The following is a 57,671-nucleotide window of genomic DNA, read 5'->3' as shown; positions in this document are numbered from 1 at the left end:
TGCTGGCGAGCTGCCAGTCGCATACGTGCAGTTGAAAGCCGGCGCAACGGCAACCGAGACGGAGCTCGACACGTTCATACGCAGCATGATCGGCGAGCGCGCCGCGATACCGAAGCGGATTCATATCGTCGATGCGATGCCGCTTACGGCGGTCGGCAAGATCTTCAAGCCCGAACTCAAACGATGGGAGACGTTCGACGCGCTGGTCTCCGCGCTGAAGGATGCCGGCGTCGAGGGTGCGCGGGTGAGCATGGTGGACGACCCGTCGCGCGGGCTCACCCTGCATGTTGCGCTGAGCGATCACGCGCAGATTGCGAAGGTCAATACGGTGATGGGCCGCTTCCCGTTTGCCTTTTCGACTTCTGTCGAACCCGAACATCACTGATTGTCGATTCTCGGAACGTTTGGGGTTGAAGTAAGCAAATAACTTAGGAATTCGAAGTTAATGAAGAAGGGGATTTTTCTTGACGAAGCAGCACCCGATGCTTTTGGCCTCGTGTGTCATAAGCGCAGGACCAGCCCGAAAGTCATGCCTGGCGCACGAGGATGAAGACAGGTTTCACGATTCTTGAACACCAACACCAAAATCTGGAGACAAACATGAAACGGATCAGCGCAGGAACCGTCGTACTGGTCGCGGCCATCTCTGGCGCGCATGCCCAATCAGCCGGTCAGTGGGTGGTCAATGCCGGCTGGTCCCATTTTGCGCCGCAGGGGGCGGCGGATCCGCTGACCGTCAATGCGCTCGGCCAGTCACAAGTGATGACCGGCAGCGGTGGGGAGATCGCAAGCGGCGATACGTTCGGAGTGACCGCAACGTACTTCCTGACCGACCATATCGCGGCGACGACGGTCATGGGTTTTCCGCCGACATGGCACTTGAACGGCGCAGGTACGCTCAGCGGCTTCGGCGAGTTGGGGACCGCGCGGGCCTGGAGTCCGGCGATCATCTTCAACTACTACATCGGCCAACCGAATGCACGGTTCAGGCCGTATCTGGGTGCCGGCGTCACCTACACGTGGTTCAGCAACATCAAGCTCAGCAATCCCGTTTCCACCGGCCAGATCTATTTCTCGCCGACCGTCGGGACCGCGCTGGAGGGACCGACATCCGTGTCGCTCAGTCATTCCTTTGCGCCCGTCGTCAACGGCGGCCTGACCTACAACATCGATTCTCACTGGTCGATCAATGCGTCGGTGGCGTATTCGTGGGTATCGACACGCGCCACGCTCACTACCCGGTCATCCGTCGGCACGGTCACGAGCACCAGCAAATTCCGGGTCAATCCGATCGTGACGTTCCTGTCGGCTGGATACCGCTTCTGAACCGCATTAGCCAGGACACGTCGCACGCATGTTGCAGTCGCCGCCCAGCGCGGCTACGTGACGATCGCCGTCGAGTTTCAGCGTCGCATGGCCCGACCGCGGACGTTTCGTGATCCTTGCTCGCGACATGCGTCGAGTGCGATCGGAATGTTGAGGATTGCTAACCAGAAAGATGAATATGACACCGACGTTAGGAAACGTTCGAGCACGCGCTCTATCGACATAAATGACAAAATTATCAATATTGAGTTTAATGTCAATAAATGTTGTGGCCGGCCCCTGTGGGGCGCCTGGTTACCGATCGCGGCGACCAAGGCGTCGAGGGTTACTTGATTCCAAGGGAGCGCACTCGCAGCGGAGGCGTCCCGAACCGTCATACGCGGGTGTTGCTCGGGAGGGAAATGTGAAGTCGATTAGCTATGCTTACGCCGCTGCGCTCATCGCGGGATTGGCAACGCCACATGCGCATGCCGAACTGGGCGGCGCACCGATATCGCTGCCCGCCGCCGATCAGGCCGCGAAAGTGCGTGTGATGCGGCCTGCGAATCGAGCGGCCGATGGCCTGACGGCGAATCCAGCCGTTTACATCGTCCGTGAAACTACGCTCGGATCGGGAACCGTGATTCGCGAATACACATCGGGCGACGGAATCGTCTTCGGCATAGCGTGGCAAGGGCCGACGATTCCCGATCTCGGGTCGTTGCTCGGCGGTTATCTTCGCGATTACAGCGCGGGCGTGGAAGTCGCGCATGCACTTCGTGGCTGGCGTACGCCGGTATCTGTTTCGGCGCGCAATCTCGTGATCAAGACAGGAGGGCACATGGGGGCATTTTCCGGGCAAGCCTGGTTGCCGCCCGCGCTTCCGCCCGGCCTGACCGGCAACGATATCCTGTAACTCCCATGAAAATGATCATGAGCATTTTTCGGACGGTCGTCCGGTGGTTCAGCATATTCAGCTTGATGACCGTCTCGGCGGCTTTCCTCGTTGCGTGCGGCGGCGGCGATTCAGGTTCCGGCGAAACGGGCGCCAGTAGTTCTGGCGCATCGGACGGCAACACCGGAAATACCGCAATCGTTACGGTTGCGCGAGGCGTTGCACGCGTCGTCAACATTCCGACCGTCAACATCAAGATTTGTGCGCCCGGAACGTCACGCTGCCAGGTGGTGTCCAATGTGCTCGTTGACACCGCATCGTATGGCTTGCGGATCGTACGTGATGCAATTCCAAGCGTTATCGACAGCCTGCCTAAAACGACTACAAACGACGGATCGACGCTTTCCGAATGCGGCAAGTTCGTTTCGAGTTATACGTGGGGCACGGTTCGAACGATTGACCTTTCCATTGGCGATGAACGTGCGAGTTCCTTGCCGGTGCAGATCATCGGCGATCTTGCCACGGACAACGTGCCAAGTTCGTGTACAAACGGGAATGAAGCTGCGAACTCGGCCACGGCTCTTGGTGCAAACGGCATTCTTGGAATTGGTCCGGCGCCCTATGATTGTGGTGCACCCTGTGTGAAGGTCGCGTCGTTGAGCAACTACTACTCGTGCGCGGACGGAAACTCGAGCTGCGTACAAGTCACCGTGCCGCTATCGCAACAGATCAGCAATCCTGTCGGTCAGTTCGCCGCAGACAACAACGGCGTGATTGTAAAAATGCCGCAGATTTCGGAAGACGGTCGGGAAAGCGTGACGGGCTCGTTGATTTTTGGCATCGGCACTCAAGGCAACAATGCATTCGGCGCCACCACGAAGCTGATGTCAACGACGACGGGTGATGTGCCAGGAGCGTTCCTTTCCAGAAAGGTCACCGCGTTCTTCGATACTGGATCAAATGCGAATTTCTTCGATGACTCGGCGCAGATTGCGTGTGCCAAGAACACGCAATTCTACTGCCCGTCAACGACGACCACCTATGCTGCGACTCTGGTTGGGCTCGACGGCACAGTGAGCATGATTTCCCTGTCCGTTGCTAACGCAGATACGTTGTTCTCGAGGAGTTCAACATATGCATTCAATGACGTCGCAGGTCACTTCGGATCGTCCTCTTGGCTAGATCTCGGGCTGCCATATTTTTACGGTCGAACGATCTATTTTGGCCTGGATCGTTCGGCGGAAGGCGGCTCTGCGCCTTACGTCGCATACTGATGCCTTGAGGCGGGCCGGCAACCCATCAAGATACTTGTCATTGATCTGCAATCGGTTGGAAATTGAGTCGCCGAAGGAGATGGGTATTGGATCGGGGTGATACCGGCTCGTCCAGTCGGTCTGCTCAAGCGCTTATCGGCACCCCGTTATTCGCCCCTTCATGCACTTGAACCACAGCCTCACCGCCCCGACCCCGCCCGCCACCGGAATCCGCGGCAACAGAAACGGATCGTCGGCCGCGCCTGCGCATCCGCGCCGGGTCGTCGTCGCATTGTCGTAGCCGGCAGCGATGACCTGATCGCGCACGCGTGCGTCGAGATCGCCGTACGGATAACAGAACGATTCGACGCATTGGCCGCTCAGCATTTCGAGCTGCCGCTTCGATTCGGTCAACTGAAACGCAGAGACAGGCGCGGACACATGCGACAGCGCGACGTGATCGAGCGTGTGCGAGCCGATTTCGTGGCCGTGATCGCGCCACGCGAGCATGTCCGCGCACGTCATCAGCGGCGAGCGCGCGGTCGGGGCGCCCGCGTCCCAGTCGTTCGCGCCGCCGAACCGGCCGGCGACGAAGTAGCAGGTCGCGGTGAAGCCGAGCGCGTCCAGCACGGGCATCGCATGCGTCAGCACGTTGAGAAAGCCGTCGTCGAACGAAATGCCGAAGACCTTGCCCTGCCGCTCCCCGCGCAGGTACGGCTGCAGTTCGCGCACGCTCAGGCCGCGGTAGCCGAGCCGCTTGAACAGCGTCATCTGGCGGCGGAATGCGTCGGGCGCGACGCTCAGGCTGCGCAGCCGGTCGGTCGGCGGCGGCAACGGTCGGATCTGGTGATACATCAGAATCGGATAGCGTGGGGTGTGCGCAAGCATCGGGCGGATCGCAGGAAAGCGGGGTTACGCGGCCTTGCGGAAAATCCGCAGGGACTTGAAGTCGCCGACCTCGGCGAAATCGGCACGAGCGGCCCATTGCGCGATGATCGGCTCGGCCTTTCGGTAGGCCGACGAGCCCTTGTAGAACAGCAGGTGGCCGTCGGGCGCGGTATGACGTGCGAACAGGTCGAGCACGGCTTCGTCGGTCTTCGCGCCGTAGCGGCTGTTCGCTTCGTCGCGGAACTCGCACGGATGAAACAGCGTGACGGCGTCGAACGTCGGCAGCAGGCTCGAATTGCTCGTATAGATGTCGCCGAAATACGCGAGGTAGGTCTTGCTCACCTCGGGCTGCCGCGTGACGAGATCGACGTACGACTTGTATTCCTTCGGCGATGCCGTCACGCCGAAGACGGTGTTGTTCAGATGCGGCCGCGCGCATTCGACGCCTACGTGGTGGTGGCCGCCGGTACCGAAGTGATAGATGCGGATGCCCTTGAGGCGCACGGATTCCAGCCATTCGACGAAGTGCACGTCGCACGGACATTCCTGCGTGCGCAGGTCCCAGTACTTCTTCCAGATATTCATCGCCATTGCGTGGATCTCAAGGAGGTCGCCCAGCGGTACGGGTTGTGTCGAACCGATTTCTGATAGACGGACAACGTCGCGTCGACGAACGCGTCGAACGAGAATTCACGCTTGCCTTTCAGCCGCGCGCTGCGCCCCATCGCACGGACGCAGCCGGGTTCCTGCACGATCGCGCGCAGGACCGCTTCGATCGCCGCGGGCTCGCGCGGCGGGACGACCCAACCGTCCACGCCCGGTTCGACGTTCTCGGGCAGCCCGCCCACGCGCGTCACGATCGCGGGGCAGCCGAGCGACATCGCTTCGCGGCACGCGTACGACAGGCTCTCGTGGTACGACAGCACGAACGACACATCGATGATCGAGAACGGCGCCTGCACATCGTCGAGCCGTCCGGTGAACGCGGTGCGCGACGCCATGCCGTGCCGCGCGAGTTGCGCGCGCTGCTCGCCGGACGGTTCCGCGCCGACCAGCAGCACGCGAAACCGCTCGCGCTCGGTTTCGGGCAGGCGGCCGAGCGCGGCGATCAGGTCCATCCAGCCTTTTTCGGGCGCGGTGCCGGCGCTGCTGCCCAGCACGATCGCATCCGCGCCGGCCGCGCCGAACAGCGCGATCTTGCGACGGCGGATCTCGTCGGCCGCGAGTCGTTCGGCAGCCGGCCGGCGTACGCCGTGCTTGACGACCGTGACGTTGCCGTACGGCGAGCGCAGCGCGAGCATGCTCGCGACGTAGTCGCTGACCGCGATCGTATGGTCGGTCGCCAGCCGCGCGCGCAACTGGTTGCCGAAGCTGTCGGCGCGATAGGTGTTGTGCTTGGTCAGCACGACCGCGGGTCGATACCGGCACGCGAGCAGCGCCAGCATCACCTGCCGGTGATCGGCGGACCCGTTCACGTGGATCACGTCGAAGCGCTCCGCGACGATCAATCGATGCAGCCGCAGGATCTCCCGGCACAGCCGGTTCCAGCGCGGCTTGAATTCCATGTCGAAGATGCCCACGTCGGGGCTGTCCTTCAGCAGTCGCGACAGGCGGCTGCCTTGTGGCGACGCCACGGTCACGCGGTGATGGCGGCTCATCGCGACGGCGAGATCGCGAACGTAGGTGTCCTGGCCGCCGCCATAATCGCCGTGGAAGTTGGTGTACAGAATGTTCATCACGATGCCGCTTTCTCTCCGCCCTTCATTTACAAGGATTACTGATGAAATGAAGGGCTCGACCTGATGGAACGGAAGCAATGACGCGAACGCGATGTCGCGTCTCCGGCTCGAGATTGCGTGTCGACGTCAAGACATGGCGTCAACGCCAATCATTTCCAAATATTACAGATCGTTTACGTGACGTAGTGTCGAGGTCTGCGCATCTTTGTGCGAATGTGTCGCGATCGCTGGATCGTGTCGTCTCCTATGTGACGATCTCCGGCGATCGCGACCGGCACGGCGGTCCCGACCGGTACCTTCCCGCAACCCGAATTCCCCGGCATCCGACCGCGCCGAAAGCAGGCCGGACCGCGACACGATCCCTTTTTGCGGCGACACCAGGACGCAAATCAACCGATGTCGCTTTCAGATTTGAAAGCCGGCCCACCATTTGCGTTAGAATGCCCCCCCTTGTCCGCCCAGGCGATCGCCCGAAGCGGACAAGTCGCCCGCTTGGAGACACAGGTTTCGATTCGCAGCCGGACGCGAATGATGGGCAGCCGTTAGCAACATACGCTTTGTAATTTGGATCACTAATGAAAAAGAAGCACAACATTACCAAGTACATCGTTGTCGCGATGATTCTTGGCATCGCCGTGGGTTACGCCTGCCACAGCGCGTTTCCCGACCCGAAGATGGCGAAGGAGGTCGCCGGTTACGTGTCGTTGCTGTCCGATGTGTTCCTGCGCCTGATCAAGATGATCATCGCGCCGCTGGTGTTCGCGACGCTGACCGTCGGCATCGCGCAGATGGGCGACGGCAGCGCGGTGGGTCGCGTGGGCGTCAAGGCGTTCGGCTGGTTCTTCATCGCGTCGTTCACGTCGCTGCTGCTCGGCCTGCTGACCGCGACGCTTCTGCAGCCGGGCAGCCACCTGAGCCTGCCGCTGCCGCCGTCCGATGCGGCGCTCAACCTGAAGACCGGCGCGTTCACGCTGAAGGATTTCGTCGTGCATCTGGTGCCGAAGTCGATCGCCGAAGCGATGGCGAACAACGAAATCCTGCAGATCGTCGTGTTCTCGATCTTCTTCGGCACCGCGCTGTCCGCGCTCGGCGAATCGGGCAAGCGCCTGATCGGCGTGATCGACGATCTCGCGCAGGTGATGCTGAAGGTGACGGGCGCGGTGATGGGGTTCGCGCCGGTCGCGGTGTTCGCGGCGCTGGCGTCGACGATCACGACCGAAGGGCTCGGCATCCTGCTCACGTTCGCGAAGTTCATGGCGAGCTTCTATCTGGCGCTCGCGCTGCTGTGGGCCGTGCTGACGCTGGCCGGCGTGACGTTCCTCGGCAAGCGTGCGTTCACGCTGCTGCGGCTGATCCGCGAGCCGTTCCTGCTGTCGTTCGCGACGGCCAGCTCCGAGGCCGCGTATCCGAAGCTGCTGGACGCGCTCGACCGCTTCGGCGTGAACCGCAAGATCTCGAGCTTCGTGCTGCCGATCGGCTATTCGTTCAACCTCGACGGCTCGATGATGTACTGCACGTTCGCGGTGCTGTTCATCGCGCAGGTGTACGGCATCCATCTGCCGCTCGGCACGCAGATCACGATGCTGCTGATGCTGATGGTGACGTCGAAGGGGATGGCGGGCGTGCCGCGCGCATCGCTGGTCGTGATCGCGGCGACGCTCAACCAGTTCAACCTGCCCGAAGCCGGATTGCTGCTGATCATGGGCGTCGACATGTTCCTCGACATGGGGCGCTCGGCCACCAACGCCGTCGGCAACTCGATCGCGGCGGCCGTGGTCGCGAAGTGGGAAGGGCAGCTTGGCGAGCCGCGCGACGAGGCGGATTCGGATGGCGACGCCGGGCTCGAGCAGGCGCAAGTGCGGGAGACGGCGACGTCCGCATGATGTCCTCGCCTGGCAACTGATGCGAGCCGGCCGGGATTCGACATGGATTCCGGCCGGCGCGCGACACGCTCCGCCGGTCGTTCCCGCGGCCGCATCCGGCGATTCGCCCGATTCGCCGAGTCAACCCTTCGTTCTATCCGCCTTTGCCATATCGATACGTCGCACCGACTCAGCGGCGTTATTCCTGCAGGCAAAAGCCGGATTTTCCCGATCTCGAATCGTGCCGTAAGTGAACATTCACTGCATCGGCGACACCCGCCTCTTCGGGCGGTCCGCAATTTTTTTCGATTTATATGACGTTATGCTCGACGTGGCCGAGTATCGAATGCGTGCCCGATGTAATACCGACCGGGCCGGATGATTCAGCGGAAGTATTTACGTGTGACCGATTTTCAAACCATCCGGCCGCCCCTTCATGTGAATGACGCCACCATTCAGGAGAGCATCCGCCATGGTCGACCGGAAACCGATTCGGGCCGTACTGCTTGCCGCCGCGATTGCGACGATCGCGCCGGTCGGATATGCGGGCAATACCACCGACTGGATCGCCAACACTTACGGCACGCTCGCCGCCCATGTCGGCAACGTCGCGCGTTCGATGTGGGTCGCGCCCGAAGGCGTGATCTACACGGCGTCGATGTGGGACGAGGATGAAGGCGGCGTCGCGATCTACCAGAACGGCAAGAGCATTGGCTCGATCGGTGCGCATTCGGAATTCCAGGGCAGCGCGATCACCGGCAACGCGACGTCGCTGTTCGTCGCGCTGCAGCCCGGCAAGACGTACGGTAGCGGCGCGGTGGGGCGCTACAACCGCGCGACGAAGTATCGCGACCGCGTCATCCAGATCAGCGCGGCGACGAACCAGCCGCGCATCGACGTCGTGACCGGGCTCGCGACGGCCGGATCGTTGCTCTATGCGAGCGATTTCTACGGCAATCGCGTGCGCGTGTTCACCACCGATGGCGTGTGGCAGCGGGACATCGACGTGTCGGCGCCGGGCGCACTCGCGGTGGACGGCGCAGGCAACGTGTGGGTCGCGCAGAAGAATGCGGGCTCGATCGTCGGCTTCAGCCCGGCCGGCGCGTTGCTGAATACGATCCGGATGCCGGCCGGCTCGCACCCGTCGGCGCTGTATGTCGATGCGGCGGCCGGGCAACTGCTGGTGGGCGACGAAGGCCCCGACCAGAACATCAAGCGTTATTCGATCTCGGGCCGGCCCGCGCTGGCCGGCACGTTCGGCGTACGCGGCGGCTATCTCGACACGACGACGGGCATCAAGGGGCAGGTCGGCCCGCAACGCTTCACGCGCATCGTCGGGATCGGCAAGGATAGCGGCGGCAACCTCTATGTGCTCAACAACCCGTGGGGCGGCAGCTGGGATCTCGGCCGCAACGGCGCGACCGACATTCATGCGTACGGCAGCGGCGGCAATCTGCGCTGGACGCTGCAGTCGCTGAACTTCGAAGGCATCGCCGCGCCGGACCCGGTCACGGACGGCGCGCTGTTTTACGGCAGCACGCACGTATACAGCGGCAGCGCGGGCGGCAAGTTCGTCGCGAACACCGTCGATCCGTTCACGTATCCGTCGGACCCGCGCATCAACATGAGCGATACGCAGCGCGACGAACACTTCGGGTTGCTCACGTCGGTCGGCGCGAACCGGATCCTCGTCGCGGCCGGCCAGAATCCGCCGGTCTTCTACTTCTATCACTTCAACGCGGCGAACGGTTACATCGCGATTCCGGACGGCTCGATTCCGGGCCCGGCGTTCAACACGACGCAGCGCGTGACGGGCGGCTTCAGCCTCGACAGCCAGGGCGGCGTATGGGCCGGCCTCGACAAGACCGGCGCGATCACGCACTACCCGCTGACCGGCTTCGACGCGAACGGCAAGCCGTCGTGGGGGCCGGGCGTCGCGACCCGCATTCCGGCCAGCATCCAGCCGCTCACGCGCATCGTCTATCTCGCGGACAGCGACACGATGGTGCTCGCGCAGGGCGCGCTCGGCAGCAACGACTGGACGTCGATCGGCACGCGCATCGAGGTGTATCACGGCTGGCGCGCGGGCAATACGACGAAGCCGGACCCGGTGATCATGCTGCCGCACAGCGGCGCGAAATCGATCGACGCGGCGGGCAACCACCTGTTCGTCGGCTACTGGTTCAGCAGCAGCGGGCCGCTGTGGCCGAACGTCGACGCGTTCAATCTGACGACCGGCAATCTCGACACGACGCTCATCAACACGAGCCCCGCGACCGTCGACACCAGCAGCGCGATCGATGCGATGTACAGCATCCGCGCATACCGTCGGTCGAACGGCGAGTACGTGGTGATGAAGAACAACGTGAAAGGGAACAGCATCACCGTGTACCGGTGGACGCCGTGACGGGCAAGCGCCGATCTCGGCGGTGACAATACGATGGCTGTCATCGAAACGCCTTTGCTGTAACGATGTGTAATTGTCCGGGCCGCAATGGAACCGGTCACGTGCTTGACATTGGGTGGCGATGTAATTCCCGCACGTCGACGATCGCCGACGCGCCGTATTTCGATCGATAGTACGGGCTCCCGCCGCTGCGCGATACGGCCAGACGACGCCAGGGTTATGCCGGACACGTCAGACGATACTCGCCCCCACCAGTACAGAGGATTCCTATGAAAAATATCCAGGTCAAGCGCGCGCTCCGGCTCGGCGCGATCATGTCGGCCGTGCTGTTTGCATCGCAGGCATATGCGGACGGGTTCAACGCCGCCGATGCCGCCCGCGTGCCGAGCGGCCAGTTCGTCACGCCGCTGGCCGTGCGCGGCGCGGTGCGGCAATTTCTGAATCCCGGGCTGACGGCCTATCCGCATTTCGTCGCGGGGGAGGCCGTGCGCTCGCAATTGAGCCCCGACGGCAAGACGCTGGCAATCATCACCGCCGGTCAGAACTCGCTGTACAAGCCGGACGGCTCGGTCGATACCGCAGCGTCGACGCAGTTCATCTTCCTGTACGACGTCGCGGGCGCGAACAAGACGCACCCGGCGCTCAAGCAAGTGCTTCAGCAGACCAACGCGTTCGTCGGCCTGGTGTTTTCGCACGACGGCAGCAAGCTCTATGCGACCGGCGGCAGCGACGATGCGGTTTACGTGTATGCGCAGCACGGCGGTGCGTGGGCGCTGTCGACCACGATCGCGCTCGGCCACGGCGGCAAGGGCGTCGGCATTCGCGTGCAGCCGAACGCAGCCGGTCTCGCGCTGTCGGCCGACGGCAAGACGCTCGTCGTCGCGAACAACTACAACGATTCGATCAGCGTGATCGATACCGCGACCGGCAGCGTGCGCTACGAGCATGACTTGCGTCCGTTCTTCTCCGGCAACGAAGGCCGTAGCGGCGATGCCGGCGGCACGTTCCCGTTCGCGGTCGCGATGAAGGGCAACGGCATCGCATACGTATCGTCGGATCGCGATCGCGAAATCGTCGCGGTCGACGTGTCGTCGCCGTCGCATGGCCGCCTCGTGAAACGCATCAAGCTGGATGGCAACGCGCTCGGCATGACGCTCGACGCGTCGCAGTCGCGGCTGTTCGTCGCGCAGGACAACGCCGACCAGGTTGCGGTGATCGACACCGACAGCAACGCGGTCGTGAACCGGATCGATGCGCGCGCGCCGGCCGGCGTGCTCCCGCACGGCCAGGCGCATACGGGCGCGGCAACGTACGCAGTGACGCTGTCGCGCGACGGTCGCACGCTGTATGCGACCAACGCCGGCGCGAACGAAATCGCCGTCATACCGCTCGTCGGCGAGCGCGCGTATCGCGTCACGGGCTTGATCCCCACCGCGTTCGAGCCGCACGACGTGACGTTCAGCGCCGACGGCACGTGGATGTACGTCGTGAACGGCAAGAGCACGACCGGCCCGAACCCGGATCACCTGTTCGGCGCAACGCCGGCGCAGGCAGCCGCGTCGCACGCGTCGAACGAATATCAGTTCCAGCTCGAGCGCGCGTCGCTCGTGAGCGCGCCGGTGCCGGCGGCCCATGAACTGCCGATGCTCACGCAGCAGGCGGCCCGCAACAACTTCTATCGTCCGGAAGACAACGACCGCGACAACGAAGTGATGGGCTTCTTGCGCCGTCACATCAAGCACGTGATCTACGTCGTCAAGGAAAACCGCACGTTCGACCAGGTGCTCGGCGACATCGGCAACGGCGCCGACGGCGATCCGCGGCTGGCCCAGTTCGGCCGCAACATCACGCCGAACTTCCATCGTCTCGCGAGCCAGTTCGTGACGCTCGACAATTTCATGAACCCGGGCGACGGCAGCATGGACGGCTGGTCGTGGGCGCTGCAGGGGCGCGTCACCAACACGGAGACGATCACCCAGCAGATCAACTACGCGGCGGTCAATCGCGGCCTGTCGTACGAGAGCGAAGGCACCAACCGCAGCGTGCCGGTCAACTGGGAAACGGTGCAGCAGCGCGACGCGGCGGCCGGCCCCGCCGGCACGACGAACTACAGCAACGCGGCGGCGGCCCTGCCGGGCGGTGCGGCGAACCTGCTGCCCGGCACGGGCAACCATGCGTCGTCCGATGCGCCGTTCGGCCGTCAGCGCGGCTACATCTTCGATGCGGTGCTGGCCGGCGGCGGCACCGTCCGCAACTACGGCTTCCTCGTGAACAACGTCGGCAGCATCGGCACGGCCGCGAACCCGATCGTCGATCCGCATGCGGCCGGTGTCGTGCAGGCCGCCGCGCTCGATCCTCGGCTCGCGCCGATGACCGACGTGTACTTCCGCGGCTTCGACCAGACGTATCCGGATCAGTGGCGCCTCGACGAGTGGAAGCGCGAGTTCGACCAGTACGTCGCGAGCGGCAACCTGCCGACGCTGTCGCTGGTGCGTCTGTCGCACGATCACATGGGCGCGTTCGGCACGGCGTTCGCCGGCGTGAATACGCCGGAAACGCAGCAGGCGGACAACGATCTGGCCGTCGGCCGGCTCGTCGAGGCCGTGGCGAAGAGTCCGTATGCGAACGATACGCTGATCGTCGTAACCGAGGACGATGTGCAGGACGGTCCCGATCACGTGGATTCGCACCGCGGGCCTGCGTACATCGTCGGGCCGTATGTGAAGCAGGGCGCGGTGATCCGGACGCGCTACAGCCAGGTCAACGCGCTGCGTACCATCGAGGACGTGCTCGGTACGCAACACATGAACCTGAATACCGCGTATCAGCGACCGATGACCGACGTGTTCGACGTGCATGGCCCGGCGTCGTGGAGCTATACGGCCGTCGCGTCGACGGCGCTGAAGGGCACCGGGCTGCGCGTGGCCGAAGCGGCGGGCGAGAACGCGCTGCAATACGCGGCCGGCCCGGACGTCACGCCGACGCACGACGCCGCGTACTGGGCGAAGGTGACGGCGAAGTTCGACTTCGACGATGCCGACGAAGTGCCGGCGGATCAGTTCAACCGCGTGTTGTGGAAGGGGATGATGGGCGCGCGGCCGTATCCGAAGCTGCGCGGTGTGACGCAGAAGGTCGCGAGCCGCGACGACGATTGATCGTTCGGGCGGTCGAGGTGGAAGCGGGCCTTTCCGTCGGGAGGGCCCGTGCTTTTAGCGGGGCGCGTGGCAACTGAGGATATCGCCGGCTTCTGATGGGACCGCGCGACGTCACGCGCGCCAGATCATGTTCGCGCTCGTGTCGGTTTCCGATGCGACGCGAAAGCCGAGTCGCTCGTAGAGCCGCCGCGCCGGGTTGCCGTGCAGCACGCTGAGCGCTACCGGCACGCGCGCATGCGCGGCGTCGGTCAGCAGCGCGTGCAATACGGCTTCGCCGATTCCCTGCCGCTGGCGCGCGGGGTGGATCTGGATCTGATGGACGTGCCATTCGCCGACCGCGTGCGTCACCTTCAGCAGGCCGATGGCGTCGGCGCCTTCGCAGACGATCATCGCGTCGTCGAAGTTCGCGCGGATGCGCCGGTCGTGCGCTTCATCGTCGGTCGGCGCGCCGACGCGCTCCAGGTGCTCGGTCATCGTGAGCCGACGGAGCGTCAGCAGGAACGGGAGATCTTCCCGGGAGGCAGTACGCAGATGGATCGCCGGTTTCATGAGTGGTGAGCGGTTGCGTCGCGCGCGAGGCTTCGACGTGGATCACAGGCCCGGCAACGGAATCTGCAGGCCGGCCGGGCGATGTTCGAGGACATCCGTGACCTCGTACTCGGTTTTTGCCCCGTCCGAAGTGTGCCACTGCTGCATACGGACGTTGCACAGGAGCACGTCCCCCTTGCTGAAACTGATCTGACTGTTGTTCACGCGCGACAGGAAGCCGGCATCCGTGATCGTCGCGTGAATCGTCGACGTGCCGTCGTACAGGCGCCATGTGTTGTCGTCCTTGAACGCAAGCGACACGATCGAGAACGCCATCTTGCGATGCTCGTCGAGCAGGAGCGCAGCGGTTGGCTCGGGCGCGTGAAACCATGGCATCTCGTCGCGGGTGACCGTCTCGTACACCTCCGTGTCGGTGCCGGCCGCGAACATCTCGATGCCGTCGCGCGCGAGCGGCGCAAGCACTTGCGCGGTTGCATGGCGAACGCGGACGTCGCGCAGCAGCGTGAGCACGGGCAGGTCGATTTCGAGGGCGTCGCCGTCGACGTGCAGCACCGCGGTGTGGTCCTGCATTCGCACATGGGTGATCTCGCGCCCGCGCAGCCATTTGAGGACCGCGAAAAGCCCGTTCCTCGCTCTTGGCGCGGCGATGCCGAGCGCGGTCAGAATCGTGACCGCATTGGCGAGCGCCGTGCCTTCGTTGCCGCTCAACAGATCGCGCATTCGGCCGAGCAGGGAGGTCGCGAGCGTGAAATCGATGCCGAAGCTGCCGGTCTTGAAGCTGCCCCGCACGTTCACCTGCGGCCGAACCTGATCGCCGCACAGCGCGCGCGTCGACGCATCGAGCAAATCGCCGAAGGCGAGCAGCGCGGGCGCGAGTTCGCGCACGTCCATCTCGGACGATTCGAGCGCGGGCCCGTCGTAGGTGACGCGAAATCGGCTCATCGCGTCGCAGGGGCCGATATCGGCCGGGCCGGTACTGTTTCCATTTGCGGTCATGTGGCGTGCTGGCAGGAAAGATGGACGATACCCGAAACGAACGCTTTCGGACGTCCTTCATGTTGAACGCGAATGACCGTTTGCGCGCGATTTTGGCCATCCGGACAAGACGACTCGCCGACGCGTCCCGATAGCGGCCGACAAGCAACGAACTTGTCCGATAGCGTCAATCCGGACGCGAATCCATGTCAGGTTGCTGCGACCATGAATCGGTTTGAAGCGCTGCGCACGTAGATCGGGGCAATGCAACGCCAATTGAACGGTGAGCGATTTCTCGCGCTTCGCATCTACCGGCGGGCTGTGTGCATCCATCAGTTATCGAGCATGGCGAGTCGGTCGATCGCTTACTGGTTGACCGAAAATCATGTGCCGTTACGCACGTTCATCGATAGAAGCCGAAGCGCCATGCAGGGGCGCCGGTGGTCCGGGCAGGTCCGATTGGGCGCACACCTATTTCGATACGATGGAAATGGCGCTCAATGCGCGGAAAAGGCGAGTCCGTAAGGAAGGGCCGCGCGATCTTGCGGCGCGCGGCGGGTTCGATCAGTCGTACTCGACACGGGATGCGAAGGCCGGATATTGCCGGGCCATGTTCTGCAGGCACTCGCGCATCAGCTTCGCGTCGCGGGGAAAGCGGCGTTCGAATTCCGACCAGCCTTTCAGCCGAAGAATGAGCGGCATATCGACGAGCGCGGTAATGGCGTCCCAGAACGCATCCCAGTTTCGTCCATACCAATCGGGGAAATTCAACCTCTTCATCAGCCGTACGTGCAACTGTTCGGTCGATTCGATATCGTCGAGTTCGATTTCTACCCGTTCTTCGCGCGCCATCACGTGCTCCGACGGGCAGATCGCGAAGTATTCGTTTCCTGCTCCGCACGAAGTATGGCGGCGCGCGCTTCCGGCCGCCGCGCAATCCGCTCCCGCACCTCCGGCGCCGCGAGGCACGTGGCCACGGCCTCATACCCCGGCGCGCCCGGGTAAGGCGCCACGCGCGCAGGCGGGCTGTGATTGGCCGGGCACAACAGGATGGTTTCGTCGGGGCCGACCGCTGCCAGATCGAGGATCGCCGTCGAGCGGGTCAGCAGGAACAGCGGCCGCATGCCGGCGGCCGCGCGTTCGCGTAGATGCGCGATCAATGCCCGTTGGGTGGCGCGGTCGAGGCCTTGTTCGATCATGTCGACGATCCGCACGCGCGGGCTTGCCGCTTCGAGGCTGACGAGCAGTGCGGTCAGCGCCGCCGACGGCGTCGCGCCGTTGTCGACGAGCAACGCCGACGTGCGGCCGACGCGCGACTTCAGTTCCGGATCGGCGCGCAATGCGTCGGATGCCGCGGCGCAATCGTCGTCCAGCCGATCGAGGCCGACGAACACGGCGCCGGGCAACGCATCGGCCAGCCGAAGCGCGAGCCGCGTCTTGCCGCTCCCCAGCGAACCGATGATGTAGTTCAACGGCCGGATATCGCGACACTCGAACCGTTCGCCGCCCCACGGCCACGGCAGATTGAACGCGACACCCGCGTCCGTTTCGCCGAGCAGCCGCGTCAGGTCGCCATCGGCCGGCATCCGGCCGCGCGTGAGGTCGGCGCGCATCGCGCGCACGCCGTCGAGCTTGCTCACGAGCGCCCGAATCCCGTGATCGAGCGCCGCTTCGTGAGCAGCCAGCACGGCGTCGAGATGGCGCGCGTCGCCGTCGAGAACGCCCGCCACCTGTGCGAGCCCGAGGCCGAGCTTGCGCAGCGCCGCGATGTCGGCGGCACGCGCGAGATCTTCCGGGCCGTACGCGCGGTATCCGGCCGGCGTGCGTGCCGGCGTGACGAGGCCCTGCCGCTCGTACAGCCGCAGCGCCTTGATCGAGACGCCGAGCCGCGCGGCGGCGGCCGATGCGTTCAAACGGGGTGTGTCCGTACCCATCCGTCACCTCTTTGCCGACGATTCGTTGCGCTCAGCATAAAGGCGATCCCAAGGGTCGGGTCAAGCGCGATCGCCCGAGCGTTCAGTCGGCGTCCTTGAACTCGTCCCGCAGCGCGCGATACAACCGCCGATAGCGCGCGAGCCGCCCCGCCAGCAGATCGGCCGACGCGGCATCGGGCACGACCGTCTCCGCGACGGGCGGCGCGACACAGACGTCCTCCAGCGTGTCGCCCGTCGCCGCGAGCCGCGCAAGGCGCGCTGCGCCGAGCGCCGCCCCGACCGCGCCGTCCGCATGGCGCTGCATCGCGAGCCCCGTCGCATTCGCGCACAGCCGCGCCCAGAACGCGCTCTTCGAACCGCCGCCGATGAACGACACCGCGTCGAGCGTCGTGCCGGCCGCGCGCAGCGCGTCGTAGCCGTCGGCCATCGCGAACGCGACGCCCTCCATCACCGCATACGCGAGATCGTCGGCATCGTGCTCGTTCGACAGCCCGAAGAACACGCCACGCGCATGCGCGTCGTTGTGCGGTGTGCGCTCCCCGCCGAGATACGGCAGGAACAGCGGCGCGCGAGCCGGATCGGCGCGTTCGGCGCGCGCCGCCAGCGCGCCGGCGGTCGTGCCCTGCGCGCGCGCGAGCCAGTCGAGGCTCGCGGCGGCCGACAGGATCACGCTCATCTGGTGCCAGCGCCCTTCGACGCAGTGACAGAACGCGTGCACGGCGGCGTCCGGGTTCGGCGCGAAGCGGTCGTTGCCGGCGAACAGCACGCCCGACGTGCCGAGCGACAGAAAGCCGCTGCCGGCGCCCGTGACGCCCATGCCGATCGCGGACGCCGCGTTGTCGCCGGCGCCGCCGGCGATCGTCACGGGCCCGGCGATACCCCACTCGCGCCGCAGCGCGTCGCGCAACTGCGCCGCGGCCGCGTTGCCTTCGACGAGGCGCGGCATCTGTGCGCGCGACAGGTCGGCCGCGGCGAGCATCCGGTCGGACCAGTCGCGGCGCGCACAGTCGAGCCACAGCGTGCCCGACGCGTCGGACAGGTCGGACACGAATTCGCCGGACAGGCGCCAGATCAGGTAGTCCTTCGGCAGCAGCACCTTGTGCACCGCGCGAAACACGGCCGGCTCGTATTTCGCGAGCCACAGCAGCTTCGGCGCGGTGAAGCCGGGCATCGCCATGTTGCCGGTGATCGCGCGCGATTCCGGCACCAGTGCCTCGAGCTCGACGCATTCGGTGCCGGCGCGCGTGTCGTTCCACAGGATCGCGGGGCGCAGCACCTGATCCGCGCGGTCGATCAGCGTCGCACCGTGCATCTGGCCGGACAGCGCGATGCCGCGCAGCGCGGCGAAGCCGGCCGGGTGCGCGGCGCGCACCGACGCGATCGCGTCGAGCATCGCGTGCCACCACGCCTGCGGGCTTTGTTCGGACCAGCGCGGATGCGGCCGGCTGATCGACAGCGTGGCCGAGCCGGTCGCGAGCGGGGCCGACCGGGAATCGGTGAGGAGAACCTTGACCTCGGACGTACCGAGATCGATGCCGAGATATGTCACGTATGAAGCGTCCTGTCTGGGGCGCGCGGCGGCGCGCGTCGCGGGGGCGGCGCGTCGTCGCGGCCGTGCGGTTCGTTGAGCCGGTGCAGCGCGCGGAACTTCGACGGCGGCACCTGCTTCATCGCGAGAAACTGACGGTTGAAGTTCGACAGGTTGTTGAAGCCAACCCGGTAGCAGATGTCGGTCACCGTCAGGTCGGAAAACATCAGCAGCTCGCAGGCCTCGTTGATGCGCAGCCGGTTCAGGTAGCGCACGAACGACGAGCCGGTGTGACGCCGGAAAAACCGCGTGAAGGTGCTGACGCTCATGCCGGCGAACGCGGCGACGTCGGTTTCGCGCAGCATGCCGGGCAGGTTCTGCTGCAGGTACGACAGCACCTGGTTGATGGTCGACGACATGTAGTGCTGCGCGTCGCTGCGGTAGCCGGGCCCCGCGAGCACGCGCCGCTCGCGGCACGACGACAGCCGGTCGAACAGCGACATCAGGATCTCGACGCGCCGGCAGCCGTGCGCGTTCGCGAGTTCGAGCATCAGCGGCGCGACCTCGATGCCCACGCGGTCGGGAAACTGCACGCCGCGCGCCGCGTCGTCGATCAGGTCGATCACCGGCTGCAATTCGCTGAACGCGCCGACCATCTTCTCGATCGCATCGCGCGAGAACTGCAGCACGACGTCGCGCGACGGCACGCGTTCGCCGTCGGCGAGCTCGCTGACCCAGTTGTGCGGCAGATTCGGCCCGGTGACGATCAGGTTGCCGGGGCCGAAATCGCCGATGTGGTCGCCGACGAACACCTTGCCGCGCGACGCCTGGATCAGGTGAATCTCGTACTCCGGATGGAAGTGCCACTTCGCGACCGAATGCGGATAGTCGTGGACCCACGCGCGGAACGATTCGTCGCGGTGGGTGGGAACGATCTCGAGATCCGGGTTCATCGTGTGCTCCGTCGGGGCAGGCCGGCGTGCTACGAACGGGACGTCGACCAGCCCGTCGCGGCAGGCGGCGTGGCGCGCGTCGCGGCCGCCGGCGCCGCCGCGTGCGCGATCGGGTTCGCATCCGGCAGCGCGACGTTGCGCTCGGTGCCGGCGTCGAACAGATGCAGGGCTTCTTCGTCGAAGCGCAACGCTACCACGGCGCCCGGCGCTGGAGCCATCGGGGCCGGCACGAGGGCCGCGCACGGCTGGCCGCGCCAGTCCAGCGTGACGAGCGCCTCGGCGCCGAGCAATTCGACGAGTTCGACCGTGCCGGTCAGCGCGAGCGTGCCCGGGGTCGGATCGCCTTCGGAGACGAGCCGCAGGTGGTTCGGGCGAATCGCGGCCTTCACCTGCCGGCCGTCCTGCAGCCGCGCGAAGCGTGAGGACGCGAGCGGCCAGCGCGTGCCGTTGCAGTCGAGCAGCACGGTCGTGCCGACGCGCGCGATCGTGCCGTCCGCGAAGTTCATCGCGGGCGTGCCGACGAACCCGGCCGCGAACACGGTATGCGGCTGGCCGTACAACTCGGCCGGCGTGCCGATCTGCTCGATGCGGCCGCCGCGCATCAGCACGACGCGATCGGCGAGCGTCATCGCTTCGAGTTGGTCGTGCGTGACGTACAGCGTGGTCGTCTTCAACTGCCGATGCAGCCGCTTGATGTCGCCGCGCAACTGCGTGCGCAACTTCGCGTCGAGATTCGACAACGGCTCGTCGAACAGGAACACGTCGGGCGTCTTGATCATCGCGCGCGCGATCGCCGCGCGCTGCTGCTGGCCGCCCGACATCGCGCGCGGACGGCGCTCGAGCAGCGCGTCGAGGCTCAGGATGCGCGCGACGTCGCGCACGCGGCGGTCGATCTCGTCGGCCGGCACCTTCAGGCGCCGCAGGCCGAACGCGATGTTGTCGTACACCGTCATGTGCGGATACAGCGCATAGTTCTGGAACACCATCGCGACATTGCGCTCGCGCGGCGGCAGGTCGTTGACGACCGCGTCGCCGATCGCGAGCTCGCCGCCGGTGATCGCCTCGAGGCCCGCGATCATTCGCAACATCGTCGACTTGCCGCAGCCGGACGGGCCGAGCAGCACGATGAATTCGCCGTCGGCGATCTCGAGGTCGAGCGGATGCAGCACGGCGGGGCCGCCGTCGTAGTGCTTCGACAATGCGTGACAGACGATTCGGGCCATGGCTCAATCCATTTCGATCTGAATCTTGACGTCGCGCGGCTGCCCGCTCGCCGCTTCCTCGAATGCGCGCACGCCTTCGGAAAACGGGAACGTGCGCGAGATGAACGGCTTCACGTCGATCGCGCCGGATGCGATCAGCGCGAGCGCGCGCGGGAAGATGTTCGCGTAGCGGAACACCGATTCGATGCGGCCTTCCTTCGCCTGCAGCGCGACCACGTCGAGCGGCACCGGCGCCACCGGCATCCCGATCAGCACCGCGCAGCCACCGGGGCAGATCAGATCGACGAGGCCCGCATACGCGTTCGCGCTGCCGCTTGCCTCGAACACGACGTCCGCGCCCCAGCCGCCCGATGCGTCGGCCACCGCGTCGGCGAGCGGCTGCGTGCGCACGTCGACGGTCGTGACGGCCGGATTGCCGGCGAACAGCGCGAGCTTGTCCGGCACGACGTCGGCGAGGATCACGCGCGCGGCGCCGCCGGCAAGTGCGGCGAGCGCCGTCATCGCGCCGATCGTGCCGGCGCCGATCACGACCGCGAGGTCGCCCGGCTTCATCGCCGCCTTCTTCGCGGCCTGCAGGCCGATCGACAGCGGCTCGACGATCGCGCCTTCGGCGAACGACACGTTGTCGGGCAGCCGGTACGTGAACGCGGCCGGATGCACGACGAACGGCGTCAGGCAGCCGTGGACCGGCGGCGTCGCCCAGAAGCGCACGTCGGGATCGAGGTTGTAGAGCCCGCGCAGCGTCGCGGGCGAATCGAGGCGCGGCACTCCTGGCTCCATGCACACGCGGTCGCCGACGCGCAGGTGCGTGACGTCGGCGCCGGTCTCGACGACGGTGCCGGACGCTTCGTGACCGAGCACCATCGGCGCATCGACGCGGAACGGGCCGATTCCGCCGTGAACGTAGTAATGCACGTCGCTGCCGCAGACGCCGACCGTATGGACCTTGATCCGGACGTCGCCGGGGCCGACCTCTTGCGGCAGGTCGATGTCGCGCAGCGCGAGCTCGCGCGTGCGTTCGAGTACGAGCGCTTTCAACGTGTTCTCCTTATTTTCCCTTGACGATCGAATTGAGCAGCCGGCTCAGCATGCCGACGAATACGAGCGGCGGCAGCGCGAGCAGCACCGTCGACGCGTTGATCACGCCCCACGGCACTTCCTGGCCGAGCGACGTGAACGCGGACGCGACCACCGGCAGCGTCGCGCTGCGCGACGACGTGAGCGCGAGCGCGATCATCAGTTCGTTCCACACCAGTACGAAGCTGAACACGATGCCGCCGAGCAGCGTGCTCGCGCACACCGGCAGCGCGATGTGCCAGAACACCGCGTACGGGCCGTAGCCGTCGAGCGCGGCGGCTTCCTCGATTTCGCGCGGCAGCCGACGAAAGACGGGAATCGACAGCCACGTGATGGTCGACAGCGTGACGAGCAGGTACGTGACGATCATCGACAGCTTCGTGTCGTACAGCCCGAGATCGACCCAGATCGCGATCAGCGGCAGCGCGACCGCGACGGGCGGCAAAAAGCGCAGCGACAGCAGGAAGAACTGGATGTCGCGCTTGCCGCGCACGGGGTATCGCGCGATCGCATACGCGGCCGGCACGCCGAGCAGCGCGCCGATCAGCACGGCCGCGCCGACGATCGCGATGCTGTTGCCGAGGCTGATCAATACTTCGGGGCTCGACAGCACCTGTTCGTAGTTCGCGAGCGTCGGCGTGAAGAAGAAGCGCGGCGTCGGCGTGACGATGTCGAGCAGGTGCTTGAGCGAATTGAGCACGGCCCAGAACAGCGGGAACGCGGCGACGATCAGGATCGCGCCGGCGATCGCGACGGTGGACACGGTGGCGGCAGGGCCGCGGCGAGCCATTCGGCGAGCCATTCGGCGTGCCGTCAGTCGTCCCATTTGTTGACCCTCTTCCAGATGAGCGTGAAGACGAGCGTGGTCGCGACCATCATCAGCACGGCCATGCCCGACGCATACGACACCTTGCCGGCGAGGCCGATGCCCTGCTGGTACGCGTAGAGATCGAGCGTTTCGGTCGCGATGCCGGGGCCGCCCTTGGTCATCACGTAGATCAGGTCGAACGAGCGCAGCGATTCGACCATCTTGATGAACACGAGGCTCACGAGCGGCGCCTTGAGCATCGGCAGCGCGATGTACGCATGCACCTGCCACGTCGTCGCGTAGTCGAGCCGCGCGGCTTCGAGCGGCTCGGGCGGCAGCGTCTCCAGCAGCTTCAGGATCACGACCGCGAAGAACAGTCCCCACTGCCACACGTCGACGAGCGCGACCGCATACAGCGCAAGATGCGGATCGGCGAGAAACGCGGTGTGCTCGACGCCGAGCGTGCCGAGCAGCCAGCTCAGGATCCCGGTGAGCGGCGCGTACATGAACTTCCAGATGAACGCGGCCGACACGCGCGGCAGCAGCACCGGCATGATCAGCACCAGCGACGCGACACGGCGCCAGCGACCGTGCACGCGCTCGAACAGGAACACCGCGAGCGCGATGCCGACCAGCACCGCGCCGGCGACCGTGACGACTTCCCACAGCACCGACACCTCGATCGCGTTCAGGAAGCGCCGGTCCGACGCGAGCCGGACGAAGTTGCGCAGGCCGACGTATTCGCTGTCCGGGTAGCGCAGCACGCGGTTGCGCAACGCGAGGTTGATCGCGGCGATCGTCGGGACGAGGCTCAGGACCGCGAGCAGCGCGAGCGTCGGCGCGAGGAACACCCACGGCAGGCTCGTGCGGTCGCGGCGCGCGCCGGCGCGGCGGGCCGAGGACGGGGAAGGGGCGGGGCGGACGCCGAGCGCGCGTCCGCCGGCGCCGTCATTTGCGAGCGACATGTTCGAGCGCGTCCTTCGCGTACTGGTCCGCGTCGTCGAGCGTGCCGCGGATGTCCGTCTGCGTGCCGGTGAACACTTGTTCGAGCGCGATGCCGAGGTTGTCGCCGATATCCGGCCACTGCGGCGTACGCCAGATCGTCACCTGCGTGACGGGGTTGGTGTCGTTCAGCCCGGCCTGGATCTGCGGCGCGACGTGTTGCTTGAAGTACGGGCTGCCGATCGTGCTCGAGCGGTTGTAGTCGCTGAACACGCCGTTGCGCAGCCGTGCCTGCTCCTGGTCCTTGCTGGTCGCCCATGCGATGAAGCGGCCGGCGGCCATGCGCGTGCAGTCGTCCTTCGCGCCGACGGCCGAGATCGCGAAGCCGTGGCCGTACGCGGCCGACGGCAGCGGCGCGGGCGGCCGCGTGTAGCCGACCTTGCCGGCCACGCTCGACTTGCTCGCGTCTTCCATCCAGTCCGCGAACGGCGTCGACTCGATCATGAACGCGACCTTGCCGGAGCGGAACGCTTCGAGCGCGTTGCTCCAGTCGTAGGTGGCGGCGCCCGGCGGCGCGTACTTGAACAGGTCGCCGTAGAGCTGCGTGGCCTTCACGGCGGCCGGCGAATTGAACGCGGGCTGGCCGCCCTTGTCGGTCCACGTGCCGCCCATGCCGAGCATGAACGGCGACCAGCGCCACACGTTCATCCCCGAGCCGCGCTGGCCGCGCGCGACCCAGCCGTACAGCTTCGGCGGCGCGTTGAGCTTCTTGATCGCGGCGACGAGCTGGTCGAGCGTCTTCGGCACGGGGATGTGCGCGGCGTCGAGCAGGTCGCGGCGGTAGAACAGGAAGTCGCCGCCGCCGATCAGCGGCGCGAAGTACGCGACGCCGTTGTAGCTCGCGACCGCGCGGCGGCCGGGCAGGAAGTCGTCGTAGTCGTATTCCTTCGGGTAGTACTTGAGGAGCGGCACGATCCAGTTGGCCGACGCGAATTCGGCGACGTTCGCCTCGTCGACGTAGTAGATCTGGTAGGAGCCCGCGCCGGTCGACGCGTCGAGCCGCGATTTCGCGCGGCGGTCGTTCTCGCCGAAATAGCTGATCTCGACCTTCGTGCCGCTCTTCTTCTCGTAGTCGGCCAGCGATTTCTCCATCACCGACAGGCCGAGGCTCTTCTGCGCGAGCACCCGAAGGGTCGGCACCTTGCAGACCTGCGCGGCCGCGACGCCCGGCAGACAGGCGCCGAGCAGCACGCCGGCTGCGACGATTCGCATCTTGTTCACCCGTGTCTCCTTGATTCTGCTTGTTCGAATGCCGCCGATGACGGCAGGAACAATGGTGTGACGCGGGCGATGCGATCACCACATCAAAAGAGTTCGCGAACCGATACTTTTTGCTCAGGTTGGGTCGTGCGATGCACAAAATGTGGTGGTCGGGCGGTGGAGCGCCCTTTCGCGCCGCGCCGTGCATCTGGGAGAATGCGGCTGCGGCCGTGCGGATTCACGGCCCGCGTGCCGGCCGTCGCCGACACGGTGCGAGATTCGACAGGTGGGAAATTGACCGACAACGACGAACTTTCGCTGCGCCCGGAGAGCCGCTTCTGGCAGCTCGCGCCGGTGAGATGGTGGATCCGCGGGCACGGCCGCGACGGCTATTCGTTCCGCCTGCTGCTGTGTCCGCTCGCGATCGTGTTCGTGCTGGAATTCGTCTGCGTAATGGCCGGCGCGCTGTACACCAGCATCGCGATCAGCGCGGTCGCGACGCTGTTCCTCGGCATCGCCGGTTTCTACGGTGCGCAGCGCGAATGGCTGATGACGTCCGAGACCGCGCGCGCACTCGTGAAGGCGCTCATGAAGAAGGCGGCCGAGCGGCTCGCGTCGCTCGGCGTCGGTGCCACCGTGCTCGCGATCTTCGTCGCCGCGACGTCGCTGTCGCTCGTGATGTCGGGCCAGCCGGTGCTGGACAGCGTGTCGAAGGACGCGGTGTCGATCTTCATCGCGCTGGCGTTCCTGCCCGTGTACGTGTCCGGCGCGGTACGCAAGCTGGCGATCGCGCGGATCGAGGAGCTTGAGGCGTTGCGCCACGCGACCGTCGGCACGCGGCTGACATTCGACCGCGCCGGCGCCGTGCGCGCGGTGATCGTGCAGGGCGCGGCCGGCAAAGGGAGGGTATCGGTGATGGAGTACACGGTGCTCGGCTTTCGCCCACCGCTCGAACAGGTCGGGCGCGAACCGCGCGCATGAGCGGCAAGGCCCGCGCGTCAGGTCGGGAAGCGCTCGCCGTCGGCCGCCGGCACGAGATCGTCGGGCCACTGCACGTCGAACCGCGTGCCGCCCGCGCCGGTCGGCACGCACAGCGCTTCGCCGCGATGCGCATGCGCGATCGCCGCGACGACGGCGAGCCCGAGGCCGGTGCCGCCGGGTTGCGACTCGTCGACGCGCCGGAACGCCTGGAACACGTGCGGCGCGAACTCGGCGGGAATGCCCGGGCCGTCGTCCTCGACGCGCAGCCGGCACAATCCGTTCTCGATGCGCGTCTGGATCCGGATCGCGCCGGGCACCGCATGGCGGCGTGCGTTCTCCAGCAGCGCGAGCAACGCCTGGCGCATGCGGACCGGGTCGCAGCGCATGCGACGCGGGTCGAGATCGAGTTCCGGATGCTGGCCGGCGGCCTGCAGCGCGTGCGCGAACACGTCGACCACGGCGCGCACTTCGGCGGCGAGATCGGTGTCGCGGATCTCGATGTTCAGGTGGCCGCTGTCGGCGAGGCTGACCACGCGCAGATCCTCGATCAGCCGCGTCAGCCCTTCGACCTGCGCGAGCAGGCTGCGGTACAGCGCGTCGCTCGGCGTGAACACGCCTTCGGCAAGCCCCTGCAGCCGGCCGCGCAGCACGGTCACGGGCGTGCGCAGCTCGTGCGCGATCGCCGCGTTCCAGAAGGTTTGCTCGTCGGTCACGCGCTGCAGTTCGCTCGCGAGCGCGTTGAAGTTGTCGGCGAGCAGCGCCGCTTCCTTCAACGAACGGTCGCCGGCGACCGCGCGTGCGCCGAGATCGCCGCGCGCGACGCGGCGGATGCTGTCCGTCACCGAATTCAGCGGCACGAGGATGCGGCGCGACAGGTTGATCGCGACGATGACGGCAATCAGCAGGCCGACCAGCGTGGTCGAGATGATCCACACCCACTCCGGCCCGCTCGGGAGCCAGCTCTGCGGCTGGAACGACTCCGGCGAGTACTGGTACAGCAGGTAGTAGAACGCATAGGCCGTCACGACGATCAGCACCGTGATGCCGAAGGCGATCGCGCCCATCGTCAGCGCGATCTGGCGGCTCAGGCCATCGAGTCTCACTCGCCGCTCCACAGTTTGTAGCCGACGCCGCGCACGCTGGCCGGCACGCCCGCGACGCCGAGATCGTCGAGTTTCTTGCGCAGCTTGCTGACGTGGCTGTCGACCGTGCGCTCCAGCGCGTCGCCTTCCGGCAGGCAGGTCGCCATCAGCTCGGCGCGGCTGAACACGCGGCGCGGCGCGCGCGCGAGCTGCGCGAGCAGCTTGAATTCGGTGAGCGTCAGCACGAGCGTGTGGCGCGCGCCGTCGACTTCGACCGTCGCTTCGTGGTGCTCGAGATCGATCTCGAACGGCGCGGCGCGCAGCACGCGCTGCTCTTCCTGGCGCGAGCCGCCCATCGACCGGCGCAGCACCGCCTGGGCGCGCGCGACGACTTCGGCCGGGTTGAACGGCTTGACCACGTAGTCGTCGGCGCCGATGCGCAGCCCGGTCAGCTTGTCGATGTCCTGGTCGAGCGCGGTCAGCATGATGACCGGCGTATCGCCGCGATGGCGGATCTCGGCGAGCACCTTCCAGCCGTCGACGTGTGGCATCTGCACGTCGAGCAGCACGAGGTCGGGCTTCAGCGACAGGTGGAGTTCGAGCGCGCGGCGGCCGTCGGCGGCGTGCACGGTACGCAGGCCGTTGCGCGCGAAATAGGCGGTCAGGATCTCGGCGATCTCGGGTTCGTCCTCGGCGATGAGGACGAGCGCCTGTGCGCGCTGGCCGGCGCCGGGAGATGAAGAAAATTCGGGCATGGCCACTCGTTCGGATCTATCGGGGTTCCATCGAATCGCCATACTACCGCACGGCCCGCGCAACCGAACGGAGACGGGCGAGACCGGGTCGATCGCCGTTGCGTGCGCCGGCATTCCGCGACCTTTCGGAAGCGCTGCGATGCATTGCCCGACAGGGGAATACCCTGTCTTTTTTTTTCGATCTTGTTTTATGTATCATGACCTAACTTTTGCAACATGTACTAATTAGAAGCGCCGGAAAATCCATATCGGTACGGAGCAGTACGGCGTGTGTCCAGGCAGGAATGCGAACCGGATTCGCGCGCCCCGTCCGAGGGGCGCTCGGGCCGGCGGCAGGTGAAGCGGATCGGGATCGCATCCCGTCGTCAGACTCCGCGCGAACGATGGCCGCTTCCCGGCACGGGGGCCGGCGTTCGCGCCCATTGCAGGCGTCATTTACCGATCATGTCCAGGAAGTCATCCATCAGCGGGTCGGCCGACCTGCAGCGCAGGCAGTGGCTCAAGGTCGCGGGTGCGTCGGTCGCGGCGGGCGGTCTTGCACTCGGCGCCGCGCGGGCGAAGGCCGATTCGGCGCCTGTCGCGGGCCAGGACGGCGACGTCGTCGATGTCGCGATCGTCGGCGCCGGGCTGGCCGGCCTGACGGCCGCGCGCGACCTGCGCTACGCGGGCTGCGAATCCTTCGTCGTGCTGGAGGCGCGCGACCGCGTGGGCGGCCGCACGCTGAACTACGACGTCGGCGGCGGCTTCGTGACCGAAGTCGGCGGCCAGTGGATCGGCCCGGGCCAGACGGCGATCGCCGATCTCGCCCGCGAGCTGGAAGTCGGCACGTTCCCGAGCTACTACGCGGGCAAGACGGTGATCCTCGGCGGCGACGGGCGCGCCGAGATCGACCTGGCTGGCACCTTCGGCACCGACGAGGCCGTCGCGGCGAAGCTCGGCAAGTTGTCGCGCGACGTGCCGTCCGGTGCGCCGTGGACGTCGCCGAAGGTCGGCGAGCTCGACCGGCTGTCGGTCGGCGACTGGCTCGCGACACAGGGCATCAAGGCGGAAGACCGGATGGGCTGGAACGCATCGATCTCGCTGTCGGGCGGCGTCGCGCCGGCGAAGATGGGGCTGCTGCACTTCCTGTCGATGATCAACTCCGCCGATTGCGATTACGCGCAGCTCGACTCGATCAAGCACAGCGCACAGGAAACGCGGTTCGTCGGCGGCTCGCAGCGCCTGAGCATCCGGATGGCGCAGCAACTGGGCGACAAGGTGCGGCTGTCGTCGCCGGTGCGGCGGATCGTCGGCTGGGATCGCGACGTCGTCACGTTGCAGACCGATCGCGGCACGGTGCGCGCGAAAAAGGTCGTGATGGCGCTTCACCCGGCGCTGTGCCACCAGGTGCAGTTCGATCCGCCGTTGCCTGAAAGGCGCCACGCGCTGCAGCGCGCATGGCCGGCCCATTCGCCGGCGCGCAAGACGGCGATGGTCTATCGCCGCCCGTTCTGGCGCGACAAGGGCTTGAACGGCCACATCTTCCAGACCGACGGGCCGATCTTCTGGGCTTACGACAATTCGCCGCCGGGCGGCGAGATCGGCGTGATCAACGCATTCGTCCGGAATGCGCTGATGCCGTCGGATCCGCAGGCCGCGCAGCAGATGCACATGGATCTCTATGCGCAGGCGTGGGGCGACGAAGCGCGTGCGCCGGTGTCGTACCACGATCGCGACTGGGGGCTCGCCGACCCGTGGACGATCACGTGCGTGTCGGCGATCCCGCCCGGCTTCTGGAGCGCGCACGGCGACGCGCTGCGCGCGCCGTGCGGCAACCTGATCTGGTCGGGCACCGAGACCGCGAACATCTGGGCCGGCTACATGGACGGCGCCGTGCGCGCCGGTCACCAAAGCGCGCTTCAGGCGCTCAATGCGCTGCGTCGTGCTTAGGAGAGCGAAGATGAAGAAACGCATGCTGCTCGTCGCGGCGCTCGTGGCGATCGGTGCATTGCTGGCGCTCTACGGCCCGACGCTGCTCGGCTTCTATCGCCTGCAGCGCCATATCGATACGGCCGCGCAAGCCGATGACGCCGACGGCGGCCCGTGGCCGCGCGTGACCGACGCGTGCATGGGCTGCCACGGCGTGAAGGGCACGTCGCTCAGCCAGGCATATCCGAGCCTCGCCGGCCAGCCGGCGCAATACGTGGCCGCGCAGCTTCGCGCGTTTGCGGGCGGGCAACGCACGAACCCGACGATGGGCCCGCTCGCGATGACGATGAGCGAGGCCGAGATCACGCGGGTGGCCGGCTATTACGCGAAGCAGGCGCCGCTGGATAACCGCTATTTCAAGCCGGATGCACGACTGCGCACGAAAGGCGAGCAATTGGTAACGGGCGGCGCATGCGCGGCCTGCCACGGTGCGCGGTTGACGGGGCAGGCGCAGTTCCCGCGGCTGGCCGGGCAGGGTTACGACTATCTGCTCGCGCAGCTCGACGCGTTCGCGATGGGCTCGCGCAGCGAGGCGACCGGCACGATGCAGCGCGTCGCGCAGGCGATGTCGGCGGACGATCGGGCGGCGGTGGCGACCTATCTTGCGAGCCTCGCCCCCGCCAGGCAGTGAATCAACGGCAGCAATCGACTTCGGGAGTTCGAACCATGGATCACAGATCACTTGTCCTTTGTCTTGCCAGCGCGACGCTTGCGATGACGACCGGCGTCTACGGCTTCAAGTTCGTGCGCAAGCGCAACTTCCTGCTCGGCTTCGAGTGGTGGATCGTGACGATCTCCGCGTCCAACGCGGTGATCTTCTTCGCGACCGAATCGCCGGTGTCGTACTTCATTTCGCACTTCCTCGACGCGTTCTCGCGCGGGTTCGGGATGCCGGTGATCGCGGTCGCGGGCCTGATGGCCGTCACGCACGGCTACCGGCCGTCGCTGCGGCAGGACGTGACGCTGTTCGTGCTCGCGACGCTCGGGACGGTCGCGCTCGTGGCCGGTGTGTTGCAGCACGCGCTGCCGTACTTCTACGTGGCGATGTGGACGCTGATGTCGATCTATCTCGCCAGCTTCGTGTGGCGGCTCGTGCGTGCCGGCCATACGCTCCATGCGCTGACGACGACGTTCGCGCTCGTCGCGTCGCAGGCGGTCGCGTGCATCTACGATTTCTACAAGATTCCCGGCGAGGAAACCAACGTCGTATTCAACTTCTACGTACTGGCGTTGCTGACCTGGTCGTACCTGACCGCCGCGCTCTATCACGCGTATTGCGCACTGGAGCGCGACGCCGGACCGAACAACGTGAACGCGAGCGTCCTGTCGTATCCGAAATGAGTCGCGCCATCGCGGAAGCGGACGCGGCTCGCGCCGGTTGCAGGTCCGGCCGCGGCGAATCGCGGAGCGCACGGATGGACCGGGTTCGCCTGACCCGCGCCGAGCGGCGCGATGCGACGCGCGAACGCCTGATCGACGCCGCGCGCGCGATCTTCGCGGAGAAGGGGTATGCGGCCGCGAGCGTGGAAGACATTGCCGCGGCGGCCGGGCATACGCGTGGCGCGTTCTACTCGAACTTCCGCGGCAAGGCCGACGCGCTGTTCGAGCTGCTGCAGCGCGATCAGGGCGAGGCTGCCGCGGCATTGCAGCGGATCGTCGGTTCGCATGACCCGGCCGACGACGCGCAGCACGCGATGCTCGCGTACTGGCGAAGGGGCACGACCCGCTCTGCATCGCGCCTGATGTGGCTCGACGCGCAGCTCCAGGCAGCGCGCGATCCGCGGTTCCGCGCGCGCTTCGGCGCGTTGCTGCGCGAGCGGCAGGCGCTCGCGGCCGCGTGCATCGACGCGTATGCGGCGCGGGCCGGCGTGTCGCTGCCGTTGCCTGCGCCGGTGCTGGCGCTCGGCCTGACCGCGCTGTGCGACGGCTTGCAGTCGTGCGTCGCGGCCGACGCGCGAAGCATGGCCGACGCGCTGGCCGACGCGGTGCTGGTCGGCTTCGTCACGCACACGGTGTTCGACCGCGTGCGCGGATGAAGGCGCGAAGAAGCGGCAGCCGTGCGCTGTCGTGTGCGTGTATGAAGGCCGAAAGCCGATTGTCATGACGGGCCGGCGGCGGGCGGCGACATACGTTCGATCATGCAGACGAAACAGGGAATACCCCGTCTTTTTCTTTTCATTATTTTTGTCATGATGACCTAACATAGTCATCGTGTTCTACTGGTGACCGGCAATGAAGACGAACCGCCGGTCGTGGGCTGAACGAATCGGGAGATGAACGATGGATGCAATGACGCGCAAGGCGTTCTTCGAGGACGGAGCCGTGCTCGTGGAAGGGGTGCTCGACGACGAACAACTCGCGCAATGCCGCGCGGTGTTCGACTGGGGGATGGAGAACCCGGGGCCGATGGCGACGACGCTGCTCGACGGCACCGAATACCAGTCGCACAACGACAACGCGAACCCGTATGCGAAGGCGCGGCTCGACGCACTGGTCGGCACGCTGCCGTTCGGGCAGTTGTTCGCCGACCTGTGGGGCTCGAAGCACGTGTGGTACTTCGCCGAAGAGCTGTTCATGAAGGCCGGCGGCAAGAGCGCACGCTCGCCGTGGCACCAGGACACGTCGTACCTGCCGTGGCAGGGGATGCATTTCGGCAACGCGTGGATCAGCTTCGAGCACGTACCGAAGCGCAATGCGCTCGAGATCGTGCGCGGCTCGCATCACGGTGTGCGGCATGACGGCACGACGTTCCAGAACGCCGACGATCCGACCGACCCGTTGCATGGTGGCGACGTGTGGCCGCGCTTGCCGGACATCGAGGCCGAGCGCCGTGCGGCGCCGGATGCGTACGACATCCTGTCGTGGGAAACGAAACCGGGCGACGTGCTGCTGCTTCATCCAGGCGTGCTGCACGGCGGCGGCGCGGTCGACGCCGATTTCCCCGATCGCCACACGCTCGTGCTGCGCTTTTTCGGCGACGACGCGGTGTTCAGTCCGCTGCCGGACGAAAGCCGCTCGGGATTCACGCCGGCCGGCGTGCTGTTCGTCGAGGAACTCGCCGCGCTGAAGGCCGGCGATCCGTTCCGCGCGCCGTGTTTCCGTCAACTCGTCTGAACCGGGAGATTTTCATCATGACAGCCACTCCGAAGCGGCAATCGATCGTGCCGGCAGCGTTCCAGCCGTGGTACGACGCGTACCACTTCTCGCCGGCGACGCGCGTCGGCGACACGATCTGGGTGTCGGGCCAGGTCGGCCTCGACGCGCAGATGCAGCCGGCCGACGGCGTGCAGGCGCAGGCGCGGATCGCGTTCGAATGCCTGAAGACGATTCTCGAGGAAGCCGGCGCGAGTCTCGTCGACGTCGTCGAACTCACGACCTTCCATACGGATCTGCAACGCGAGACCGAAGGCTTCGCCGCGGTCAAGGACGTGTATTTCCCCGACCGTTACCCGTCGTGGACGGCGGTCGGCGTCACGCAACTGGCGCTGCCGGGGCTGTGCGTCGAGATTCGCGCGGTGGCGGTGGCCGGGTCCGGCAAGGGCTGACGGAAGGCACGACGGTTTTTCGCCGGTTCTGCGTTCCATTCGAATCGCAGTCCTGACGAAAAATACCGCAATGGCAGTCGAGCGGCAAGCGATCGGCCGGAGAAACCCCGGCCGGTGCGACCAGGTGCGACGTCGTCGTCGACTGACGGCGACGATCGAAACAAACGAGGTTTCGTCCGGAACGGGCGAGCGAAGGCGGAGCAGCAAGGAGAACCATGATGAAGAAGCATCGTTTCTGGACCACGTCCGCGATCGCGGCCGCTGCATGTGTCGCGATCGGCACCGCCGTCGCGGCGGACGATCTGACGCCGGCCGGCGCCGACCGCTCGGCGAGCAAGGACGGCGCGGTGCCGGCTTATGCCGGCAAGCAGTCGCCCGACGCCGGCTGGGAGTGGGGCAAGGTGCGCGGCGATTTCTGGAAGCATCGCAACGAGAAGCCGCTCTACTCGATCGACGCGGCGAACGTCGACAAGTATGCGGACAAGCTGTCGCCCGGCCAGGTCGCGCTGATCAAGCAGAAGAAGGGCTACCGGATGGACGTCTATCCGTCCCATCGCGAATGCCAGTTGCCGGATGCCGCCGAGCAGAACTCGAAGGCGAACCTCACGGCCGCGAAGCTGGATGCGAGCGGCGAGAACCTCGCCGCGGCCGCGTTGCCCGGTGTACCGTTTCCGCAACCCAAAAGCGGCATCGAAGCGATCCTGAACTACGAGATGCGCTATCGCGGCGAAGGCGTCGAATGGGCGCAGGTCGTCACGAGCATTTCGCCGCGCCCCGGCAGCAGTGAATGGATCGACGCGGTCGGCCCGCAGACTTTCTACTTCCCGTCGGCCAAGCTCGGCAAGACGTCGCCGCAGGACGTCGACCAGTTGAGCGCCGCCGTCTACTTCCAGATGAACTCGCCGGCCGCGCTGGCCGGGCAGGCCTTCGTCCAGCGGCAGTACTTCAACAAGGACTCGGAGACCTACTACTACTTCCCGGGCCAGCGCCGCGTGCGACGCATGCCGGCCTATACGCACGACGCGCCGTTGATCGGCTTCGAGAACCAGTACCTGATCGACGAGGCCAACATGATCAACGGCTCGCTCGACCGGTTCAACTGGAAGCTGGTCGGCAAGAAGGAAATGCTCGTCCCGTACAACGCGTTCGGCATGTACCGGTTCAAGAGCAAGCTGCACGACGTCGCGACGCCCGACGGCCTCGCCGCGGCGAACCGTCGGTACGAGACGCACCGGGTGTGGGTCGTCGAGGCGACGCTGAAGCCGAGCGCGCGACACGTCGCGTCGAAGAAGGTGTTCTATCTCGACGAGGACAGCTGGCTTGCGCTCGTCGGCGAGGACTACGACGCGCAGGGCAAGCTGTGGAAGGTGCGGGAAAGCTACCCGATTCCGGTGTGGGAGCTCGGCGGCACCTGCGACAACGAACCGCTCGCGCAGTACGACATGATCAACGGCCGCTACGTGTTCGATGCGTCGTCGATCGGCCAGGGCAAGGACATTCGCTGGTTCGGTCAGGCCGACGATCCGCGCTTCAAGCAGGATTTCTACACGGCGGAATCGCTGCGCTCGGTCAGCGAACGTTGACGGAGACCGGCTGACGGATACAAGGGCCGGCGCGCGCAAAGATCGTGCGCCGGCATCGAACAGGGGCGGAGGCGGATCATGGAACCGGCACGGTTATTCAGGAATACTACGATATCGTTGGCGATGGCGGGCGCCGCGACGTCGAGCGCGTATGCGTACGATTTCACGGCGGGCGGCGGCGCCGTGCAGGGCTCGTGGGTGACGAACCTGACGGCGGGAGCCGGCATCCGGACCAAAAACCCGAGCTGCTCGCTCACCGGCGATCCGAACGCGTTCGGCTGCGGTGCGGGCGCGAACACGAACCAATGGGGCTACGCGGACGACGGCGACCTGAATTATCGCAAGGGCCAGCCGTTCAGCACCTACGTCAGCGCGACCAGCGAGCTGCTGCTGAAGATGCCGGGCGAAGGGTTGAAGTTCATGGTGCGCGGCACGGGCATGTACGACTTCATGGCCCGGAACACGAATCGCACGCCGTTGTCGAGCACGGCGGCCGCGCAGGTCGTCTACAACGCGCAACTGCTCGACCTGTGGGCGCAGAAGGATTTCACGATCGGCGGGCGCAACGCGCACGTGCGGCTCGGCAACCAGGTGATCAACTGGGGCGAGAGCATGTTCGCGCAAAGCGGCATCAACGCGACGAACTCGATCGATGCGCAGAAACTGCTGATTCCCGGCTCGCAGCTCAAGCAGGCGCTGCTGCCCGCGCCGATGGCGAGCTTCGCGGCCGACCTCTCGCACGGGTTCAGTACCGAGGCGTATTACCAGTTCCAGTGGAACGGCAACCGCTATCCGCCGGTCGGGTCGTACTGGTCGGTGACGAACGGTTTCGGCCGCGGCGCGGAGCCGTTCACGATCAACACGAACAACCTGAACGTGACCGGGCCGAGTGCGGGCACGATCGCCAACGCGATCGGCGGACCGGGCGCGGCCGGCAACCAGGACACGCTCAACGCGATCAGGAACGGGCTCGTGAACGGCGCCTACGCCGGGCCGCCGTTCAACGACATCGGCCTGCCGAGCACGACGACCCTGCCGGCGAAATACCGGCCGCAGTTCGGCGTGAAGTTCAACTACTCGCCGCGCGCGTTCGACGCGAACTTCGCGTTCTACTACCTGAACTACACCGACAAGTCGCCGGTGCTCGCGTCGCTCGCGAACGGCACCGAGCAATGGTCGTATCTCGGCCGGCGCCAGTTGTTCGGCGTCAGCGCGAACTTCGGCGTCGGGCCGTGGGCGATCGGCACCGAGTTGTCGTACCGGCCGCGCGATGCGGTCGCGCTGTCGGGGTGCTACGGCGCGGGCGGCCCGCTCGACCTGAACACGAACGGCGTGGCCGGCGTGGACTGCCAGCAATGGGTCGACAAGAAGAAGTTTCAGTACGACATCAACGGATTGCTCGCGCTCACGCGCAGCGAGTACCCGTTCCTGAAGCTGCTCGGCGCCGATTCGGCCGCGCTGACGTGGGAACTGACGTGGATCTACTACCCGGGGCTGAGCTCGAGCGGCGTCACGCGCACGGTTGGCGGGCAGACCGTCACGCAGGTGCCGCAGACCGGCTACCTGCCGTGGCTGAACAACGGGTCGGCGGCCGGCTATCCGATCGGGATGGGCCAGGGCACGTCGAGCTCGGTGGGCGCGACGATCGACTTCAACTGGACCTATGACGGTTCGCTGATTCCCGGCTGGCAAGTCACGCCGGGCGTGACGTTCTCGACCGGCCTGTACGGCTACACGCCGACCTTCACCGCGAATTACATGCAGGGCGCGAAGTCGCTGAACGTCTACGTGCTGTTCAACCAGAACCCGCCGAACTGGCAGGCTGGCATCAACTTCACCGCGTTCTGGGGCGGCCACAACACGGTGGGCCAGCCTTATGCGGACCGCAATTTCGTCGGCTTGTTCGTCACGCGGAATTTCTGACGGCGGCGGATGGCAAGCGGCAGGTGGCAGGTGGCGTACGCCACCGGAATACATGAAGGGGTAACGTCGTGCTCAATCGTCTGGTCAGTCGCCTGGAAAGGCTTTTCTTCGGTCATCGCGCGATCGTGCTCGCGGCGATCGCGTTGTTCACCGTCGCGATGGCCGTGTTCGCCGTGCAACTGCGCATGGATGCCGGCTTCGACAAGCAGATGCCGATCGGGCACGAGTACATCCGCACGTTCCAGCAATACCGCAACGACCTGCTCGGCGCGAACCGGATCACGGTGGTCGTGCGCGCGAAGCACGGCTCGATCTGGTCGAAGCAGGGGCTGACGCGGCTGTACGACGTCACGCAGGCCGTCACGTACCTGCCGAACGTCGACCGGATCGGCGTGCGCTCGTTGTGGACGCCGAACGCGTTCGTCAACGAAGTGACCGACGAAGGGTTTCGCGCCGAGCCGATCATTCCCGGCACGGTGACGCCCGACCAGTTGACGCCCGACATCGTGGCGCGCGTGCGCCGCGCGACGACGCTCGGCGGCTACGTCGGCACGCTCGTGTCGCACGGCGAGGACAGCGCGATGATCACGGCCGAGCTGAACGAGCGCGACAGCGCCGGCAAGGTGCTCGACTACGTCGCGTTCAATCGCCTGCTCGAAGACAAGATCCGCAAGCCGTTCGAGGATGCCGGCTACGAGATCCAGATCATCGGCTTCGCGAAACAGATCGGCGATATCGCCGACGGCGCGACGGCCGTGCTCGGCTTCTGCGCGATCGCGCTCTTGCTGACCACGCTTGCGGTGTACTGGTACTGCCATTCGGTGCGCTTCACGGTGCTGCTGGTCGCGTGCTCGCTCACGTCGCTCGTGTGGCAGTTCGGCACGTTGAAGCTGCTCGGCTTCGGCCTCGATCCGCTCGCGGTGCTCGTGCCGTTCCTCGTGTTCGCGATCGGCGTATCGCATGGGGTGCAGCAGGTGAACTTCATCGTCCGCGAGATCGCGCACGGGCGGAGTTCGTTCGATGCGGCGCGCCACAGCTTCAGCGGCCTCTTGATCCCCGGCGTGCTCGCGCTGATCACCGCGTTCGTGTCGTTCATCACGCTGCTGCTGATCCCGATCCCGATGGTGCGCGAGCTGGCAATCACCGCGTCGCTCGGCGTCGCGTACAAGATCGTGACGAACCTGATCCTGCTGCCCGTCGCGGCATCGTGCTTCAACTTCACGAAAGCCTATGCGGACGCTTCGCTGAAGCGCGCGCAGCAACGTGCGAAGCCGCTGCGTGTGCTCGCACGCGTGGCGGAGCCGAAGGTCGCGGGCGTCGCCGTCGCGCTGACGGCGGCGATCTTCGCGCTCGCCGCGTGGCAGAGCCGCGACCGCGTGATCGGCACGCTGCAGCCGGGCGCGCCGGAGCTGCGCGCGGACGCCCGCTTCAACCGCGACGCGACGTCGATCGCCGGCAACTACGACATGGGCCTCGACTGGCTGACGGTGGCAATCGAATCGACCGGCAACGCGTGCGACAACCCGGCGGTCGGGCTGTACGAGGACGACTTTTCGGCGGCGATGAAGACCGAGCCGGGCGTCGTGTCGGTGCAGTCGTATTCGGCGATGCTGCGCGCATACAACCAGGGCTACAACGAGGACTTCCCGAAGATGAACGTCGTGCCGATCGCGCCCGAGAACTACGGCGCGGTGTCGGTCGACGTGTCGCGCCTGAAGGGCTTCATGAGCCGCGACTGCGGGATGACGGCCGTGCACCTGTTCCTGACCGACCACAAGGCGACGACGATCAACCGCATCCTCGACGACGTGAAGCAATACCGTGCATCGCATCCGTTCCCGGGCATCACGGTGCGGCTGGCCGCCGGCAACGCGGGCGTGCTCGCCGCGACGAACGACGAAGTCGAGAAGAGCGAGCTGCCGATGATGCTCTACGTGTATGCGGCGATCCTGGTGCTCGTGTTTCTCGCCTATCGCGACTGGCGCGCGATGCTCGCCTGTTGCGTGCCGCTGTCGGTCGCGACCTTCATCGGCTACTGGTTCATGAAGGAACTGCAGATCGGGCTGACGGTCGCGACGTTGCCGGTGATGGTGCTGGCGGTGGGGATCGGCGTCGATTACGCGTTCTACATCTACAACCGGCTGCAGGTGCATCTCGCAGGCGGACAGGACATCGTGAAGGCAGTGCAGCACGCGATGCTCGAAGTGGGCGTCGCGACGATCTTCACCGCGATCACGCTGGCGATCGGCGTCGCGACGTGGAGCTTCTCGGCGCTCAAGTTCCAGGCCGACATGGGCAAGCTGCTCGCGTTCATGTTCATCGTGAACCTGGTGATGGCGATGACCGCGCTGCCCGCGCTCGCGTCGCTGCTCGAGCGCTGGTTTCCGCGCCGCAAGCCGGCTCGCGCGCCGGGCCTGTTCAGCCACTGAAGCCGACGAACATTCCGACGGAGATCCAGTCATGGTCAAGACCTTTGCTGTGTGCGGCGCACTTTGCGTCGTGGCGACAGGCTTCGCACGCTTCCACGAAACGGTTGCGCAACAGCCCGCGCCGGCCCGCGCGTTCGCGACCGACGTGAAACGCGTCAGCGTGCGCCACGCCACGGGTGACGAAACGGCTGCGTCGCCGTCGTCGAACGACGGCGACGCCGGGCGTCAGACGGCGGCCGAGCAGGGTGCCGACAAGCCCCCGGCCGTCGCGCTCGGCGTCGCGCATGCCGGCTGGTCGGTGCTGTTCAGTCACTGATGCCCGCGCACACCATCACGGAGGTTCATCGATGATCAAGACACTCGTTGCCTGCACCGCGCTCTGCGCGGCCGCCGCGGCCCTCGCGCAACCGCAGGACGGAACGGTGGCGGCCTGGGCCGCGAAACCCGCGCATGCATGGGCCGCGCCGGCACACCGGATGCTGATGGACGCGGCGCGCGCCGGCGCGCGGATCGTCGCGGTCGGCGAGCACGGCATCGTGCTGCTGTCCGACGACGACGGCAAGACCTGGCGGCAGGCGCGACGCGTGCCGGTATCGGCGACGCTGTCGGCCGTGTCGTTCGCCGACGCGAAGCACGGCTGGGCCGTCGGCCAGTGGGGGGCGATTCTCGCGACCGACGACGGCGGCGACACGTGGGTCACGCAGCGGCTCGATACGTCGGTCGATCAGCCGCTGTTCTCGGTGCTGTTCACGAACGCGCGCGACGGCATTGCCGTCGGCCTGTGGTCGCTGATGCTGCAGACGCACGACGGCGGCAAGACGTGGGCGCGCACGACGCTGCCGAAGCCGCCGGGCGGCGGCAAGGCCGACCGCAATCTCTATCACGTGTTCGCCGACGCCGCGCAGGCGCTCTACATCGTCTCCGAACAGGGGATGGTGCTCAAGTCGGCCGACGGCGGCGCGAACTGGACCTATCTGCCGACGGGTGGCAAGGGGACGTTGTGGTCGGGCGTCGCGACGCCGGACGGGCGGATCGTGGTGGGCGGGCTGCTCGGCAGCCTGTTCGAGAGCCGCGACGGCGGCGCGACGTGGGCGGCGCAGCACACCGGCACGCGCAGCTCGATCACCGATCTCGTCGCGACCGGCGGCGGCCTGACCGGCGTCGGGCTGGACGGCCTCGTGCTGACGCAGCGCGTGGCCGGCGGCCCGTTCGACGTCGTGCAGCGCGCGGATCGCGCGACGCTGACCGCCGCGCTGATCGACGCGCGCGGCAAGCCGGTGCTGTTTTCGCAGGACGGCGTGCTGGCCGCGCCATGAGTCGAATCGATCGATAAAAACGAGGAAGCATGGAGCATTCGAAATGAAGCGCAAGGACAAGCCGGACATGCAGGCCCGGCGGCGGATATTGCGCGCCGCGGCCGCGGGCGCCGCGTCGCTCGCGGCCGGCGAGGTGTCGTTCGCCGAAGGCGCGGCGTCGGCATCGGCCGATCGCGGCGTGTTCGATGTCGTCGTCATCGGCGCCGGGCTCGCGGGGCTGACCGCCGCGCGTGACCTGAAGCGCGCCGGATGCGAATCGTTCGTCGTGGTCGAGGCGCGCGATCGCGTCGGCGGGCGGACCTACAATCACGATCTCGGCCGTGGCGTGGTGTCCGAAGCCGGCGGCCAGTGGATCGGCCCGGGGCAGACGGCGATCGCCGATCTCGCCCGCGAACTCGGCGTCGATACGTTCCCCACGTATTACGCGGGCAAGACCGTCGTGCTGGCGGGCGACACGCGTGTCGCCCAGGATTTCCACGGCGGCTCGGGCGGCGACGACGCGATCGGCGCGAAGCTCGGCGCACTCGCACGCGGCGTGCCGTCGCGCGAACCGTGGACCGCGCAGCGCGCGGCGGAGCTCGACAAGCTGACCTACGGCGACTGGCTGCTCAAGCAGGGCGTGACCTACGAGGACGGCTACTTCCTCGGCCTCGCGGCAAAGCTGTCGCTCGGCGGCGCGCCGGCGCAGCTCGGATTGCTGCACTACCTGTCGATGATCAACAGCGCCGATTGCGACTACGCGAAGCTCGAATCGACCAAGGGCGGCGCACAGGAAACGCGCTTCGTCGGCGGCTCGCAGGTGTTGAGCCTCCGGATGGCGAGCGAACTCGGCGCGAAGGTGCGACTGTCCTGCCCGGTGCGCAAGATCTCGGGCTGGGATCGCGACGTGGTCGACGTGCAGACCGATCGCGGCGTGCTGCGCGCGCGGCGCGTGATCGTCGCGCTCAATCCGGCGCTGTGCCAGCAGATCGCGTTCGATCCGCCGCTGCCGGAAGGCCGCGCGCAGTTGCAGCGGAACTGGCCGGCGAATGCGCCGATGCGCAAGACGGTGCACGTGTACGACCGGCCGTTCTGGCGCGACGGCGGCTACAACGGACAGATCTTCGAAGTCGGCGGCCCGGTGTTCATGGCGTACGACAACTCGCCGCCGGACGGCTCGGTGGGTGTGCTCGCCGCGTTCGTCGCGCCGGGCGCGCTGCCGGCCGAACCGAAGGCGGCCGAGCGAACGCTGTCGGCCATCTTTGCCCGCGCACTCGGCGACGAGGCGCTGCATCCGACGCAGTTCCACGACTACGACTGGGGCCGCGTCGATCCGTGGACGCTGCAGTGCATCCACCCGCTGCCGCCCGGCTTCTGGACGAAATGGGGCAAATTCCTGCGGCCGGAAGTCGGCCGGCTGATCTGGTCGGGTACCGAGACGGCCGACCTGTGGCCCGGCGCGATGGACGGCGCGGTGCGCGCCGGGCATCGCGCGGCGTTGCAGGCGCTCGGCAAGCTGGCCGGCCGCGGCGGGGAGGCCTGAATGAAACGAACCTGGATGAACGGCGCCGCGCTGTTGTTGGCGGGCGGTGCGGCGGCCGGCGTGCTGTACGGCCCGGACCTCCTCGACGGCATGCGTTACCAGAAGGCGATGGCCGCGATCGGCGAAGCCGACAAAGCCAACGGCGGCGCGTGGCCGCAGGCTCAGGAGACGTGCTTCTTCTGCCACGGCGCGCATGGACAGTCGCAGAACGCGTGGTATCCGTCGCTGTCGGGCCAGCCGGCCCCGTATATCGCCGCGCAACTGCGTGCGTTCGCCGCGGACCAGCGCCGCAACGCGTACATGGGGCCGCTTTCGCGCGAACTCGACGACGCGAAGATCGACGCGCTGGCGACCTACTTCGCGCGACAGGCGCCGGCGCGCAACGAACCCGTGCCGGCCGACGCGGCGCTCGACAAGCGCGGGATGGCGCTGGTCGACGCGCGAAGCTGCCGCGCGTGTCACGGCGCGGCGCTGACGGGCAAGGATCCGGCCCCGCGCCTCGCCGGCCAGGGACAGCTTTACCTGGAAGCGCAACTGGCGGCGTTCCGCTCGGGCGAGCGGCACGATCCGACCGGTGCGATGAACGGGTTGGCCGCGACGTTGTCGGGCGACGACACGCGTGCCGTTGCGCATTATCTGGCCGGTCTGTCGCCGGGCGGAGCGGCGAAATGATGCGCAAAACGCGTCGGGGCCGGGAATACCCTGCCTTTTTCTTTACCGTTTACTTTGTCATAGTGACCTAAGATTGGTAATGTGTTCTACAAAAGGACGCACCGGATACGAAGCAGCAGTACCCGACCTCGAACCGAACCGGTTCTCGACAATTCACGTTTCAGGAGACAAGCATGGCTAAGCACCCCGTCGTCGTTTATGGCGCAAGCGGTTACACCGGCATGTTGATCATGGACTGGCTGATCGACCAGAACATCCCGTTCACGGCGGTCGCGCGCAATGCGGCCCGCGCGAAGGACATGATGGCGCAGCGCGTCGTGCGGCTCGAATCCGCGCAATACGAAATCATCGAAGCGGAGCACGACGTCGATGCGCTCGTGAAGGCTTTCCGCGGTGCGAAGGTGGTGTGCAACACGGTCGGGCCGTTCTCGAGCTTCGGGCTCGTCGGCGTCGAGGCCGCGCTGAAGGCCGGCTGCCACCACCTCGATACGACCGGCGAACAGTCGTATATCCGTGCCGTGCGCGACGAATTCGGCGAGCAGTATCGCCAGGCCGGCCTGCTGGTGTCGTCGTCGAACGCCTACATGTACACGTTCGCCGAGATCGCCGCCGAGCTCGCGCTCGAAACGCCGGGCATCGATGCGCTGGAGACGGCCACGCTGACGCGCGGCCCGCGCGGTGCGGCCGGCGTGAGCATCGGCTCGACCGCGACGATCTTCGACGGCGCCCGCCACGAGTCCTGCTACCTGTGGGAGAAGGCGCTCGTGCCGCACGCCGCGGACGCATCGTTTACCGTCGCGACGCCCGAGCTGATGCAGCCGGTGTTCTGCCTGCCGTGGGGCGGCACGTCGCTGCCCGTCTATTTCGAGCACGATGCGCGCGTGCGCAGCTGCATCTCCTGCGTGGGCTTCTACGACAACAACGTGATGAAGCTGGTGCACCAGTTCGGGCAAAAGTGGGAAGCCGAATACAAGCACCTGCCTCGCGAACAGCAGGACGAGGTGCTGAAGCAGGTCGTCGCGTCGACCACGCCGACGATGCCGCCGCGCGAGCGCACGACGATCCAGCGCAGCGTCGATGTCGCGATCGGCCGCGGCCAGCTCGCGGCGGTGCGCGCGACCGTGCACGGCGTCACGCCGTACATCTCGACGGGCGCGATTCACGCGGCCGGCGTGCTCAAGCTGCTCGACGGCGATACCGCGCGCACGGGCTTCGCGTCCGGCTCGAAGGCATTCGGTCATCGCTACCTGCTCGGCTTCCTCGAACAGCGCGGGCTCGCGCGCGCGACGGTCACGCAGCTGTGACGGCCGCCGCCGCACCGGTACAGACCCAACGGAACTTGTGACATGGCCATTATCGATTTCTACGACCGCGGGTGGCGGCTCAATCCCGACGGCATCGCGTATATCCAGGACGAGCGCAACTACACGTTCCAGGAGATCGGCGAGCTGTCGTGCCGCATCGCCAACGGCTTGTTCGCCGCAGGCTTCGCGAAGGAGGCGAAGGCGGCGGTGTGGGCCGACAACGACGTGATCGGCTGGAGCTGCGCGCTCGGGATGTGGCGCGCCGGGCTCGCGTACATCCCGGTGAACGGCCGCAACGCGGTGGCCGAGAACCAGTACGTGCTCGATGCGTTCGACTGCGAAGTGCTGTTCTTCCATCAGGCGTTCGCGGCCGCGATCGATGCGCTGCGGCCGAGCCTGCCGAAGATCCGGCTGTGGGTATGTCTCGACGCCGACCTGCCGTGGGCGCCGTCGCTGGCGGCGTGGAGCGAGCGCCAGCCGGCGACGCCGCCGGTCGTCGATTACGCGATGGACGACGTCGTCGCGCTGTCGGCCACGGGCGGCACGACGGGTGCGCCGAAGGGCGTGATGAACACGCATCGTTCGCTGCAGACGTACTTCGCGCAATTCATGATCGCGATGACGTACGACGATGTGCGCCCCGTGAATCTCGCCGCGGCGCCGATGACGCACACGGCCGGCATGATGTCGCTGCCGTGCACCGCGCGCGGCGGCACGGTGGTCGTGCTGCCGAAGCCGGACCCGGCGTTGCTGCTCGGCGCGATCGTCAAGCATCGCGTGACCGAGTTCTTCCTGCCGCCGACCGTAATCTACCGGCTGCTCGATATCCCCGGCATCGAGCAGGTCGATTTCTCGTCGCTGCGCTACTTCCTGTACGGTGCCGCGCCGATGTCGGTCGAGAAGCTCAAGCGCGCGATCGACGTGTTCGGCCCGGTGATGACGGGCGGTTACGGGCAGACCGAGGCGCCCGCGTCGATTTCGTACCTGACGCCGGCCGAGCATTTCGTCGACGGCAAGCTGGCGCCCGACACGCGACTCGCGTCGGTCGGCCGCCCGAATCCGCTGGTGCGCGTCGAGATCGTCGGCGAGCGCGGCGAGTTGCTGAAGCAGGGCGAGACCGGCGAGATCTGCGTACGCGGCGATCTCGTGATGAAGGGCTACTACCGCGCGCCGGACAAGACGGCCGAGACGATCGTCGACGGCTGGCTGCACACCGGCGATATCGGCCATCTCGATCGCGATGGCTATCTGCACATCACCGACCGCAAGAAGGACATGATCATCAGCGGCGGCTTCAACGTCTATCCGAGCGAAATCGAGCAGGTGATCTGGGCGCATCCGGCCGTGCAGGACTGCGCGGTGATCGGCGTGCCCGACGACAAGTGGGGCGAGGCCGTGAAGGCGGTCGTCGAGCTCAATGCCGGGCAGCAGGTGAGCGCGGAAGAGCTCGTCGCGCTGTGCAAGGAGAAGCTCGGCTCGGTGAAGGCGCCCAAGAGCGTGGACTTCGTCGCCGCGCTGCCGCGCAGCACGGCCGGCAAAGTGTTGAAGAAGGACCTGCGCGAACGGTACTGGCAAGGCCGGCAACGCAGGATCTGAACCTGCTTCATATGGATTCCATACGATGAGCAACATCTACATCGCCGGTATCGCGATGACCGTGTTCGGCCGGCATCTCGAGCGCAGCCTCGACGATCTGGCGAGAGAGGCGCTGCAGCGCGCATTGCGGGACGCCGGCTGCCATGCCGACGCGATCCGCGCCGCGTTCTACGCGGGCATCACCAACGGCGCGCTGCAAGGGCAGCTGTCGATTCCCGGTCAGGTCGTGTTCAGCAAGATCGGCCTCGAAGGCATCCCGGTGTTCAACGTCGAGAATGCGTGCGCGTCGGGCAGTACGGCCGTGCACCTCGCCGTGCGGCAGTTGCAGTCGGGCGCATGCGACGTCGCGCTCGCGCTCGGCGCGGAAAAGATGAACGTCGCGGACAAGGCGAAATCGTTCGCGCTGTTCGAGGCCGGCTGGGACGTGTCGCGCGTCGACGAGAATTTCGCGATGCTCGCGCGGCTCGGCGAAGGGATCGAGCCGCCGCCCGGCTCGGAATCCGACCGCCCGTACAGCCGCTTCATGAAGATCTACGCGGCGCTGTGCCGGCATCACATGCACACGTACGGCACGACCCAACGGCAGATCGCCGCCGTGTCGGCGAAGAACCACGGGCATTCGGTGCACAACCCGTACTCGCAGTTCCGCCAGCCGTTCACGATCGACGAGGTGCTGGCGGCCGCTCCGATCACGTACCCGATCACGCTGCCGATGTGCGCACCGCTGTCGGATGGCGCGGCGGCCGCCATCCTCTGCACGGAAGAAGGGCTGGAACGCATCGGCGCCGACCGCAGCCGCTGCGTCCGGATCGCCGCGAGCGTGATCCGCAGCTTCACGCGGCGGCGCATCGACGAGCCGCACAAGCACATCGGCCGGCTCGCCGCATTCCAGGCGTACGAGCAGGCCGGCGTGGGGCCGGAGGACATGGACGTGGCCGAAGTGCACGACGCGTCGGCGATGGGCGAAATCATCCAGGCCGAGAACCTCGGCTTCGTGCCGTTCGGCGAAGGCGGACCGGCCGCCGAGCGCGGCGAGTTCACGCTCGGCGGGCGCATCCCGATCAACACGTCGGGCGGCCTCGAATCGAAGGGGCATCCGCTCGGCGCGACCGGCATCGGTCAGTTGTACGAACTGGTCACGCAGTTGCGCGGCGAAGCGGGCGCACGGCAGGTGGACGGCGCCCGCCATGCGATCCAGGAGAACGGCGGCGGCTTGCAGGGCGTCGAAGAGGCGGCACTGGCGATTCACATTCTCAGCAGGGATTGACGGAGACGGACATGGGCGACGCACACGGCGCAATGGCGCTCGGGCAAGTGGCGCAGACAGGGCGGACGACGCGACCGGCGTCGGGCGGGGTCGGTGCGGCAGCGGCGATGCAGGCGGCGGGCACCGATGCGGGCGGGGCGCTCGTGCGCTGGGGCGAGGAAATGCGCGCCGACGCCGCGTTGCGGAAATATCGTCCCGTCGGCGGCTGGATCGAACCGCCCGAGCGCGCGCAACCGGCGCTCGAAGGCGACGTGCAGGCGGATGCGATCGTCGTCGGCGCCGGCTTTGCCGGCCTGTCGACCGCGCTGGAGCTGGCCGCGCGCGGTGCGAGCGTCGTCGTGCTCGAGCGCGAGTTCGCGGGCTTCGGCGCGAGCGGGCGCAACGCCGGCTATCTCGCCGGCGGCCAGGGGCTCGAATACGAGCTGTTTCTCAAGCGGGTCGGCCACGAACAGGCGAAGCGGATCGTCGGCTTCTACGACGAAGGCGTCGCGTACGTCGAACGCAAGCTCGCCGAATACGCGATCGACTGCGACTACCGCGCATCGGGCATCATTCGCGCGGGCGTGCATCCGTCGCAGGAAAAGCGCCTGCGCGAGAGCATGGCCACCGGGATCGAACTCGGCTCGCCTGCGCAGTTTCTCGATCGCGCGGCGATGCGCGAGCGCGGGATTCCACCGGCGTTCCTGTTCGGCGCGTACGTGCCGGGCGGCGGCACGCTCGATCCCGGCAAGTACGTGACGGGCTTGCGGCGGGCTGCGCTCGCGGCCGGCGTGAGACTTTACGAGAACACCGCGCTGCTCGAATTCGACGCGGGCGAGACGGTGCGCGTGCGCACCGCGCGCGGCAGCGCGAGTGCGCCGGTGCTGGTGCTCGCGACCAATGCGTACACGCCGCAACTCGGCCTGCTCGGCGACAAGGTGATGCCGCTGCGCGTATCGGCGCTCGAGACCGAGCCGCTGTCCGACGCGCAGCTCGAGGCGCTCGGCTGGCCGAATCGCGAGGGCATCGTCACGCCGCATCTGACGATGGAAAGCCACCGCCTGACCGCGCGCAACACGCTGTTGCTGACGACCAAGCGGCTGCACTACGTATACGGCTCGCAGACGCCGAACGTGCCGGACGGCGACACGTATCGCGCGCTTCTGAAGACGCTGCACGCGCGCTTTCCGCAACTCGGCGACGTGCCGGTGCGTGCTTGCTGGAGCGGCTACATCTCGTTCGCGGGCGATGCGTTGCCGGTGGTCGGCGCGGCCGGCGCGCACGGCAACGTGTTCTACACGGCCGGGTGCTCGGGGCATGGCGTCGGCACGCAATCGCTGATCGGCCGCGTGCTGGCCGAGCGCATTCACGACGGGCGATCGCCGCTGCTCGACGCGTTGACGCACAAGACGCCGTCGGTGCCACCCGAGCCGCTGCGATGGTGTGCGATGACCGCGATGCTCGGCGTCGCGAACCTGCTCGACGAACGCGTGAATCGCAAGGTGCGGCCGATGTAGCGGCGCATGCGGTCGTCGCGACGCGAAAACGCGCATCCGGCCGGGCCATCCGACGGAAGGGGCGGCTCGATGGAAAATGCAGCTCGCATCGGGTATAGTCGTTGGCGCTCCGTAAGGGACGGAGCGCCCATTCGACGAAGCCGAAACGCCCTCTTCACGACGAACACGATGACAGTGTCCAACGAGCCGCGCAGCACGAAAAAGCGACGCACCTCGACTCCCGCCGCCGCAGCCGGCAACACCGACGGCTTGCGGGCGCAGGGCCTGCGCACCCGCAACACGATCATTCGCGTCGCACGCAAGCTGCTGCTCGACGGCGGCCCGCTGGAATTCTCGCAGCGCGCGGTTGCCGCGGCCGCCGGCATCAGCGTCAGCAATCTGCAGTACTACTTCCCGACCCGCATCGCCGTGTTGCGGGCCGTCATCGAACCGGTCATCGACACCTATCTCGACGACATGAAGCGCGCGATGAGCAGCGAAGCGTCCCCGCGCGACGTGTTCGAAGAGATCATGCAGCGCTCGATCGCCGATGCGAAGGATGCCAAGTACAACGCACTGTTCCGGCATTTGCTGTCGTTTGCGGCTACCGATGCCGAATGTTTCAAGCTCTACGACGAGTGGTACACGACGCTGACGCGCGACCTCGCGCAACTGCTGCGCGCCGTCAATCCGGCGTTCAGCGCGGCCGACAGCCGGCATGCGGCGACGATGCTGATCGCGCTGGCCGACGGCCTCGCAATGCAGTACGGTACCGGGCGGCTGACGCAGGCGCTCGATGCGTATTTCCTCGCGACGTCGCGCGCGATCGCCTACGGCACGCTGACGGGTCCGGCCGGCAAGTAACCGCACGCGCCTGCAGCGGCCAAGCGAACCGGGACAGGGGAATACCCTGTCTTTTTTTTGCTTCCTGTGTTTGTCATGATGACCTATGTTTGGTATGTATTACTAGATGTGGGATGGCCGGGCGCGTCCGCTGCCGGGCCGACATGATTCGAGTCCAGGAGGAGAACGGAGATGATTCGTCTGAACAAGTCCGCGGCGCTGCCCGCGGTCGGCATGACCGGCTTCGAGACGCCGCTGAGCGAAGAGGAAAGCGCAATCCAGCACACGGTTCATCGTTTTGCGCGCGACGTGCTGCGGCCGATCGGCCGCGAGCTCGACCGGATGACGGCGGAGGACGTGATTGCCCCCGGCTCGCCGTACTGGGCCGCGATCGTCGAGAGCGCGAAGCTCGGGCTCGATCCGCAACTGATCGCGCAGTTTCCGCCGGAGACGGCCGTGCGCATCGAGTCGTTGATCGGCGAGGAGCTCGGCTGGGGCGATTCGGGCCTCGCCGTGTCGATCGGTGCGGCCACGATGCCGTTGATGATGGCGCACACGGTCGGCAACGCCGAACTGATCGAGATGTGCGCGGGCAAGGTCGGCTGCTGGATGAACACGCAGCCCGATCGCGGGTCGGATGCGGCAATCCTGTATCGGCAGGAGCTCGCCGGGAACGGCCGACAGCCGGTCGGCAACGTGACCGCGAAGGTCGGCGCCGACGAGATCGTGATCAACGGGCAAAGCTCGGCGTGGATCTCGAACGGCTCGGTCGCGCAGGTCGCGCTCGCGTACATGGCGGCCGACTACGGCGACGGCTTCTACGGCGAAGGCGAGCGCAGCGCGTTCACGAACGGCATCGCGATGATCCTGCCGCTCGATCTGCCCGGCGTGTCGCGCGGCAAGCCGCTCGACAAGATCGGCCAGCGCGCGCTGCCGCAGGGCGAGATCTATTTCGACAACGTGAAGGTGCCGAAGCGCTTCGCGGTCGCGCTGAAGGACGACTATCTCGGCAACCTCGCATCGACGTGGTCGTATGCGGGCACGCACATGTGCCAGGTGTTCGTCGGCGCGGCGCGGGCCGCATTCGAACTGGCGCTCGCGTATTGCCACGAGCGCAAGCAGGGCGGCGCGCTGCTGATGGATCACCAGATGACGCACCTGCGCATCGGCGAGATGCTGCGCCGGCTCGAAATGGCGCGCGCGATCGCGCGCCGCAGCCTCGCGTTCTCGCGGATGTCGCCCCAGAGTCATCCGTATGCGACCGCGCAGGCGAAGGTCAGCGTGACCGAGGAAGCGATGAAGATCACGCACGAGGCGTTTCAACTGTTCGGCGGCAACGGCACCACGCGCGAATTCCCGATCGAGAAGCTGTTCCGTGACGTGCGTTCGGCCCTGATCGAGGATGGCGAGAACTACATCCTCGCGTCGCGTCTCGGCGTGCTGGCAGGCCAGCTTTACGAGAACGGATGGACGCGCGAATAAGCGGGGGGCGAACGGGTCGCGCGGCCGGGCTTTCCGTTGCGGCTTACTTTCGCGTGTAAAGAAGACACGGCGGCCGGACCGGCCCGCTGGAACGGAACGCGCGTGCCCATGCAGCGGCACGCGCGTCCGGACTCAGATGCGACCGAGCAGCACCAGTATCACGACAATGACGACGATCAGCCCGACGGTCCCCGACGGCCAATAACCCCAGCTTCGGCTATGTGGCCATGCGGGAAATGCTCCGATGAGCAACAGAATCAGAACGATGATGAGGATCGTACCGAGCATCGCATCCCTCCTGGATTTATTCGACACGGTGTGCGCCGACGCAATTCGCGTGCCGCGCCGGCGTGCAGGTGAAAGCCGGCGCAAGCGCATTGTCTGGATCCCGTGAATTCATGTGATGAATACCGATCGATTCAGGAAATAAATTTCAAAAATGCACGCCCGGTCGCTATGCTGGGCCTTCGGTTTCCCTCAGGCGAGCGCAATGGCTGAACTCTTTCTGGTACGGCACGGGCAGGCGTCATTCGGCACCGACGACTACGACCGGCTGTCCGCGGTGGGCGACCAGCAGGGCGTCTGGCTCGGCGAATACTTCGCGCGGCAGGGCCTGACGTTCGACCGCGTGATCTGCGGCACGATGAACCGCCATGCGCAGACGGTCGCCGCGATCCTGCGCGGAATGGGCCGCGAAGGCGTCGCGGTCGACCGCCATCCGGGCCTGAACGAATACGATTTCCACGGGCTGTTCGCGGCAGCCGCCAGCGACTATCCGGAGATCGCGCGGCTCGCGGCCGGCTCGATGAAGGAACACTTCCGCGCGCTGCGGCAGGTACTGCACCTGTGGACCGAGGACAAGCTCGGCGATGCGGCCCCCGAAACCTGGGCCGATTTCCAGCAGCGCGTGGCCGACGCGCGCGCCGCGATCCGCCACGGCGGCGGCCAGCGCGTGCTGGCGGTGAGTTCCGGCGGCCCGATCGCGGTCACCGTGCAGCAGGTGCTCGCGGCGCCGCCGTCGAGCGCGATCGCGCTGAACCTGCAGATCCGCAACAGCAGTCTTTCGCAGTTTTTCTTCAACGCCGACGCGTTCCACCTCGCGTCGTTCAACGGCATCCCGCATCTGGAGGATCCCGAACGACACGCGCTGCGGACCTACGGCTGACCCACGAACGATCGCGACGATGACGAACCCTTCCCCGCAACTCGACGTAGCCCGCCTCACGCGCTATCTGGAAACGCATGTGCCGGGCTTCGAAGGCCCGGTCGACATGGAGAAGTTTGTCGGCGGCCAGTCGAATCCGACTTTCCTGCTGAAGGCGAAGAGCGGCCGCTACGTGCTGCGCCGCCAGCCGCCGGGCGAACTGCTGAAATCCGCGCACGCGGTCGACCGCGAATTCCGCGTGCTGCGCGCGCTGTCGGGCACCGCGGTGCCGGTCGCGCATCCGTATCACCTCTGCGAAGACCGCGACGTGATCGGCAGCCTGTTCTACGTGATGAGTTTCGAGGATGGCCGGATTTTCTGGGATCCCGCGCTGCCGGAACTGCCGAAGGCCGAGCGCGCGACCTGCTACGACGCGCTGCTGCAGACGATGGCCGCGCTGCACGACGTCGATGTCGACGCGGTGGGCCTCGCCGACTACGGCCGCCCGGGCAACTACTTCGAACGCCAGATCGGCGTGTGGACGAAGCAGTATCGCGCGGCCGAAACCGGGCGCCTCGACGCGATGGAGACGCTGATCGACTGGCTGCCCAAAGCGTGCCCCGAGGACACGGGCCGGCCGGCGCTGGTGCACGGCGATTTCCGGATCGACAACCTGATGTTCGCGCGTGACGGCTATCGCGTGCAGGCCGTGCTCGACTGGGAACTGTCGACGCTCGGCAACCCGCTCGCCGACCTCGCGTATTTCTGCATGTGCCTGCGGCTGCCGTCCGGCGGGCAGGTGCGCGGGCTGGCGGGCCAGGATCGCGCGGCGCTCGGCATTCCTGACGAAGCGGCGATCGTCGCGCGCTACTGCGAGCTGCGCGGCATCGCGCCGATCCGCGACTGGCATTTCTACCTCGCATTCAGTTTCTTCCGGCTCGCGGCGATCGCGCAGGGCGTGAAGGCGCGCGCGCTGCAGGGCAACGCATCGAGCGAGCAGGCGCTGCGCGTCGGCGAAATGGCCGGCCGGCTGGCCGAAATGGCCGTCGGCGCGATCGACGCGCATCGCTGACGGCGCCGCGAAGCGCCGCGCGGCGACACGACATCCCAATCAATGGAGGAGCACAGCAACATGGCAACGAACCTGTTCGACCTGACGGGCAAGATCGCACTGGTGACGGGCGCGAGCCGCGGCATCGGCGAGGAAATCGCGAAGCTGCTCGCGCAGCAGGGCGCGCACGTGATCGTATCCAGCCGCAAGCTCGACGACTGCCGGGCCGTGGCCGATGCGATCGTCGCGGCGGGCGGTCGCGCCGAGGCGCTGGCGTGCCACGTCGGGCGTCTGGAGGACATCGCCGCGACGTTCGAGCATATCCGCGGCAAGCACGGCCGCCTCGACATCCTCGTGAACAACGCGGCCGCGAACCCGTATTTCGGGCACATCCTCGATACCGATCTCGCCGCGTACGAGAAGACCGTCGACGTGAACATCCGCGGCTACTTCTTCATGTCGGTCGAGGCCGGCAAGCTGATGAAGACGCACGGCGGCGGCGCGATCGTCAACACGGCGTCGGTGAACGCGTTGCAGCCGGGCGACCGGCAAGGCATCTACTCGATCACGAAGGCGGCCGTCGTCAACATGACGAAGGCGTTCGCGAAGGAATGCGGGCCGCTCGGCATCCGCGTGAATGCGTTGCTGCCGGGGCTCACGAAGACCAAGTTCGCGGGTGCGCTGTTCGCCGACAAGGACATCTACGAGACGTGGAAGGCGAAGATTCCGCTGCGCCGCCACGCGGAGCCGCGCGAAATGGCCGGCACCGTGCTGTATCTGGTGTCGGACGCGGCGAGCTACACGAACGGCGAATGCATCGTCGTCGACGGTGGCCTGACGATCTGAGCGCGCGATGAAACTCGACAGCTACGCCGGGCAGGCCGTGATGATCACCGGCGCCGCGAGCGGCTTCGGCGCGCTGCTCGCGAGCGAACTCGCAGCGATGGGTGCGCGGCTCGCGCTCGGCGACCTGAACGGCGAGGCGCTCGAGCGCGTGGCCGCGCCGCTGCGCGCGGCCGGCGCCGACGTGATCGCGCAGCGCTGCGACGTGCGCGTCGAAACGGACGTCGCGGCGCTGGTGCATGACGCCGTCGCGCGTTTCGGGCGGCTCGACGTCGGCATCAACAACGCTGGCATCGCACCGCCGATGAAGGCGCTGATCGATACCGACGAGGCCGATCTCGACCTGAGCTTCGCGGTGAACGCGAAAGGCGTGTTCTTCGGGATGAAGCATCAGATCCGCCAGATGCTCGCGCAGCGCGAAGGCGTGATCCTGAACGTCGCGTCGATGGCCGGGCTCGGCGGCGCGCCGAAGCTGGCCGCGTATGCGGCGTCGAAACATGCGGTGGTCGGGCTCACGAAGACGGCCGCGCTCGAATACGCGCGCCATGGCATCCGCGTGAACGCGGTGTGTCCGTTCTACAGCACGACGCCGATGGTCACCGACGGCGATATCGGCGAGCGCCAGGATTTTCTCGCAAAGGGCTCGCCGATGAAGCGGCTCGGCCGGCCCGACGAAGTCGTCGCGGCGATGCTGATGCTGTGCGCGAAGGAAAACACCTATCTGACCGGGCAGGCCGTCGCCGTCGACGGCGGTGTCTCTGCCTTCTGACCCGAACGAACGGAACACGACAATCTCGAGGAGTCGATCATGGACTTTGGCTACACCCCGAAAGTGGAAGCGCTGCGCGAACGCGTGCGCGCATTCATGGACGCGCACATCGTGCCGCGCATCCGTCAGTGGAACGACGAAGTGCACGCGGGCCAGTATCCGGTGTCGTTCATGGAGGAACTGAAGGAGCGCGCGAAAGCGGAAGGCCTGTGGAACCTGTTCCTGCCGCACCTGAAGGACGACGAGCCGGGCACGGGCCTGACGAACCTCGAATACGCGCCGCTCGCCGAGATCATGGGGCGCGTGAGCTGGGCGTCTGAAGTATTCAACTGCAACGCGCCGGACACCGGCAACATGGAGCTGCTGCACATGTTCGCGACGCCCGAGCAGCGCGAACAGTGGCTGCTGCCGCTGCTGCGCGGCGAGATCCGTTCGGCGTTCGCGATGACCGAGCCCGACGTCGCGTCGTCGGATGCGACCAACATCACGACGCGTATCGAGCGCGTGGGCGACGAGTACGTGATCAACGGCCGCAAATGGTTCATCACGAACGCCGCGCATCCGAACTGCAAGATCTTCATCGTGATGGGCAAGACCGATCCCGATGCCGAATCGCACCAGCAGCAAAGCATGATCCTCGTGCCGCGCGACACGCCGGGCGTGACGGTCGTGCGCAACATCACGGTGGTCAATCACCACGCGCCGGAAGGGCACTGCGAGATCACGTTCGACGACGTGCGCGTACCGGCGCGCAACCTGCTCGGCGAGGAAGGCAGCGGCTTCGCGCTCGCGCAGGCGCGCCTCGGCCCGGGTCGCATCCACCACTGCATGCGTTCGATCGGCGCGGCCGAGCTGGCGCTGGAACTGATGATCGACCGCGCGCAGTCGCGCGTCGCGTTCGGCAAGCCGCTGAACCGGCACGGCACCGTCGGCGAATGGATCGCGCGCTCGCGCATCGAGATCGACCAGGCGCGCCTGCTGGTGCTGAAGGCCGCGTGGATGATCGACAAGGTCGGCGCGAAGGCGGCGCGCAAGGAGATCTCGATGATCAAGGCGCTCGTGCCGACCGTCTACACGAACGTGTGCGACCGCGCGATGCAGGTATTCGGCGCAGCGGGCTTGAGCCCGGATACGCCGCTGGCCGACCTGTGGACCTGGGGCCGCGCGCTGCGCTTCGCCGACGGCCCGGACGAGGTGCACCTGCAGGCGATCGCGCGGATGGAGATCAGGGACGGCGAGCCCGGTGCGACGGCGCCGTACCTGACGCCGCCGCCGCGCGGCTGAGCGGGGCGACGTGGACGAACGAATGGCGCCCGCCGTAAGATCTCGGCAAGGAGATCCGGCGATGCGCCTTTCGAAGATTGATCTGAACCTGTTCGTCGTATTCGAGGCGATCTACAACAAGCGCAACCTGACGCGCGCGGCCGAGGTGCTGAACCTCACGCAGCCGGCCGTCAGCAACGCGCTGGCGCGGCTGCGCAAGACGCTGAACGATCCGCTGTTCGTCAGCACGCCGGCCGGGATGATGCCGACGCCGATGGCCGAGAACATCGTCGGCCGCGTGCGCGAGGCGTTGCAACTGCTCGATTCGAGCGCGCACGAAGGCGACGTGTTCGATCCGGCTTCGTCCGAGCGCGTATTCCGGCTCAGCATGAGCGACCTGACCGAAGCGCTGCTGCTGCCGGCGCTCGGCGAGTTGCTGCAGACGCATGCGCCCGGCATGCACGTGCGCAGCTACACGATGGATCGACGCGAAGTCGCGACCGCGCTCGCGAACGGGTCGGTCGACCTCGCGATCGACGCGCCGCTGATCGGCGATCCGCACCTGCACCAGACGCTGCTCGTGCAGGACCGCTACGCGTGCATGATCCGCGACGACCACCCGTTCAAGGGCGATACGCTGACCATGGACGACTACCTGTCGATGGGCCACATCCACGTATCGAGCCGGCGCAAGGGCAGCGGGCACGTCGACGCGGAACTGACGCGGCTCGGGCTGCGCCGCAACATCCAGATGCGCGTGCAGCACTACATGGTCGCGCCGCTGATCGCGATGCGCGGCGATCTCGCGCTGACGGCGCCGCTGCGGCTGCTGCGGCGCTATCCGGCGCGGATTCTCGAACTGCCGTTCGAGATGCCGGGGCTCGACTACTTCTGCTACTGGCATCGTAGCGCCGATCAGGATCAGGGTAGCCGGTGGCTGCGCGAGCAGTTGATGACGCTGATGGGCGGGATGGGGGAGGGGCGGTGAGGGAACGCCGTGCATGCGGTCGTCGCCGTCGACGCGATCGGTCGCGCGCACCGTCCTGAGCGGTGGTCCTCGATAAGGCGTTTTTCGACAGTTGCGGCGACGTCATCCGTCGGTAGAATCGGTACTTCCCTACCGGAGTGCCTCGCATGGACTCTCACGCCCCGAATCGCCACGCGCTGGCGCCGCTCGTGTACCACGAAACCGTGGCCGACTATTTGCGCCGGCACGAGCCGGACGTCTGGCGCTGGACCGGCGAGCGCCAGACGCATGCCGAACAGCTCGAATCGCTGCGCGCTTCGTTGCTGCGGGAAACCTACCGGATCGACGCCGATGCGCACGGCAACGTCCATGCCGCCCTGGCGCTGGCGATGGAGCGGCTCGGGATCGTCGACGTGCCGGCCACGCTCTATCAGTCGCCAGGCACCCAGATGAATGCGTCGCTCGTATTCGTACCGGGCGAGATCCACATCCTGTTGCAGGGCCCCGTTCTGGAGCGGCTGGCACCGGAGGAGCTGCTGGCGATCCTCGGGCACGAGCTCGCACACTATGTGCTGTGGTCGCTCGACGGAGGCCGGTTCCTGACCGCGGACCGGATCCTTAACGATGCGGTGGCCGCTCCCGGCGGAGCCGACAGCCATCGCGAGACGTTTCGGCGTTATGCATTGCACACCGAACTCTTTGCCGATCGCGGGGGCGCATTGGCTGCGGATGCGGTGGCGCCCGCCGTTTCGACGCTCGTGAAGGTGCAGACGGGCATCAGCACGGTGGATGCAGCGGCTTATCTGCGTCAGGCCGCCGAGATCGAATCGAACGAATCGGGCGCCAGCGCGGCATTGAGCCACCCCGAGACTTTCATCCGTGCACGTGCGCTTGCGCTGTGGTGGGACGGCGAGGCAAGCCTCGACAGCTGGATCGACACGCGCCTGCACGGCCCGCTTTCGCTGGAGCGGCTCGACTTGCCGGGTCAGGCGCGCCTGCAGGCGCTGACGCGCGGATTCCTCGCGCATTACCTCGACGGCGCGTCGCTGGCCAGCGACGCCGTGCTGGCCCAGGTGCGCATGCTGTTCCCGGACTGGCGCGACGATGAGCCCGTCGCCGGCCCGGATGCATTCGACGC

General features: G+C 66.7%; 51 protein-coding genes (2 of these 51 cut by a window edge). 34 read left to right on the top strand and 17 right to left on the bottom strand.

Features of this window, described 5'->3' with window-relative positions:
- The 4 genes from WT53_RS28260 to WT53_RS33085 form a co-directional block, all read left to right on the top strand.
- Positions 1–385, top strand: the final stretch of a protein-coding gene (locus tag WT53_RS28260; protein WP_034205759.1) for an acyl-CoA synthetase. The gene continues 1,577 nt to the left of window position 1, outside the view; 385 of the gene's 1,962 nt are visible here — the last part of the coding sequence; its start codon lies beyond the left edge, outside the window; the stop codon is at positions 383–385.
- Positions 386–600: 215 nt separating this feature from the next.
- Positions 601–1,326 (top strand): OmpW family protein, encoded by a 726-nt coding sequence (locus WT53_RS28255; RefSeq protein WP_034205758.1) that lies wholly within the window; start codon positions 601–603, stop codon positions 1,324–1,326.
- Positions 1,327–1,729: 403 nt separating this feature from the next.
- Positions 1,730–2,221: a DUF2844 domain-containing protein gene (locus tag WT53_RS28250; RefSeq protein ID WP_034205757.1), complete on the top strand. Its 492-nt coding sequence runs from the start codon at positions 1,730–1,732 to the stop codon at positions 2,219–2,221.
- A gap of 5 nt (positions 2,222–2,226) precedes the next feature.
- A complete protein-coding gene (locus WT53_RS33085; protein WP_080747686.1) occupies positions 2,227–3,474 on the top strand; it encodes a DUF3443 domain-containing protein in 1,248 nt (415 codons plus the stop codon).
- A 132-nt stretch (positions 3,475–3,606) separates the two neighbouring features.
- Here WT53_RS33085 and WT53_RS28245 read toward each other — a convergent pair whose 3' ends face one another.
- From WT53_RS28245 to WT53_RS28235, 3 genes are read right to left on the bottom strand one after another with little or no spacing between them, the layout of a single operon-like run.
- On the bottom strand, positions 3,607–4,341 hold the full coding sequence (locus WT53_RS28245; protein WP_034205756.1) for a polysaccharide deacetylase family protein: 735 nt from the start codon (positions 4,339–4,341) through the stop codon (positions 3,607–3,609).
- A 24-nt stretch (positions 4,342–4,365) separates the two neighbouring features.
- Positions 4,366–4,926: a hypothetical protein gene (locus tag WT53_RS28240; RefSeq protein ID WP_034206287.1), complete on the bottom strand. Its 561-nt coding sequence runs from the start codon at positions 4,924–4,926 to the stop codon at positions 4,366–4,368.
- Positions 4,923–6,077, bottom strand: a complete 1,155-nt coding sequence (locus WT53_RS28235; RefSeq protein ID WP_034205755.1) for a glycosyltransferase — start codon at positions 6,075–6,077, stop codon at positions 4,923–4,925. Before WT53_RS28235 ends, WT53_RS28240 begins: the two co-directional genes overlap by 4 nt.
- Positions 6,078–6,655: 578 nt before the next feature.
- Between WT53_RS28235 and WT53_RS28230 the strand changes: the two genes are divergently transcribed.
- The 3 genes from WT53_RS28230 (at position 6,656) to WT53_RS28220 (ending at position 13,504) form a co-directional block, all read left to right on the top strand.
- Positions 6,656–7,963, top strand: a complete 1,308-nt coding sequence (locus tag WT53_RS28230) for a dicarboxylate/amino acid:cation symporter (protein WP_034205754.1) — start codon at positions 6,656–6,658, stop codon at positions 7,961–7,963.
- A 451-nt stretch (positions 7,964–8,414) separates the two neighbouring features.
- Positions 8,415–10,349: an SMP-30/gluconolactonase/LRE family protein gene (locus WT53_RS28225; RefSeq protein WP_034205753.1), complete on the top strand. Its 1,935-nt coding sequence runs from the start codon at positions 8,415–8,417 to the stop codon at positions 10,347–10,349.
- A gap of 269 nt (positions 10,350–10,618) precedes the next feature.
- Positions 10,619–13,504, top strand: a complete 2,886-nt coding sequence (locus tag WT53_RS28220) for a beta-propeller fold lactonase family protein (RefSeq protein WP_034205752.1) — start codon at positions 10,619–10,621, stop codon at positions 13,502–13,504.
- Between the two features lie 111 nt (positions 13,505–13,615).
- Here WT53_RS28220 and WT53_RS28215 read toward each other — a convergent pair whose 3' ends face one another.
- From WT53_RS28215 to WT53_RS28165, 11 genes are all read right to left on the bottom strand, one after another.
- On the bottom strand, positions 13,616–14,053 hold the full coding sequence (locus WT53_RS28215) for an N-acetyltransferase (RefSeq protein ID WP_034205751.1): 438 nt from the start codon (positions 14,051–14,053) through the stop codon (positions 13,616–13,618).
- A 42-nt stretch (positions 14,054–14,095) separates the two neighbouring features.
- Positions 14,096–15,049, bottom strand: coding sequence for a hypothetical protein (locus WT53_RS28210; protein ID WP_034205750.1), 954 nt, complete (start codon positions 15,047–15,049; stop codon positions 14,096–14,098).
- A 543-nt stretch (positions 15,050–15,592) separates the two neighbouring features.
- Positions 15,593–15,880, bottom strand: a complete 288-nt coding sequence (locus tag WT53_RS28205) for a barstar family protein (RefSeq protein ID WP_034205749.1) — start codon at positions 15,878–15,880, stop codon at positions 15,593–15,595.
- Complete coding sequence (locus WT53_RS28200) at positions 15,880–16,962, bottom strand: MerR family transcriptional regulator (protein ID WP_034205748.1); 1,083 nt, start codon at positions 16,960–16,962, stop codon at positions 15,880–15,882. The genes WT53_RS28205 and WT53_RS28200 overlap by 1 nt, the downstream gene beginning before the upstream one ends.
- 82 nt (positions 16,963–17,044) lie before the next feature.
- Positions 17,045–18,511, bottom strand: a complete 1,467-nt coding sequence (xylB, locus tag WT53_RS28195; RefSeq protein ID WP_034205747.1) for a xylulokinase — start codon at positions 18,509–18,511, stop codon at positions 17,045–17,047.
- The gene (locus WT53_RS28190; protein ID WP_034205746.1) at positions 18,508–19,443 is read right to left on the bottom strand and encodes an AraC family transcriptional regulator; all 936 of its coding nucleotides are present in this window, start codon (positions 19,441–19,443) and stop codon (positions 18,508–18,510) included. The genes xylB and WT53_RS28190 overlap by 4 nt, the downstream gene beginning before the upstream one ends.
- Before the next feature lie 29 nt (positions 19,444–19,472).
- Positions 19,473–20,666: an ABC transporter ATP-binding protein gene (locus WT53_RS28185; RefSeq protein ID WP_034205745.1), complete on the bottom strand. Its 1,194-nt coding sequence runs from the start codon at positions 20,664–20,666 to the stop codon at positions 19,473–19,475.
- A gap of 3 nt (positions 20,667–20,669) precedes the next feature.
- Entirely contained in the window at positions 20,670–21,704 is a 1,035-nt protein-coding gene (locus WT53_RS28180) for an NAD(P)-dependent alcohol dehydrogenase (RefSeq protein WP_034205744.1), read from the bottom strand.
- 10 nt (positions 21,705–21,714) lie between these two features.
- Complete coding sequence (locus tag WT53_RS28175) at positions 21,715–22,545, bottom strand: carbohydrate ABC transporter permease (protein ID WP_034205743.1); 831 nt, start codon at positions 22,543–22,545, stop codon at positions 21,715–21,717.
- 11 nt (positions 22,546–22,556) lie between these two features.
- Positions 22,557–23,516 carry a carbohydrate ABC transporter permease gene (locus tag WT53_RS28170; protein ID WP_230624859.1) on the bottom strand — a complete coding sequence of 320 codons (960 nt, stop codon included), beginning with the start codon at positions 23,514–23,516 and terminating at the stop codon, positions 22,557–22,559.
- On the bottom strand, positions 23,500–24,765 hold the full coding sequence (locus WT53_RS28165; protein WP_373558460.1) for a sugar ABC transporter substrate-binding protein: 1,266 nt from the start codon (positions 24,763–24,765) through the stop codon (positions 23,500–23,502). The genes WT53_RS28170 and WT53_RS28165 overlap by 17 nt, the downstream gene beginning before the upstream one ends.
- Before the next feature lie 282 nt (positions 24,766–25,047).
- On the opposite strand from WT53_RS28165, the gene WT53_RS28160 reads away from it, so the two are divergent.
- The gene (locus WT53_RS28160; RefSeq protein WP_034206285.1) at positions 25,048–25,734 is read left to right on the top strand and encodes a hypothetical protein; all 687 of its coding nucleotides are present in this window, start codon (positions 25,048–25,050) and stop codon (positions 25,732–25,734) included.
- A 17-nt stretch (positions 25,735–25,751) separates the two neighbouring features.
- Here the strand turns inward: WT53_RS28160 and WT53_RS28155 are convergent, their stop codons facing one another.
- Positions 25,752–26,837: an ATP-binding protein gene (locus WT53_RS28155; RefSeq protein WP_034205741.1), complete on the bottom strand. Its 1,086-nt coding sequence runs from the start codon at positions 26,835–26,837 to the stop codon at positions 25,752–25,754.
- Positions 26,834–27,571: a response regulator gene (locus WT53_RS28150; RefSeq protein WP_034205740.1), complete on the bottom strand. Its 738-nt coding sequence runs from the start codon at positions 27,569–27,571 to the stop codon at positions 26,834–26,836. Before WT53_RS28150 ends, WT53_RS28155 begins: the two co-directional genes overlap by 4 nt.
- A 444-nt stretch (positions 27,572–28,015) precedes the next feature.
- Between WT53_RS28150 and WT53_RS28145 the strand changes: the two genes are divergently transcribed.
- The 19 genes from WT53_RS28145 (at position 28,016) to WT53_RS28055 (ending at position 50,496) form a co-directional block, all read left to right on the top strand.
- On the top strand, positions 28,016–29,500 hold the full coding sequence (locus WT53_RS28145; RefSeq protein WP_034205739.1) for an FAD-dependent oxidoreductase: 1,485 nt from the start codon (positions 28,016–28,018) through the stop codon (positions 29,498–29,500).
- A 10-nt stretch (positions 29,501–29,510) separates the two neighbouring features.
- The gene (locus tag WT53_RS28140) at positions 29,511–30,170 is read left to right on the top strand and encodes a c-type cytochrome (RefSeq protein ID WP_034205738.1); all 660 of its coding nucleotides are present in this window, start codon (positions 29,511–29,513) and stop codon (positions 30,168–30,170) included.
- Positions 30,171–30,205: 35 nt separating this feature from the next.
- Positions 30,206–30,880 carry a hypothetical protein gene (locus tag WT53_RS28135; protein WP_034205737.1) on the top strand — a complete coding sequence of 225 codons (675 nt, stop codon included), beginning with the start codon at positions 30,206–30,208 and terminating at the stop codon, positions 30,878–30,880.
- A 74-nt stretch (positions 30,881–30,954) separates the two neighbouring features.
- Entirely contained in the window at positions 30,955–31,575 is a 621-nt protein-coding gene (locus WT53_RS28130) for a TetR/AcrR family transcriptional regulator (RefSeq protein WP_034205736.1), read from the top strand.
- 244 nt (positions 31,576–31,819) lie between these two features.
- Entirely contained in the window at positions 31,820–32,653 is an 834-nt protein-coding gene (locus WT53_RS28125) for a phytanoyl-CoA dioxygenase family protein (protein ID WP_034205735.1), read from the top strand.
- Between the two features lie 17 nt (positions 32,654–32,670).
- A complete protein-coding gene (locus WT53_RS28120) occupies positions 32,671–33,084 on the top strand; it encodes a RidA family protein (protein WP_034205734.1) in 414 nt (137 codons plus the stop codon).
- 215 nt (positions 33,085–33,299) lie between these two features.
- Positions 33,300–34,667 carry a DUF1329 domain-containing protein gene (locus WT53_RS28115; RefSeq protein ID WP_034205733.1) on the top strand — a complete coding sequence of 456 codons (1,368 nt, stop codon included), beginning with the start codon at positions 33,300–33,302 and terminating at the stop codon, positions 34,665–34,667.
- Between the two features lie 78 nt (positions 34,668–34,745).
- Positions 34,746–36,590 (top strand): DUF1302 domain-containing protein, encoded by a 1,845-nt coding sequence (locus WT53_RS28110; RefSeq protein ID WP_034205732.1) that lies wholly within the window; start codon positions 34,746–34,748, stop codon positions 36,588–36,590.
- 68 nt (positions 36,591–36,658) lie between these two features.
- On the top strand, positions 36,659–39,019 hold the full coding sequence (locus WT53_RS28105) for an RND family transporter (protein ID WP_034205731.1): 2,361 nt from the start codon (positions 36,659–36,661) through the stop codon (positions 39,017–39,019).
- A gap of 31 nt (positions 39,020–39,050) precedes the next feature.
- Entirely contained in the window at positions 39,051–39,335 is a 285-nt protein-coding gene (locus WT53_RS28100) for a hypothetical protein (protein WP_034205730.1), read from the top strand.
- Between the two features lie 31 nt (positions 39,336–39,366).
- Positions 39,367–40,335 (top strand): YCF48-related protein, encoded by a 969-nt coding sequence (locus WT53_RS28095; RefSeq protein WP_034205729.1) that lies wholly within the window; start codon positions 39,367–39,369, stop codon positions 40,333–40,335.
- Positions 40,336–40,378: 43 nt separating this feature from the next.
- Complete coding sequence (locus WT53_RS28090; RefSeq protein WP_034205728.1) at positions 40,379–41,857, top strand: FAD-dependent oxidoreductase; 1,479 nt, start codon at positions 40,379–40,381, stop codon at positions 41,855–41,857.
- Entirely contained in the window at positions 41,858–42,529 is a 672-nt protein-coding gene (locus tag WT53_RS28085) for a c-type cytochrome (protein ID WP_034205727.1), read from the top strand. It abuts the gene before it with no gap.
- Positions 42,530–42,702: 173 nt separating this feature from the next.
- Positions 42,703–43,833 carry a trans-acting enoyl reductase family protein gene (locus WT53_RS28080; protein ID WP_034205726.1) on the top strand — a complete coding sequence of 377 codons (1,131 nt, stop codon included), beginning with the start codon at positions 42,703–42,705 and terminating at the stop codon, positions 43,831–43,833.
- Positions 43,834–43,875: 42 nt separating this feature from the next.
- On the top strand, positions 43,876–45,429 hold the full coding sequence (locus WT53_RS28075; protein ID WP_034205725.1) for an AMP-binding protein: 1,554 nt from the start codon (positions 43,876–43,878) through the stop codon (positions 45,427–45,429).
- Between the two features lie 25 nt (positions 45,430–45,454).
- Positions 45,455–46,696: a thiolase family protein gene (locus tag WT53_RS28070; RefSeq protein WP_034205724.1), complete on the top strand. Its 1,242-nt coding sequence runs from the start codon at positions 45,455–45,457 to the stop codon at positions 46,694–46,696.
- Positions 46,697–46,707: 11 nt separating this feature from the next.
- Complete coding sequence (locus WT53_RS28065) at positions 46,708–48,192, top strand: FAD-binding oxidoreductase (RefSeq protein ID WP_034205723.1); 1,485 nt, start codon at positions 46,708–46,710, stop codon at positions 48,190–48,192.
- Between the two features lie 168 nt (positions 48,193–48,360).
- Positions 48,361–49,035 carry a TetR/AcrR family transcriptional regulator gene (locus WT53_RS28060; RefSeq protein ID WP_179949056.1) on the top strand — a complete coding sequence of 225 codons (675 nt, stop codon included), beginning with the start codon at positions 48,361–48,363 and terminating at the stop codon, positions 49,033–49,035.
- A 171-nt stretch (positions 49,036–49,206) separates the two neighbouring features.
- On the top strand, positions 49,207–50,496 hold the full coding sequence (locus tag WT53_RS28055; protein ID WP_034205721.1) for an acyl-CoA dehydrogenase family protein: 1,290 nt from the start codon (positions 49,207–49,209) through the stop codon (positions 50,494–50,496).
- Between the two features lie 132 nt (positions 50,497–50,628).
- Here WT53_RS28055 and WT53_RS33080 read toward each other — a convergent pair whose 3' ends face one another.
- Entirely contained in the window at positions 50,629–50,784 is a 156-nt protein-coding gene (locus WT53_RS33080) for a DUF3309 family protein (protein ID WP_006483086.1), read from the bottom strand.
- A gap of 202 nt (positions 50,785–50,986) precedes the next feature.
- On the opposite strand from WT53_RS33080, the gene WT53_RS28050 reads away from it, so the two are divergent.
- From WT53_RS28050 to WT53_RS28020, 7 genes are all read left to right on the top strand, one after another.
- Complete coding sequence (locus WT53_RS28050; RefSeq protein WP_034205720.1) at positions 50,987–51,661, top strand: histidine phosphatase family protein; 675 nt, start codon at positions 50,987–50,989, stop codon at positions 51,659–51,661.
- Between the two features lie 19 nt (positions 51,662–51,680).
- Positions 51,681–52,712 (top strand): phosphotransferase, encoded by a 1,032-nt coding sequence (locus tag WT53_RS28045; protein WP_034205719.1) that lies wholly within the window; start codon positions 51,681–51,683, stop codon positions 52,710–52,712.
- A 60-nt stretch (positions 52,713–52,772) separates the two neighbouring features.
- On the top strand, positions 52,773–53,537 hold the full coding sequence (locus tag WT53_RS28040; protein WP_034206284.1) for an SDR family oxidoreductase: 765 nt from the start codon (positions 52,773–52,775) through the stop codon (positions 53,535–53,537).
- 7 nt (positions 53,538–53,544) lie between these two features.
- A complete protein-coding gene (locus WT53_RS28035; RefSeq protein ID WP_034205718.1) occupies positions 53,545–54,303 on the top strand; it encodes an SDR family NAD(P)-dependent oxidoreductase in 759 nt (252 codons plus the stop codon).
- Between the two features lie 39 nt (positions 54,304–54,342).
- Positions 54,343–55,587 (top strand): acyl-CoA dehydrogenase family protein, encoded by a 1,245-nt coding sequence (locus tag WT53_RS28030; RefSeq protein ID WP_034205717.1) that lies wholly within the window; start codon positions 54,343–54,345, stop codon positions 55,585–55,587.
- A gap of 61 nt (positions 55,588–55,648) precedes the next feature.
- Positions 55,649–56,554 (top strand): LysR family transcriptional regulator, encoded by a 906-nt coding sequence (locus WT53_RS28025; RefSeq protein WP_034205716.1) that lies wholly within the window; start codon positions 55,649–55,651, stop codon positions 56,552–56,554.
- Positions 56,555–56,742: 188 nt separating this feature from the next.
- Positions 56,743–57,671: the 5' portion of a hydrolase gene (locus WT53_RS28020; RefSeq protein ID WP_230624858.1), read on the top strand. It continues 226 nt past the right edge of the window; only the first 929 of its 1,155 coding nucleotides appear in the window; the start codon lies at positions 56,743–56,745; its stop codon lies off the right edge, out of view.

It is taken from the genome of Burkholderia sp. MSMB2157WGS, from assembly GCF_001532755.1.
In the GTDB taxonomy this organism is placed as follows: Bacteria; Pseudomonadota; Gammaproteobacteria; order Burkholderiales; family Burkholderiaceae; genus Burkholderia.
The sequence above is the reverse complement of the archived record's forward strand: the minus strand, read 5'-3'. Positions and strand labels throughout refer to the sequence as shown.

Coding starts and splice junctions, on each gene's coding strand:
- WT53_RS28255 (WP_034205758.1), top strand. CDS start 601: ATGAAACGGATCAGCGCAGGAACCGTCGTACTGGTCGCGGCCATCTCT.
- WT53_RS33085 (WP_080747686.1), top strand. CDS start 2,227: ATGAAAATGATCATGAGCATTTTTCGGACGGTCGTCCGGTGGTTCAGC.
- WT53_RS28245 (WP_034205756.1), bottom strand. CDS start 4,341: ATGCTTGCGCACACCCCACGCTATCCGATTCTGATGTATCACCAGATC.
- WT53_RS28240 (WP_034206287.1), bottom strand. CDS start 4,926: ATGAATATCTGGAAGAAGTACTGGGACCTGCGCACGCAGGAATGTCCG.
- WT53_RS28235 (WP_034205755.1), bottom strand. CDS start 6,077: ATGAACATTCTGTACACCAACTTCCACGGCGATTATGGCGGCGGCCAG.
- WT53_RS28230 (WP_034205754.1), top strand. CDS start 6,656: ATGAAAAAGAAGCACAACATTACCAAGTACATCGTTGTCGCGATGATT.
- WT53_RS28225 (WP_034205753.1), top strand. CDS start 8,415: ATGGTCGACCGGAAACCGATTCGGGCCGTACTGCTTGCCGCCGCGATT.
- WT53_RS28220 (WP_034205752.1), top strand. CDS start 10,619: ATGAAAAATATCCAGGTCAAGCGCGCGCTCCGGCTCGGCGCGATCATG.
- WT53_RS28215 (WP_034205751.1), bottom strand. CDS start 14,053: ATGAAACCGGCGATCCATCTGCGTACTGCCTCCCGGGAAGATCTCCCG.
- WT53_RS28210 (WP_034205750.1), bottom strand. CDS start 15,049: ATGACCGCAAATGGAAACAGTACCGGCCCGGCCGATATCGGCCCCTGC.
- WT53_RS28205 (WP_034205749.1), bottom strand. CDS start 15,880: ATGGCGCGCGAAGAACGGGTAGAAATCGAACTCGACGATATCGAATCG.
- WT53_RS28200 (WP_034205748.1), bottom strand. CDS start 16,962: ATGGGTACGGACACACCCCGTTTGAACGCATCGGCCGCCGCCGCGCGG.
- WT53_RS28190 (WP_034205746.1), bottom strand. CDS start 19,443: ATGAACCCGGATCTCGAGATCGTTCCCACCCACCGCGACGAATCGTTC.
- WT53_RS28185 (WP_034205745.1), bottom strand. CDS start 20,666: ATGGCCCGAATCGTCTGTCACGCATTGTCGAAGCACTACGACGGCGGC.
- WT53_RS28175 (WP_034205743.1), bottom strand. CDS start 22,545: ATGGCTCGCCGAATGGCTCGCCGCGGCCCTGCCGCCACCGTGTCCACC.
- WT53_RS28170 (WP_230624859.1), bottom strand. CDS start 23,516: ATGTCGCTCGCAAATGACGGCGCCGGCGGACGCGCGCTCGGCGTCCGC.
- WT53_RS28165 (WP_373558460.1), bottom strand. CDS start 24,765: ATGCGAATCGTCGCAGCCGGCGTGCTGCTCGGCGCCTGTCTGCCGGGC.
- WT53_RS28150 (WP_034205740.1), bottom strand. CDS start 27,571: ATGCCCGAATTTTCTTCATCTCCCGGCGCCGGCCAGCGCGCACAGGCG.
- WT53_RS28145 (WP_034205739.1), top strand. CDS start 28,016: ATGTCCAGGAAGTCATCCATCAGCGGGTCGGCCGACCTGCAGCGCAGG.
- WT53_RS28140 (WP_034205738.1), top strand. CDS start 29,511: ATGAAGAAACGCATGCTGCTCGTCGCGGCGCTCGTGGCGATCGGTGCA.
- WT53_RS28135 (WP_034205737.1), top strand. CDS start 30,206: ATGGATCACAGATCACTTGTCCTTTGTCTTGCCAGCGCGACGCTTGCG.
- WT53_RS28130 (WP_034205736.1), top strand. CDS start 30,955: ATGGACCGGGTTCGCCTGACCCGCGCCGAGCGGCGCGATGCGACGCGC.
- WT53_RS28125 (WP_034205735.1), top strand. CDS start 31,820: ATGGATGCAATGACGCGCAAGGCGTTCTTCGAGGACGGAGCCGTGCTC.
- WT53_RS28120 (WP_034205734.1), top strand. CDS start 32,671: ATGACAGCCACTCCGAAGCGGCAATCGATCGTGCCGGCAGCGTTCCAG.
- WT53_RS28115 (WP_034205733.1), top strand. CDS start 33,300: ATGATGAAGAAGCATCGTTTCTGGACCACGTCCGCGATCGCGGCCGCT.
- WT53_RS28110 (WP_034205732.1), top strand. CDS start 34,746: ATGGAACCGGCACGGTTATTCAGGAATACTACGATATCGTTGGCGATG.
- WT53_RS28100 (WP_034205730.1), top strand. CDS start 39,051: ATGGTCAAGACCTTTGCTGTGTGCGGCGCACTTTGCGTCGTGGCGACA.
- WT53_RS28095 (WP_034205729.1), top strand. CDS start 39,367: ATGATCAAGACACTCGTTGCCTGCACCGCGCTCTGCGCGGCCGCCGCG.
- WT53_RS28090 (WP_034205728.1), top strand. CDS start 40,379: ATGAAGCGCAAGGACAAGCCGGACATGCAGGCCCGGCGGCGGATATTG.
- WT53_RS28085 (WP_034205727.1), top strand. CDS start 41,858: ATGAAACGAACCTGGATGAACGGCGCCGCGCTGTTGTTGGCGGGCGGT.
- WT53_RS28080 (WP_034205726.1), top strand. CDS start 42,703: ATGGCTAAGCACCCCGTCGTCGTTTATGGCGCAAGCGGTTACACCGGC.
- WT53_RS28075 (WP_034205725.1), top strand. CDS start 43,876: ATGGCCATTATCGATTTCTACGACCGCGGGTGGCGGCTCAATCCCGAC.
- WT53_RS28070 (WP_034205724.1), top strand. CDS start 45,455: ATGAGCAACATCTACATCGCCGGTATCGCGATGACCGTGTTCGGCCGG.
- WT53_RS28065 (WP_034205723.1), top strand. CDS start 46,708: ATGGGCGACGCACACGGCGCAATGGCGCTCGGGCAAGTGGCGCAGACA.
- WT53_RS28060 (WP_179949056.1), top strand. CDS start 48,361: ATGACAGTGTCCAACGAGCCGCGCAGCACGAAAAAGCGACGCACCTCG.
- WT53_RS28055 (WP_034205721.1), top strand. CDS start 49,207: ATGATTCGTCTGAACAAGTCCGCGGCGCTGCCCGCGGTCGGCATGACC.
- WT53_RS33080 (WP_006483086.1), bottom strand. CDS start 50,784: ATGCTCGGTACGATCCTCATCATCGTTCTGATTCTGTTGCTCATCGGA.
- WT53_RS28050 (WP_034205720.1), top strand. CDS start 50,987: ATGGCTGAACTCTTTCTGGTACGGCACGGGCAGGCGTCATTCGGCACC.
- WT53_RS28045 (WP_034205719.1), top strand. CDS start 51,681: ATGACGAACCCTTCCCCGCAACTCGACGTAGCCCGCCTCACGCGCTAT.
- WT53_RS28040 (WP_034206284.1), top strand. CDS start 52,773: ATGGCAACGAACCTGTTCGACCTGACGGGCAAGATCGCACTGGTGACG.
- WT53_RS28035 (WP_034205718.1), top strand. CDS start 53,545: ATGAAACTCGACAGCTACGCCGGGCAGGCCGTGATGATCACCGGCGCC.
- WT53_RS28030 (WP_034205717.1), top strand. CDS start 54,343: ATGGACTTTGGCTACACCCCGAAAGTGGAAGCGCTGCGCGAACGCGTG.
- WT53_RS28025 (WP_034205716.1), top strand. CDS start 55,649: ATGCGCCTTTCGAAGATTGATCTGAACCTGTTCGTCGTATTCGAGGCG.